This is a genomic window from Rathayibacter sp. SD072, assembly GCF_017355185.1.
Taxonomy (GTDB): Bacteria; Actinomycetota; Actinomycetes; order Actinomycetales; family Microbacteriaceae; genus Rathayibacter.
The window spans coordinates 1-55,656 of record NZ_JADILJ010000018.1 but is presented as its reverse complement, the minus strand read 5'-3'; the positions used below and the strand labels follow the sequence as shown (position 1 = coordinate 55,656).

Sequence of the window (55,656 nt, the reverse complement as noted above, 5' to 3'; positions counted from 1 at the left end):
GACACCTACGACGACTACATCCAGTCGCTCCGCGACGCGGGCCAGACCGGCCAGCTGGGCGCCGAGTACGACCGCAACAGCAACCTTCCCGGAACCGGTGCGCCGGTCCGCACCGAGAACGAGGAGTAGGGGAGCATGAGCACCGCCACCGCACCCGCCCCGTCGTCCCGCACCTTCGGAACACCCCCCGTCGAGCGCAAGGCGAACGTCCTCGTTCGCTGGATGACGTCCACCGACCACAAGGTCATCGGGTACATGTACCTGATCACCTCGTTCATCTACTTCTGCATCGCGGGAGTGATGGCCCTCGTCATCCGCGCCCAGCTGTTCGAGCCGGGTCTGGCCGTCGTCGAGACGCGCGAGCAGTACAACCAGCTCTTCACGATGCACGGCACGATCATGCTGCTGATGTTCGCGACGCCGCTCTTCGCCGGCTTCGCCAACGTCCTCATGCCGCTGCAGATCGGCGCACCCGACGTCGCGTTCCCGCGGCTCAACGCGTTCGCCTACTGGCTCTACAGCTTCGGCTCGCTGATCGCCGTCGCCGGCTTCGTCACCCCCCAGGGCGCCGCGTCGTTCGGATGGTTCGCCTACGCGCCACTCTCGAGCACGACGTTCTCGCCAGGGCTCGGCGGCAATCTGTGGGTCTTCGGACTCGGCCTCTCCGGCTTCGGCACGATCCTCGGCGCGGTGAACTTCATCACGACGATCATCACGATGCGCGCACCGGGCATGACCATGTTCCGCATGCCTATCTTCACGTGGAACATCCTCGTGACGTCGATCCTCGTGCTGCTGGCCTTCCCTGTCCTCGCCGCGGCCATGTTCGCGCTCGGCGCCGACCGCGTGTTCGACGCGCACATCTACGACGCGGCCAACGGCGGCGTCCTGCTCTGGCAGCACCTCTTCTGGTTCTTCGGCCACCCCGAGGTGTACATCATCGCCCTGCCGTTCTTCGGCATCGTCTCCGAGGTCTTCCCGGTGTTCAGCCGCAAGCCGATCTTCGGCTACAAGACGCTGATCTACGCGACCATCGCGATCGCGGCGCTGTCCGTGACCGTATGGGCGCACCACATGTACGTCACCGGCTCCGTCCTGCTGCCGTTCTTCTCGCTGATGACGATGCTCATCGCGGTTCCGACCGGCGTGAAGATCTTCAACTGGATCGGCACCATGTGGCGCGGGTCGGTCACCTTCGAGACCCCGATGATCTGGGCGATCGGCTTCCTGATCACCTTCACCTTCGGCGGGCTCACGGGCGTCATCCTGGCCTCGCCTCCGCTCGACTTCCACGTCTCGGACTCGTACTTCGTCGTGGCGCACTTCCACTACGTGGTGTTCGGCACCGTCGTCTTCGCGATGTTCTCGGGCTTCTACTTCTGGTGGCCCAAGTGGACCGGCAAGATGCTCAACGAGACGCTGGGCAAGTGGCACTTCTGGCTGCTGTTCATCGGCTTCCACACCACCTTCCTCATCCAGCACTGGCTCGGAGTCGTGGGCATGCCCCGCCGCTACGCGAGCTACCTCCCGGAGGACGGCTTCACCTGGATGAACCAGTTGTCGACGGTCGGAGCGATGATCCTCGCGGTCTCGCTGATCCCGTTCTTCCTCAACGTGTACATCACGGCTCGCAAGGCGCCGAAGGTCACCGTGAACGACCCGTGGGGCTTCTCGCGGTCGCTCGAGTGGGCGACCTCCTGCCCGCCGCCCCGTCACAACTTCACGTCCATCCCGCGCATCCGCAGCGAGGCTCCGGCCTTCGACCTGAACCACCCCGAGGCCGGCATCCCCGTCGGAATCGGTCCGGCGAAGGACGCTCCGGACGCCCCCACATACGACAAGTCCGAAGGCACGGTGAAGTAGGGCCATGCGCGCCAACGTCAATCTGTTCTGGCTCCTGGCCGGCTTCTTCCTCCTCGCGGGCGTCGCATACACGACGTGGTCCCTCATCGACACCGAGCAGGTGGAGTGGGTCGGCACCGTCGGCATCTTCCTCTCGGCCGTGCTGGGCGCGTTCATCGCGTTCTACGTCGGCCGGGTGCACAAGGCGCAGGGCGCCGAGCTGCCCGAGGACCGCCTCGACGCCGACATCGACGACGGGGACCCCGAGCTGGGCTTCTTCAGCCCCTGGAGCTGGTGGCCGTTGATCCTGGCCGGCGCTGCGGCGCTCGCCTTCCTCGGCCTCGCCGTCGGCATCTGGATCACCTACATCGCGGCCGGGATCTTCCTGATCTCGATCACGGGCTGGGTGTACGAGTACTACCGCGGATACTTCGCGCGCTAGGCGGAGGACTCCGGCAGAGGGCCGGGTGCGGTGGGCGACAGCCCACGGCACCCGGCCTTTCTGCTGCGCTGAGCGGCGTCTGCGCGCGTTCCAGGGCGGCCTGCGGCGTGCGATCACCACTGCGCACGAGCGCGGGCTGTCGGTCGCAGCACGACGGGGAGGGGCGGCCCCGGACGCAGGGGCCACAGCCCGCGGAACGGCTCCTGTGGCGCCTCGACGGCTGCCGCGCGCGGGTGCGGTCGAGCGGGGCGAAGGGACGTCCGACGGGTTTCAGTTGCCTCAGAGGGCCCGATACGGAGCGGGGCGATCCGTTGCACTTGACGGCGGCGTCCTCGAAGCCCCTGACCCGATCGGAGATGCAGGACCCGGAGTCGGGAGAGCTCGACTCATCGCCTGCCTTCCTGAGCAGACTCGTCGTCCCGGCCCTGACTTCGCTCGATGGCCGCGAGCAAGGCTCCGACGTCGATCTCTCGCGCGTTTCCCCGTTCGCGCTGCGAACGGCTCGTGCGAGCACGACCTTGCTGTCGGCCGGCGGCGGGACGGCTCGGAACCCGCTCCGGTGCGAGGGCGACGTCGCTGATCTGATGGGTCTTCACGTGAGCAGGACTCTCCGCTCGTGCCTGTCGGAGGTGTCGTGGCAGGACCAGCCGGTTCGTGACCGCGAGGATCCGGAGAGTAGCTGCAGCGAAGCTGCACTCGTTCCAGTGCATGACCGTCTTCGGCGACGGATCGCACGGGAAGGCGCCGGGGGAGAGGCGAGGGGGCGAGTGGCCCGAACTACGCAGCCCGTTCCTCCTCCCGTCGCGCACTCCGACCTCGAGCTGCGCGTCGACTGCGCCGACGTCGACATCGTCGACTGCGCCGACGTCGACATCGTCGACGCGCGGGGCGCTCGGCCGCCACTGCCGCCTCGGCGCGGCCCGACGACGTGAGAACGGGGGCCGCGGTCCTCCTCACGAACCCGTCGCGTCCTCGCAGGACGGAACCGGCGCCGTGACGAGGAGGATGCGCCGCTCGTTCTGGGGTCGATCGTGACCAGGCAGCGGTGGGCGCGGAGGACCAGCCCGGGGACGACGAAGGGCCCGGACGACGGATCGTCCGGGCCCTTCGGGGAAGGAGGTCAGTGCTCGCTGTGCGAGCTCTCGAGCTCCTTCTGGGTGACGGGGGTGATGCGGTCCTCGAAGAACCAGCGGGAGAGGCCGGCACGGACGCGCTGCGGGGCGGTGATGCGACCACGCGAGTCCGGGCGGATCATCAGCGGCTCGTACTCGTCCTGGCTGACCAGCTTCCAGCGCTCGTACTCGTCGAGCTGCTGGTGCACCTCGATGAACTCACCGCCGGGGAGGCGGACGATGCGGCCGGACTCGAAGCCGTGCAGAGCGATCTCGCGGTCCTTCTTCTGCAGGGCGAGGCAGATGCGCTTCGTGATGAAGTACGCGATGAAGGGGCCGGCGATCAGGCTGAACTGCAGGGCGTGGATGACGCCTTCCATCGTGAGGTGGAAGTGCGTGGCGATGATGTCGGAGGACGCCGCGGCCCAGAGGACGGCGTAGAACGTCACTCCGGCGGCGCCGATCGCGGTGCGGGTGGCGGCGTTGCGCGGGCGGTCGAGCAGGTGGTGCTCGCGCTTGTCACCGGTGATCCAGGCCTCGAGGAACGGGTACAGCATGACCGCGACGATGAACAGACCCAGGCCGACGAGCGGGATGAGGATGTTGAACGACAGCGTGCCGATGCCCGGGATGGCCCACTCGAGTCCCGGCGGAACGAGGCGCAGCGCGCCGTCCGCGAAGCCGATGTACCAGTCGGGCTGGGTGCCGGCGGACACGGGCGAGGGGTCGTAGGGGCCGTAGTTCCAGATCGGGTTGATCGTGAACAGCGACGCGATGAGGACGACGACACCGAAGACGATGAAGAAGAACCCACCGGCCTTGGCGGCGTACACCGGGAGGACCGGGTAGCCGACGACGTTCTGCTCGGTCTTGCCCGCACCGGGGAACTGGGTGTGCTTGTGGACGACCACGAACACGAGGTGCAGCGCGATGAACGCGAGCACCAGCGCCGGCAGGAGCAGGATGTGCAGGGTGTACAGGCGGCCGACGATGTCGGTGCCCGGGAACTCGCCGCCGAAGAGCAGGAACGAGATCCAGGTGCCCACGATCGGGATGCCCTTGACCATGCCGTCGATGATGCGGAGGCCGTTGCCCGAGAGCAGGTCGTCGGGGAGCGAGTAGCCGGTGAAGCCCTCGGCCATCGCGAGGATGAAGAGGACGAAGCCGATGACCCAGTTGAGCTCGCGCGGCTTGCGGAACGCACCGGTGAAGAAGATGCGGAGCATGTGCAGGCCGATCGAGGCCACGAACAGCAGTGCCGCCCAGTGGTGGATCTGGCGCATCAGCAGGCCGCCGCGGATGTCGAACGAGATGTCGAGCGACGAGGCCATCGCCGCGGACATCTCGATGCCCTTCATCGGCAGGTAGCTGCCCTCGTAGTGCGTCTCGACCATGGAGGCCTGGAAGAAGAACGTGAGGAAGGTGCCCGACAGCAGGATGATGACGAAGCTGTAGAGCGCGACCTCGCCGAGGAGGAAGGACCAGTGGTCGGGGAAGATCTTGCGGCCGAACTCCTTGACGACGGCCGAGATGCTCGTGCGCTCGTCGATGTAGTTCGATGCGGCTCCGACGTAGCCCTTCTGAAGCTTGCCGCTGCCGAGGATGACGCCGTCGCCGTCGCCCTGGGGCGACGACGCGGGTCGTGACGGTGTGGTGGTGGACATGTGAGTCATCGCTCCCAGAAGGACGGTCCGACGGGCTCCGTGAAGTCGCTCTGCGCGACCAGGTAGCCCTCGTCGTCGATGGTGATGGGCAGCTGCGGAAGCGGGCGCTTCGCCGGGCCGAAGATGACGGCAGCCTCGTGCTTGATGTCGAACTGCGACTGGTGGCACGGGCACAGCAGGTGGTGGGTCTGCTGCTCGTACAGCGCCACAGGGCAGCCGACGTGCGTGCAGATCTTCGAATAGGCGACGATTCCGTCGTAGTTCCAGGTCTCGCGACCCTCACTGACGACGAGGTCCTCGGGCTTCAGGCGCATCAGGAGGACGGAGGCCTTGGCCTTCTCCTCGAGCTTGCCCTCGACCTGGTCGAGGCCTTCGGGGATCACGTGGAAGGCGGAGCCCAGGGTGACGTCCGACGCGAGGATCGGGGCACCGGAGGGGTCCAGCGTGAGCCGGGTGCCCTCCTTCCACATGGTGGTCTTGAGGAGTGCGACGGGGTTCTGGTCCTGCGGGCCGAGGCCGCGGAACAGGATGACCGCGGGCAGCGGGAACACGACGAGCGACGCGATCAGGCTGTTGCGGATGACCGAGCGCCGACCGAAGCCGGACTCCTTGTCGGACTGGTCGAAGATCTCGAGCGCACGCGCGCGGGTGTCCTCGGAGGAGCGGACCGGGTGGCGGATGTCGATGCCCTCGTGGTCCGACATCAGCTGCTTGCCCCAGTGGACAGCCGCGATGCCGATCGCGAGGAGGGCGAGGGACATGCCCAGTCCGATGAACAGCGTGTTCAGGCGGACGGACTCGATCTCCTCCGTGATGGGGAAGGCCATGTACGCGGCGACCGCGAACAGGGATCCCGCGAAGGAGAGGTAGAAGAGCGTGTACACCGTGCGCTCGGCACGCTTCTCGACCTTGGGGTCGAGATCGGTCATCCGGGGGCGGTGCGGCGGGAGGCCCGGGTCCTGGACCCGGCCCCGCGTGACGACCGCGGTGCCGGCCGGAGCCGAACCGTGCCCGGTGGCCGACGAGGTGGCGAGGTCCGTGCCACCCTCATCGTGCTCTGCCATGGTTCTCCTTTTCACGCCTATCGGCTCCGTACGGGGCCGTGGGGGTTGTCACGCCCGTCAGGGCGCTGATGTCTACTAGTTCGAGCGGGCGGTGATCCACACCGTGAGCGCGACGATCGCGCCGAGGCCGAAGATCCAGAGGAAGAGGCCCTCCGCGACCGGCCCGAGGGAGCCGAGCGCGAATCCGCCCGGGGACGGGTTCGCCTCGAGGTACTTGAGGTACGAGATGATGTCGCGCTTGTCCTCGGGCGAGATGTTCAGGTCGTTGAAGACCGGCATGTTCTGCGGGCCGGTGACCATCGCCTCGTAGATGTGCGCCTCGGTGACGCCGCCGAGCGGGGGAGCGAACTTGCCCTCGGTCAGCGCGCCGCCCGCTCCGGCGACGTTGTGGCACATGGCGCAGTTGATGCGGAAGAGCTCGGCGCCGTTGGCGGTGTCGCCCTGGCCGTCGAGGACCTCGCCGGTCGGGATGGCGGGTCCGGGAGCGAGGGACGCGACGTACGCGGCCAGCTCGGCGACTTGCTCGTCGGTGAACTGGACAGGCTTCTCGAGCGCCTGCGGGCCGTGCATCTGCATCGGCATGCGGCCGGTGCCGACCTGGAAGTCGACGGAGGCGGCTCCGACGCCGATGAGCGACGGAGCGTTGTCGGTGCCGGCGGCGTCGAGGCCGTGGCAGGTGGCGCAGTTCGCGGCGAAGAGCTTCGAGCCCTCGTCGATCGTCTGCTGGCTGTTCGCCGAGGTCTCGGCGGAGGCCGAGGTGGCGACTCCGACGGCCGCGTAGGTGCCGCCGGTGAGACCGAGGCCGATGGCGATCAGGGCCAGCGTGGCGAGAGGGTGACGGCGACCCTTCTTGGCACGGCTCTTCGTCTTCGGGGAGGCCATCGAGGCAACCTTCCTGCGGGGGTCGGGGGTGGAGGAGTTCATCGGAGCGGCACGCATCACTTCAGGAAGTAGATGACCACGAAGAGGCCGACCCAGACGACGTCGACGAAGTGCCAGTAGTACGAGACGACGATGGCGCTCGTCGCCTCCTTGTGACCGAAGTTCTTGACCGCGAACGCGCGGCCGATGACGAGGAGGAAGGCGATGAGCCCGCCGGTGACGTGCAGGGCGTGGAAGCCGGTGGTCAGGTAGAACGCGGAGCCGTAGGCGTTGCTCGAGAGGCTGACGCCCTCGGAGACGAGGGTCGCGTACTCGAAGACCTGGCCGCAGACGAAGATCGCGCCGAGGGCGTAGGTGAGGAAGAACCACTCGACCATGCCCCACTTGAACGGGCTGAGCCCGGTGGAGCGTGACTGCAGTCGCTCGGCCGCGAACACGCCGAACTGGCACGTGAACGAGGAGGCGACCAGGATCACCGTGTTGACGCTCGCGAACGGCACGTTGAGGATGCTCGTCTCGGCCTCCCACAGCTCCGGGGAGGTGCTGCGCAGGGTGAAGTAGATCGCGAACAGGCCCGCGAAGAACATGACCTCGCTGCCCAGCCAGACGATCGTTCCGACCGCGACCGGGTTGGGTCGGTTCACTACGGGCGCGGTGGCCGTGGGGGTAAGAGTGCTGCTCGTCACACAGACCATTATGGACGATGGCCGGAGGGGTGATTCGCACTTCCCGTACGGCGTTCCTACCCGGATAATCTGAGTGCCATGTCGGAAACCCTGTCCTGGCCGCGTCTTCTCAGCTCTCTGCTCGACTCCTCCGATCTGAGCGTCTCGGAGGCGACGTGGGCGATGGAGCGGGTGATGCAGGGCGAGGCGACCCCGGCGCAGCTCGCCGGGCTGCTGATCGCGCTGCGGGCGAAGGGCGAGACCGTCGACGAGATCGTGGGCTTCCGCGACGCGATCCTCGAGCACGCGGTGCCCCTGGACGTGGATCCGATGGCGCTGGACATCGTCGGGACGGGCGGCGACCGCTTCGGCACCGTGAACATCTCCTCCACCGCGTCGATCATCGCCGCGGCGGCGGGCACTCCCGTGATCAAGCACGGCAACAAGGCCGCGTCCTCCTCGTCCGGGTCCTCGGACGTCCTGGCCGCGCTGGGCGTGGATCTGACGCTGCCGCCCGAGCGCGTCGCCGAGGTGTTCCGGCGCACCGGCATCGCCTTCGTCTTCGCCGCGATGTTCCACCCCGGCTTCCGCCACGCGGGGGCGGTGCGGGCCGAGCTCGGAGTGCCGACCGTCTTCAACTTCCTCGGCCCGCTGTGCAACCCGGCGCGTCCCGAGGCCTCGGCGGTGGGGGTCGCGCACCTGGATCGCGTGCCGCTGTTCGTCGGCGTGTTCCGGACCCGCGGCGCGACGGCGCTCGTCTTCCGCGGCGACGACGGGCTCGACGAGCTGACGACCACGGGCCACAGCCACATCTGGGAGGTGTCGCGCGGCCTGGTCGTCGAGCACGACCTCGACCCCCGCGACCTCGGGCTGCGCCGGGCGAGCATCGACCAGCTCCGCGGCAAGGACGCCGCGTACAACGCGCGGGTGGTGCGCTCGGTCCTGGCGGGGGACGGCGGACCCGTCCGGGACATCGTGCTGCTCAACGCGGCCGCGGGGCTCATCGCCTACGACCTGGCCCGCGACCCGTCCCTCATCCAGACCGCGATCCTGGAGCGCTTCCGCTCCGCGATGGAGCGAGCGGCCGAGGCCGTCGACTCCGGAGCGGCCGCGGCGAAGCTCGACGCGTGGGTCGCCGAGACGCAGCGGGAGGACTGAGCGTCCCCGACCCGCGTCGAGGAGCCTGCGCCTCCGCGGTGCCAGGGCGTAACGTGGCAGTGCTGTCCGCGACGGAGCGGGCCGTGATCCACCCCGAGCCGGATCGCCCCGGACGTCGAGCGGTGGTCGGACCCTGGAGGAGACCTCGATGAAGAAGCTCATCAACGACCCCAAGAACGTCGTCGCGGAGTCCGTGGCCGGTTTCGGCCTCGCGCACGCCGATCTCGTCCGGGTCGAGACGGACCCGCTGTTCGTCGTGCGCGTCGACGCACCGCGCTCGGGCAAGGTCGGGATCGTCAGCGGTGGAGGGAGCGGCCACGAGCCGCTGCACGCCGGTTTCGTCGGTCACGGGATGCTGGACGCGGCGGTGCCGGGGCCGGTGTTCACCTCGCCCACCCCGGATCCGATCGTCGCGGCCACGCAGGCCGTCGACGGCGGAGCGGGTGTGCTCCACCTCGTGAAGAACTACACGGGGGACGTGCTCAACTTCGAGACCGCCGCCGATCTCGCCGAGGCCGAGGGCATCGAGGTCCGCTCCGTCGTCATCGACGACGACGTCGCGGTCAAGGACTCGCTCTACACGGCAGGGCGCCGCGGGGTGGCGGGGACGGTGCTCGTCGAGAAGATCGCGGGAGCGGCCGCCGAGCGCGGCGACTCCCTCGACGCGGTCGCCGCGATCGCCGAGGCGGTGAACGCGAACGTCCGCTCGATGGGCGTCGCGCTCTCGCCGTCGATCGTCCCTCACGCGGGGGAGCCCAGCTTCGAGCTCGGCGACGACGAGATCGAGATCGGCATCGGGATCCACGGCGAGCCCGGCCGCGAGAAGATCGCCCTCGAGCCGGCGGACCGGATCGTCGACCGCATCCTCGGCCCGATCCTCGAGGACCTGCCGTTCTCCTCCGGCGACAGCGTGCTGCTCTTCGTCAACGGCATGGGCGGAACGCCCCTGGTCGAGCTCTACATCGCCTACCGCCGCGCCGCGGAGGTGCTCGCCGAGAAGGGCATCGAGGTCACCCGCAGCCTGGTCGGGAACTACGTCACCTCGCTCGAGATGCAGGGCTTCTCGCTGAGCGTGCTGAAGCTGGATGCTGCGATGACCGAGCTCTGGGACGCGCCGGTCGAGACCGCCGCGCTGCGCTGGGGACGCTGATCGACGCGCACGGCGCCCGGGACGCAGACGACACGACGGCCGCGGGAGCGGTCGCAGGAGAGGGAACGATGCAGGACGGACGGACGGCGCTCGACGCCGAGTGGGCGACCCGGTGGGTGCGGGCGGCGGCGCAGTCGATCGCGGAGCACCGGGTGGAGCTCATCACCCTGGACCGGGCGATCGGCGACGGCGACCACGGCGAGAACATGGACCGCGGCTTCCAGGCCGTCGTCGCGAAGCTCGAGGCGACGGGCGGCGGGTCGACTCCGGCCGAGGTGCTGAAGCTCGTGGCGACGACGCTGATCTCGACGGTGGGAGGCGCGTCCGGCCCGCTCTTCGGCACGGCGTTCCTCAAGGCGTCGGCGGCGGTCGCCGGGAAGGAGTCGCTCGACGGCGAGGCCCTCGTCGCACTGCTGACCGCGGCCCGCGACGGCATCGTGCTGCGGGGCAAGGCGGAGGCCGGCGACAAGACGATGGTTGACGCGTGGATCCCGGCGGTCGAGGCGGCAGGGACCGCGGTCGCAGGGGGAGCGGCGCCGGCGGAGGTCCTCGCCGCTGCAGCCGAGGCCGCGCAGACCGGAGCCGAGGCCACCGATCCGCTCGTCGCGCGCAAGGGCCGGGCGAGCTACCTGGGGGAGCGGGCCGTCGGTCACCGCGACCCGGGAAGCGTCTCGACCGTGCTGCTGCTGCGCGCGGCGGCCGAGGCGGCAGCGTGAGCGTCGGGCTGGTCCTCGTCTCGCACAGCGCGCGGCTCGCCGAGGGGCTCGTGGAGCTGGCGGCGCAGATGGCGCCGTCCGTGGCGCTGGTCGCCGCCGGCGGCACGGACGAGGGAGGGATCGGCACCAGCTTCGATCGCATCTCGACCGCCCTCGGCGAGGCGGACTCGGGCGAGGGCGCGGTGGTGCTCTGCGATCTCGGCTCGGCGATCATGACGGCCGAGACGGCTCTGGAGTTCCTCGACGACGACGCGCGGGCGCGGGTGCGCCTCGTCGACGCTCCGCTCGTCGAGGGCGCGGTCGCCGCGGCGGTGGCGGCGGAGACGGGAGCCTCGCTCGAGGAGGTCGTCCGCGCCGCGGAATCGGCCCGCGGTGCCGGCGCGCCGGCGTCCGAGGAGCCGCCCGTCGCGGCTGGCGTGCGCCGCAGCGTGGTGCTCGTCAATCCCAACGGGCTGCACGCCCGCCCGGCGGCCGACTTCGTGAAGCTCGCGACCACCTTCGACGCGCGGATCGACGCGAACGGCAAGGACGCGACGAGCCTGCTGGGCGTGATGTCGCTGGGCCTGGACCGGGGGGACGAGGTCGTGATCTCTGCCACCGGACCGCAGGCGGAGGAGGCGGTGGGCCGGCTCGGCGACCTCGTCGAATCGGGCTTCGGCGAGGTCTGAGCGGTCGGCGCTCCGTCAGGCCCGGACTCCTAGGCTGAGGCCATGGCCCTGCGCGGAACACGACCCCCACTCGTCCTGCTCCGGCGTCTGACGGGCGTGCCGCGGGCGGTGCGCCGCGCGGACGCCCGAGCGGCGCGGCGCCTGAATGCGAGACGCTCTCCGGCCGTCGTGGACGGCGCCCTCGTCGCCGCGTCGCGGGCGGCGGATCACGGGGTGCTCTGGTTCGCGCTCGGAGCGGTGCTGCTGGCGGCGGGCCGTCCCCGGGAGGCCGTGCGCGGCGTGCTGTCGCTGAGCGTCGCGAGCGCGGCGGCCAACCTGATCGGCAAGCGCGTCTTCGGCGGCGCGCGGCCGCTGATCGTCGACGTGCCCGTGGGGCGCAGGCTCGCCCGCGTGCCCGCGTCGCCCTCGTTCCCCTCCGGTCACGCGGCGAGCGCCGCCGCCTTCGCCGTCGGCGCCGCCCTGGAGAATCCGAAGGTGGGCACCGCCGTCGTGCCGCTGGCCGCGGCGGTGGCGTTCTCGCGTCTGCACGTCGGGGTCCACTGGCTGTCGGACGTGCTCGGCGGTGCGGCGCTCGGCGCGGCCGTCGCGACGCTGGGGCGCGTGCTGGTGCCGGCGACCCCCCGGCACGTGCCCGTCTCGGAGCGCGCGCTGCTGCCCCCGGTCGACACGCGGCCGCTGGGCGACGGGGCGTCGCTGCTCGTGGTGCTGAACCCGGGGGCGGGCCGCGACTCGCACCGCCCCGATCCCGAGCCGATGATCCTCGACCGCTTCCCGCGGGCCCGTGTGCACCGCCTCGCGGACGGGGAGGAGCTCGCGGACGTCGTGCGCGAGGCCCGATCGGGCGGGACGCCTCCGGAGGTGCTCGGCGTCTACGGCGGCGACGGCACGATGTCGGTCGGCGCGGCGCTCGCCCGCGCGGAGGGCATGACCCTGCTCGTGCTGCCCGGCGGCACGATGAACCACTTCGCGAAGGCGCTGGGGCTGCTCACGATCGAGGACGCCCTCGACGCCGCCGCCCACGGCCAGCGCCGCGACGTCGACGTGGCGGAGGTCGTGGCGGGCGACTCCGATCCGATCACGGTGCTCAACACGGTGTCGGTCGGCGTCTACCCCGAATTCGTGGCCGCGCGGGAGAAGCACGAGAAGGTGCTCGGCAAGCCCGTGTCCGCCGTGCTCGCGGCCCTGCGGGTCGTGCGCAGCACGGATCCGTTCGAGCTGCGGCGCGACGGGCGGAGCGAGCTCGTCTGGTCGTACTTCGTGGGCGTCAATCAGGAGCACCCCCGCACGGCCGCGCCGCTCGCGCGCCGCCGGCTCGACGACGGGAAGCTGGACGTGCGCATCCTGCACGCGGGACGCCGGCCGCGCACCCGCGGGGCGGTCTCGCTCGTGCTGGGCCGCACGGCGACTCCGATCGTCGGGCGGATCCCCGGCTGGCGCGCGCCGGTCGTGGAGTCGTACTCGACCGACTCCCTGACCATCTCGGTGCGCCGCGACGCCGGGGAGGACCCGGGCTGGGCCCACGACGGCGAGACCGAGGTCTTCGACGGGCGGCGCGACGGCTACGAGGAGGCGTCGGTGCGGATCGTGCGCCTCGCGCTGCGCGTCTACTCCACCGCCGACTGACGTGTTCGTCGCCGCCCGAGCAGTCCGCCTCCGGTGAGCGAGCGCAGCGCCGGAGCGATGCTCTCTCGCCGCAGCGCCGCCGTGGCCAGCAGCAGCGCGAGCAGCACGACTCCGCGCAGGAGCCCCTGCCAGTAGAAGGACAGCCCGATCAGCACCATGCCGTTGTTGAGCAGGCCGAAGATCAGCACTCCCACCGCGGTGCCGAGGACCGTGGGGCGGCCGAGCCGGCTGAGCGTGGCGCCGATGAAGACGGCTCCGATGGCGTCGAGCACGTAGGGCTGCCCGCCCGCGGGCGAGAAGCCGTAGCTGCGCGAGGCGAGGACGATCCCGCCGACCGCGGCGATGAGGGCCGCCACGACGTACGCCGAGGCGAGCACCAGCGAGGTGCGGCGGCCGGCGATGCGCGCCGCCGTGGGCTGCTCGCCGGTCGCGGTCAGGACGCGTCCCCAGCGGGTGCGGTCCAGCAGCAGCCAGACCACGACTCCCAGCAGAGCGGCGGTGATGACGGGCACCGGCACTCCGGCGAGTGTCGCGTTGCCGATCGCCGCGAAGTCGTCGGGCGTCCCCGTCCGCCGGAGGTAGACCGGGGCGCCGCCGCCCGTCAGAAGCTGCTCGACGCTCGTGCCGATGAACCAGACGCTGAGGGTCGCGAGGAAGGCGCGGATGCGCAGCACGACGATCAGGACCGCGTTGACGAGTCCGGCGAGCGCGCCGAAGGCCAGGCCGATCGAGACGGCGAACCAGCCCACGTAGCCGTCGGCGATGAGTCCGGCGGCGCCGAGCGCGGCGAGGTCGATCGCCACTCCGATCGAGAGGTCGATGCCGCCCGTGCGGACGACGACGGTCATGGCCGTGGCGGCGATCAGGAGGATCGCGCCGGCACTGAGGACGCTCAGCAGGTTGCCCGCCGCGAAGTACCCGGGGGCGAGCGTGCCGAACACCAGCAGGATCAGGGCGACGGTCCCGGGGGCGAGGAGGCGTACCGCGAGGGCGCGCCGCCGCTCGGACCGGACCGCCGGAGCGACGTCGGAGGGTGCGACCGGAGGGGCCTCGGTGATCGTGCTCATCGGCGGGTGCCTCGCTCTCGGACGGCCGCGAGGCCGAGGACCAGCAGGATCAGGATCCCCTTGATGGCGCCGACCCACTGGCTGCCGACCCCGAGGAGGGTGAAGCCGTTGCCCAGCGCGGCGACGAAGACCGCCGCGAGCAGCGTGCCTCCGATCGTCACGACGAGCCGACGGGAGAAGACGACGGAGAGGAACGCGGTGAGGATGATGTCGAGCAGGATCTGCGCGCCGATGCCGGGCACCGCCGCGGCGAGGCGCGCGGCGAGCAGGACGCCGGCGACCCCCGCCAGGAGGCCGGCGATCACGTAGCTGCCGCCGACGTACCGCCACACGGGGACGCCCGCGACGCTCGCCGCCGTGCGGTTCTGCCCGACGGCGTAGCTGCGGATCCCCCACGGCGTGCGTCCGACCAGGAGGCCGGTGAGCAGCGCCGTGACGCCGAGCACCAGCACCGGAGCGGGCACTCCGAGGACCGATCCGGAGCGCAGCCACACGAAGAGCGGATCCTCGAGCGGCACCTTGACGTTGTCGGTGGCGAGGAAGACGGTGCTGGTGACGATGCCGGAGGTCGCGAGCGTGGCGAGCAGGGGGCGGAGCCCCAGAACCACGGCCGTGCCGTTGACGGCGCCGAAGCCGATGCTCACGAGGAGCGCCAGCCCGATCGCGCCCGGCGCCGGCCAGCCGGACTGCACGGCGACGGCGGCGACGACTCCGGAGAGCCCGACCACGGGGCCCGAGGAGAGGTCGATGCCGCCGGTGACGACGTCGTCGCCGCCGGTGATGACCACGATCGCGAGACCGAAGCCGGCGATCGCGGGCACGGCCGCCTGCAGGAGGATCGTCGCGGCGTTCCCGGGTGTCGCGAAGGACGGCGAAGCGAGGGAGAAGAGGAGGATCTCGGCGGCGACGACGAGGTAGCCGATCACGGCGAGAGCGCCGAGGCCGCGCCGACGGGGCGCGGCGCCCACGGGAACGCGGGACGGGGCGAGGGCGGTCATCGTGACTCCTGGGGGACGGGCGCGTCGGCGCCGGAGGCGAGGGCGAGGATGCGGTCGCCGGTCGCGTCCCGGCGCGGGAGCTCGGCGCGGACGGCTCCGCGGTGCAGCACCACGACGCGGTCCGAGAGCCCCACGAGCTCCTCGAGGTCGAGGCTGACCAGCAGGACGGCGGCGCCGGAGTCGACCAGCGCCTCGATCCGCCGGTAGAGGGCGGTGCGCGCGCCGATGTCGACGCCGGCGGTGGGGGAGTCGAGCACGAAGACGCGGGAGCCCGCGGCGAGCCACTTGCCGAATGCGATCTTCTGCTGGTTGCCGCCCGACAGGGTGCCGACGACGGCGTCCGGATCGGCGGGGCGGATGTCGAGGGTCCGGATCCACTGCGCGGCGAGCGCCCGCTCCCGCCGGCGGTCGGACACGAAGCCCAGGCGCGAGACGGCGCCCAGCGCCGCGAGGGAGAGGTTCTCGGCCACCGTGTGCCGGACGAGCACCCCGTCGCGGCGGCGGTCGCTCGGCACGTACGCGCCGCCGGCCGCCACGAAGGCGCGGGCGGAGGAGACGCGGCGTCCCGCGACCCGCACGCGGCCCCCGTGCGGCACGACTGCGGCGACCGCGTCGGCGAGGATCTCGACGCCGGAGCCGACGAGTCCCGTCACTCCGACCACCTCGCCGGGGCGGACGGCGAGCGAGAGCGGGTCGAGTCCGGGCGCCGAGAGCCCCTCGAGCTCGAGCAGGGCGACGGCGTCCTGATCGACGACGCGCCCGGGTCCCTCGGCGAACTCCTCGACGTCGCGGCCGATCATGAGCCGCACGACGTCGTCCAGCTCGCCGGGTGCTCCGTGCAGGAGGACCTCGCCGGCGTTGGCGCCGTTGCGGAGGACCACGACCCGGGACGCGATGCGGCGCACCTCCTGCAGGTAGTGCGAGATGTAGACGACCGCCGTGCCGCGGGCGGCCAGACGGCGCAGCGCCGAGAAGAGCATCTCGACCTCCTCCGAGGCCAGCGGAGCGGTCGGCTCGTCGAGGACCAGCACCCGCGGGTCGCTGGAGAGGGCCCGCGCCACCTGCACGAGCTGCTGCTCGGCCACGGTGAGGTCGTCGACGAGGGTGTCGCCGCGGAGGGCGAGTCCGACGCGCTCGAGCAGCTCGCGCTCGGCCCGCAGACGCAGGGCGCGCGGCGAGACGAGGCCTCGGCGCCCCTCCGACCGGCCGAGGAAGAGCTGCTCGGCGACGGTCAGCCGGCCTGCGACGTGGCGGTCCTGGTGCACCACCTGCACGCCGGCCCGCTCGGCGTCGCGCGGGCTCGCGATCGCGACGGGCTCGCCGTCGATCGCGACGGATCCCGCGTCCGAGGAGTAGAGGCCCGTCAGGATCTTGATCAGGGTGCTCTTGCCCGCGCCGTTCTCGCCGACGAGCGCCACGATCTCTCCCGCCACCAGCTCCAGCCCGACGTCGCGCAGGACCGGCACTCCCGCGAACGCCTTGCCGATGCCGCGCATCGACAGGGCGGGCGCGGACGGGAGCGGCTCAGCCACCGAGACCGAGCTCCTGGATCGTGGCCGCCGCGTTCTCCTTCGTGATCAGGACGGGGGCGAAGTAGCTGGTCGTGGGGACGCTGTCCTCCTCGCCGCCGAGGAACCGTGCGACGTTCTCGGCCGAGCCGCTGCCGATGGCCTCGGTCTGCTGGGCGACGGTGGCGGTGTAGGAGGAGGCGGGGTCCAGGATCAGGTCCAGCGCGCCCTGGTCGGCGTCCACCCCGTAGATCCTGATCTCGTCGCGGCCCGCGGCGTCCACGGCCTGGGCGGCGCCGATCTGCGGGGTGTCCCAGCACGACCAGATCGCCGAGATCTCGCCCTCGGGGTAGCGGGAGAGGGCATCCGTGATCTGCTGCTTCGCGTCCTCGATGGTGCCCTCGTACTTGTCCTGCAGCTCGGGCTGGATCAGCGTGATGCCGGGGTAGTCCTCGAGTACGAGAGCCAGCTCGTTGTAGCGGATGCGGCAGGGCGCCACTCCGGGGAAGCCGTTGAAGACGAGGATCTGCCCCTGGCCGCCGATGTCCTCGGCGATGGTGCGGGCGAGCGTCGATCCGATCTGCCAGTTGTCGCTCGTCGCGTTGTTGATCGACAGCGGCGACACGTTGTCGATCGTGAACAGCGGGATGCCCGCGTCGTCGACCTCCTGCAGCGCCGGGGCGAGGGTGGTCGCGTCCCCGAGGATCACGATGATGGCGTCGGGCTTCTGCGCGACGAGGTTCTCGATGTCGCTGACGTGCTTGTCGTCCTTGGCCTCGGCCTGCGTGGCGACGACCTCGCCGCCGAGGGCCTCGATCCGGTCCTGGACGCTCTCGTACACGATGCGGCTGAAGTCGTGGACGATGTCCTTCGCCGCGACGCCGATCGTCTTCCCCTCGAGGCTCGGCACGTCGACGGCGGCGCTCGCCGCGGCCGGGCCGGCGTCGGCGGCCGAGTCGTCGGCGGCGGCCCCGGTCTTGAGGCTGCAGCCGGAGAGCACGAGCGCGGCGGCTCCGAGGAGCGCCACGGAGGCGGTGAGGGTGCGGGTGGATCGCATGGTCTGTCCTGATCGTCGGGCCGGGGCCGGGTCGTCGTGGGGAGTCGGCACCGATCGTGGTGGACGCGGACGTCCCGCGTCGCCCCGCCGCTTCACGGTTCGTCACACAGGCCTCGTGTGACGAAAGGTTGCGCCGCGCGGCGGAGCGCGTCGCCGGTCGGGGCTACCGTCGAGCCCGCCGAGGCGCTGCCGCGCCGCCCGCGACGAAGAGGATCCCCCCATGCCCCAGGACGTCCCGCTGCCCCAGGACACACCGCGCGACGACGCACCGCTCGAGCAGGAGCCGTCGAGCGGACGCCCGCGTCGCATCGTGCTCAACGCCTTCGACATGACGTGCGTCGGGCACCAGGCGCCGGGGCTCTGGCGCCACCCCGACAGCCAGGCCCACCGGTACACCGACCTCGAGTACTGGACGACCCTCGCCCGGACGCTCGAGCGCGGCACCTTCGACGCCCTGTTCCTCGCCGACGTGCTGGGCGTCTACGACGTGTACCGCGACTCCGCCGGACCCGCGCTGATCGACTCGGCGCAGATCCCCGTCGGCGACCCGATTCTGCAGATCCCGGCGATGGCGGCGGTCACCGAGCACCTCGGTTTCGGGGTGACCATCGCCCCCACCTACGAGCAGCCCTACGCGCTCGCCCGCCGGCTCTCGAGCCTGGACCACCTGACGAAGGGGCGGATCGGCTGGAACGTCGTCACCTCCTACCTCGAGAGCGCCGCGAAGAACCTCGGCCTCGAGACGCAGATGCCGCACGACGACCGCTACGAGCTGGCGGAGGAGTTCCTCGACGTCTCGTACAAGCTCTGGGAGGGCTCGTGGGAGGAGGGCGCGGTGCTGCGCGACCGCGAGCGCGGAGTCTTCACGGATCCGCGCAAGGTGCACCCGGTGGCGCACGACGGCCGCTTCTACCGCGTCCCCGGCATCCACCTGGCCGAGCCCTCGCCCCAGCGCACCCCGGTCGTGTTCCAGGCCGGAGCATCGCCCCGCGGCCGCGACTTCGCCGCGCGCCACGGCGAGGCCGTCTTCATCAACGGGGTCACCCCCGAGCTGACGAGGCGGACGACGGACGACATCCGCGACCGCACCGAGGCGGCCGGCCGCGACCGCGACGCGATCAAGATCCTCGTGCTCGCCACCGTCATCGTGGCCGAGACCGACGAGGCCGCCCGCGCCAAGCACCAGGAGTACCTCGGCTACGCCAGCCGCGAGGGCGCGCTGACCTTCTACGGCGGCTGGTCGGGCCTGGACCTCTCGCTCTACGACCCGGAGGAGGCGCTGCGCTACGTCGACACCGAGGCGGTCCGCAGCGCGCTCTCGATCTTCACGAAGGCGGATCCCACCCGCGAGTGGACACCGGACGACGTGGCGGACTTCCTCGCGATCGGAGGCATCGGCCCTGTGATCGTCGGCAGTCCGAGCACCGTCGCGGACGAGCTCGAGCGCTGGGTCGACGTCGGCGGCATCGACGGCTTCAACCTCGCCTACGTCATCACCCCCGGCACCTTCGAGGACTTCGTCGACCTGGCGGTCCCCGAGCTGCGCCGCCGCGGCCGCGTCTGGGACGAGTACGAGGGCTCGACCCTCCGCGAGTACCTCCAGGGACCCGGGAACGCGCGCGTCGCCGACAGCCACCCCGCCGCGGCCTACCGCGGCGCCTACGCCGGGGGCCCGTCCGCCGCCGACGGCCTGCCTCCCGAGGTCCTGGCGGTCCTGCCGCCGGAGCCCGCCGCCACCCCCGTCCCCGATCAGGAGTCCGCACGATGACGCTCGACAGCACCCTCGCCCGCCCGCGCACGCACTGGGTCGGCACCGCCTCCGCCCGAGAGACGGCGCACTGGACCGCGGTCGCCGAGGAGGTGGGGCGCGTGCTCGCCGCCGACGTGCTCGAGCGCGACCGCGCAGGGCAGGACCCGACCGTCGAGCTCGCGCCGCTGCGGGACTCGGGCCTCGTGAACCTGCTCGACCCCTCGGAGCTCGGGGGAGGCGGTGCCCACTGGAGCACGGCGTTCCGCGTCGTGCGGATCCTCGCCCGCGCCGACGCGTCACTCGCGCAGCTGCTGCTCTACCACTTCGTCAACTCGGCGAACATCGCCTTCACCGCGCCGGCGGAGGAGCGCGAGCGCTTCTACCGCGCGACGATCGAGGGCCGGCACCTGTGGGGCGACTCCGTGAACCCCGTCGACCCCGACCTGCGGCTGACCCCGGAGGGCGACGGCTACCGGCTCGACGGGCTGAAGCGCTTCTCGACCGGTGTGTCGGCGGGGGACGTCGCCCTCGTGAACGCGGTGATCGCGGAGGGGCCCGACGCGGGCACCGCCGTGGCCTTCGTGATCGAGCGGGACCGCGACGGGGTGGAGCCCCTCGGCGACTGGGACTACCTCGGTCAGCGGCAGAGCGCGTCGGGGTCCGTCCGCTTCACCTCGGTGCGGGTCGAGCCGGAGGACCTGCTCGGGCCGCTCACGGACGAGCCCTTCGCGACGCTGATCACCCCGAGCATCCAGCTCGGCTTCGGCAACCTCTACCTCGGCATCGCCGAGGGGGTGCTCGCCCGCGCCCGCGAGATCACGGTCGCCCGACCGAACGCCTGGTTCCTCAGCGGGGTCGACCGCTACTCCGAGGACCCCTTCGTGCGACGCCTCTACGGCGAGCTGGTCGCGCACACCGCGGCCGCCGAGGCGCTCGCCGACCGGGTCGCCGTGCTGCACGACGCCGAGATCGCGAAGGGCGACGGAGTGACCGCCGCCTCCCGCGCGGCCCTCGCGATCGAGATCGCCAAGGTGAAGGTCGTGACGAACGACCTCGCCCTGGACGCCGCCTCCCGCGTCTACGAGGCGACAGGCTCGAGCTCGGCCAAGAGCTCCGTGGGCCTGGACCTGTACTGGCGCAACGTCCGCACCCACTCGCTGCACGATCCGGTGGACTACAAGAAGCTCGAGGTCGGAGCGGCGTTCCTCACGGGCGAGGTGCAGCCCCTGTCGCTCTACACCTGACTCCCGCGCCTGCACGTCGTGCCGTCCCGTGGGAAGCCCCCTCCGGACATCCGCCGTGCAGGCGGCGCCCGCCGGAGCGCGTGCGACCCTGGAAGAGCGGGCAGGGACACGGTTCCCCGCCGCAGAGGGAGACACCCGTGAGACGCATCCACTACGCGGAGGACAGCATCGTCACGGGGGACGAGATCGCCGACGCCGTCCTCGAGTACGCGCGCATGCTCGCGGTCACCTCCACCGCCGACACCGTCGAACTGCCGACCCTGCACCACGACTCCGTGCGGCCCGTGCGCCTGCTGCTCGGACCGGCCAGCCAGATGCTCGTGACCGAGGAGGACACGCGGGCGGACGAGATCGTCGACGAGGCTCTCGTGTCCGATCTCCGCGGCCGGGCCGGGCACCTCCAGGGGCCGTCGCCGGTCTACTCCGACGACGACGTCTCGGTGCCGCTCGTGACGGCCGACGGCGAGCTCTTCTAGGAGCCGGAGGCCGATCCGCCGGCGATCGCCGCCTCGAGCGCGTCGAGCGCCGGCACCTGCCCGGCGACGAGCTCGGAGCGGGCCTGCCCGATCGGCATCCAGCGCGCGGTCTCGATCTCGGGGTACTCGCGCATCCGGCCGGACCCTCGCGGCCACTCGAGCGCGAACGTGTTGCTCGCCACGAAGCGCGCGGAGTCGTCGCCAGGGGCGTCGAAGACCGTGACGATCTTGCCGGAGCCCTGCCGGTACGACCCGAGGAGCCGGTACTCGGCGTCGGGCGGGGGCGCCCCGATCTCCTCCTCGAACTCGCGCTTGGCGGCGTCCAGCGGCGCCTCCTCGACGGTGTGCTGCCCCTTGGGGATCGACCAGGCGCGGGGCCGCCGCCTCCAGAACGGTCCGCCCATGCGCCCGAGGAACACCTCGATTCCTTCCGCAGTGCCGCGGTGCAGCAGGAGGCCCGCGCTCGTCGGGGCGGTCATCGCGGGCTCCGGTTCATCCCTCCATCCTGCCGTGCTCGCGTGGAAGGATCGAGGGACCGACCACGAGCGCACGGAGTGGACCATGAGCAGCACCGCCGTCCTGCGGGCACTGGGCGAGGCCGTCCCCGAGGCGCTCGTCGTCTCCGGCCCGGAGTTCGAGGCCGTGCACACCGACAAGTCGGGCTTCGTGACGGGGGAGCGGGCGCTCGCCCTGGTGCAGGCGCGCTCGATCGCCGAGGTCCAGGCCGTGCTGCGGATCGCCACCGAGCACCGCGTGCCGGTCGTCCCCCGTGGTGCGGGGACGGGTCTCGCCGCCGGAGCGGTCGCGAGTGCCGGAGCGATCGTCCTCTCGACCGCCCGGATGGACCGGATCCTCGAGATCTCGCTCGAGGACGAGCTCGCGGTGGTCGAGCCCGGCGTGATCAACCAGGCGCTCTCGGACGCCGTCGCTGCGGACGGGCTGATCTTCTCGCCCGATCCGGCCAGCAAGGCGATCTCGAGCATCGGCGGCAACATCGCCACGAACGCCGGCGGCCTGCTCTGCGCGAAGTACGGGGTGACGCGGGAGGCCGTGCTCGGTCTCGCGGTGGTGCTCCCCGACGGCCGCCTCGTCCGGACCGGTCGGCGCAGCGTCAAGGGCGTCACCGGCTACGACCTGACCGCGCTGCTCACGGGGTCGGAGGGCACGCTCGGCGTGATCGTCGAGGCCACCGTGCGGCTGCGGCCGATCCCGCAGGGGCCGGTCGTCACCGTCGGCGCCTACTTCCCCAGCGTGGTGGCCGCGGCCGCCGCCTCCGCCGCCGTGACCGCCGCGCGGCTCCGGCCGGCCGTGATGGAGCTGATGGACGAGGCGGCGCTCGCCGCCATCGGCCGGTACACGGGCGTGCCGATGGACCGGGGCGCCGCGTACCTGCTCGTGCAGACCGACGGCGGGGGAGCGCGGGACGAGGCGGAGCGCGTCCTCGCGATCATCGCGGGAGCCGGAGGAGACGCCGGGTCCACCGAGGACCCGGTGGCGGGCGAGGCGCTGCTCGCGGTGCGGCGCGCCTTCCACCCGGCGCTCGAGGCCGAGGGGGAGGTGCTGATCGAGGACGTCTGCGTCCCGCGCTCGGCGCTGCCGGCGATGTTCGCCGCGATCCGGGGCATCGAGGAGCGGACCGGTCTGCGGATCCCGACGGTCGCGCACGCGGGCGACGGCAACCTGCATCCGAACTTCGTCCTGCCGCGCGGGTCGCAGGTCGTCGGTGAGGAGGTCTGGGCGGCGGCCGCCGAGCTCTTCCGCACGGCGGTGGCGCTCGGCGGGACCCTCACGGGGGAGCACGGCGTCGGACTGCTCAAGCGGCGCTGGCTCGAGGAGGAGCTGGGCGAGGACTCCACCGCCCTCCAGCGGGGCATCAAGGCGGTCTTCGATCCGCTCGGGATCATGAACCCCGGCAAGGTCTTCTGAGACGTCAGGCGGGCAGCAGCCCGCCCACCAGGAGTGCGGCCGTGAGGACGAGGGTCGCGGTCGACATCAGCCAGTAGAGGATCGTCTCGCGCCACGAGCCGGCCGAGCCGAGGACCGGCAGGGCCGCGTACCCGCCGGAGGTCCAGAGCCGGCGGATCACCGGGGTGCGGCGGACGAGGCGGGGCGCGCGGATCCGCATCGGCCAGAGCCAGTTGATGCCCCCGGTGGTGAGGGCGTCGCCCGCGATGTGCACCAGGTAGCCGAGGGTCGCCGCGACCCGCAGCCACGCCCAGCTGCCGTCGGCGAGACCGACGAGCAGCCCGGTGACCACCGCGGCCACCGCCCACGCGAGCGGCCAGGAGCGGGCGGTCGCGGTCGCCTTCGCCGCGAAGGCGAGGGCGGGGAGCGTCAGCACCGCGGCGAGGGAGACCGTGCCCAGCGGCGGCAGCGGGAAGCGGATCGCAGTGAGCACCGGGACGAGGTACCAGACGACCGCGATCGCCAGGAGGGAGTGCATGCCGTGGCGGTGGCCGCCGCTGATGCGGCCGGCGGTCGCGGTGAGGAGGGAGGCGCCCGGAGCCGAGCGGGAGATGGTCGCCCGAGCGTGGTCGGCGTCGGGCGCGAGCGCCCAGCCCGCGGTGACGCCGAGACCCACGAGGCGGATGTCGAGCGGCAGGTCCGAGACTCCGAGCGGCCCCGCGAGGGCCGGGACGCTCGTCGCGACCGACCAGGCGAGTGCGCCGGAGACGGCGTGGGAACGGCCCATCACGGCGGGAGGCACCTCGTCAGCGGATCGGGTGCACGGCGGTGCACGAGAAAACCCCCGGTGCCGCGCTGCTGCACGGGCCGGGGGTGAGGGTGGGCGATACCGGACTCGAACCGATGACCTCTTCCGTGTGAAGGAAGCGCGCTACCAACTGCGCCAATCGCCCAGAGGGACGTCGCGTGGACGACCCGAGAGACGATGTTAGCGGATCCTCGGGCGTCCGACGCACGCGCACGTCGCGCCACGCCCGGGTGAACGGGATGTGACGGGCCGGTTTCCGGCGGAAAGACGGGCGAGCGGCCGATCCGCTCCGGATTCGCGTCCGCTCGATTTGGTTTCTCGAGCAGCCGTCCTATAAAGTCTTCTAGGTCGAGCCGGGCAGCGAAAGCGCCGGGGAGGCGAAGACGGGGACGCATCAGGCAAGGTGTGCGACTGGCAAGGAACAGCACGGCAAGACAACTGAATACGACCTACATGCGGATGTGGCGCAGCGGTAGCGCATCACCTTGCCAAGGTGAGGGTCGCGAGTTCGAATCTCGTCATCCGCTCGAATATCGGCCTCCGGGCCGATGTTTCTGAGAGGGCCTCCGGGCTCTCTCCACCCCGGTCGGCTCGCCTCGCGGGTCGCCGACACCGAACCCAATACACGGTGGATTGGCCGAGAGGCGAGGCAGCGGCCTGCAAAGCCGTATACACGGGTTCGAATCCCGTATCCACCTCGATCGTTCCGACGAACGAGGCGCTCCTCGCGGAGCAACGGGCGATTGGCGCAGCGGTAGCGCGCTTCCCTGACACGGAAGAGGTCACTGGTTCGATCCCAGTATCGCCCACCACCTGGAACCCCGGCCCTCGGCCGGGGTTCCGTCGTTAACCGGTACTCGACACCGGAGGAGCGCCACTGCTCGGCGGGACTCGTTCGACGAGGTTCTGCGCACCCGGCACCCGGGCTACCCTCGGGGACGTGCCTGCTGCGATCCGTCTCGACGAGAGCACGATCCTCCGTCTCGTCGCCCGCGAGGACGGCCCCGCGCTGTCGGCCGCGTACCGCCGCAATCGCCGGCATCTCGCGCCCTGGGAGCCGCTGCGGTCGTCCCGGTTCTTCGAGTCGGGCGGCCAGACCGACGCGATCGCCGACTCCCTCTTCGCGCACCGCTCCGGCAGCGTGCTCCCTCTCGTCCTCGCGCAGGGCGACGCGATCGTCGGCCGGATCACGCTGTCGAACATCCTCCGGGGCGCCTTCGAGAGCGCCGAGATGGGCTACTGGCTCGACGCCGATCTGCAGGGACGCGGGCTGATGACCCGCGCCGTCGGCGAGGCGGTCCGCCTCGCCCGCGACGAGTTGAATCTGCACCGGGTGCAGGCGGGGACGCTGCTTCACAACGTCGCCTCGCAGACCGTGCTCGAGCGCAACGGCTTCGAGCGCATCGGTGTCGCCCGGCGGTACCTGCGCATCGCGGGGGAGTGGCAGGACCACCTCCTCTTCCAGCGCCTGCTCGAGCTCTCGGCCGAGGCGCCTCTGGTGCCGCCCGGGCCGCAGGCCCCTCCGAGCCGCAACGTCTAGGGTGGGCGGCGGCCGCGCGGGCGATCGACCGGCGCACGGACCGAGAGGGACGGCTGGAGCATGACCCGCACCATCGGCGGACGCGAGTTCGACTTCGAGCGGCAGGTCGCCGTGATGGCGGTCGTGAACCGCACCCCCGATTCCTTCTACGACAAGGGCTCGACCTTCGCGCTCGACAGGGCGGTCGCCGCCTCGGTGCGCGCGGCCGAGCAGGGCGCCGACTGGGTCGACATCGGCGGGGTGCCCTTCGGGCGCGGGCCCGCGGTGTCGCTGCAGGAGGAGATCGACCGGGTGGTCCCGGTCGTGGCCGGGATCCACGAGCGGAGCGACGTGGTCGTGTCGGTCGACACGACCCGCGCCGAGGTGGCACGGCTGAGCATCGCCGAGGGCGCCTCCGTCGTCAACGACACGAGCGGCCTGCACGATCCGGCGATGCTCGGGACCGTGGCGTCCTCGAGCGCCCAGCTCGTCATCACCCACAGCCTGGGCGAGCCGCGGAGCGAGCCCGTGCGACCCGAGTACGACGACGTCGTCGCCTCGGTGATCGAGCACCTGCGCGAGCGGATGGAGCGGGCACTCGCGGGCGGGATCCCGCGCGAGCGGATCATCGTCGACCCGGGCCACGACCTCAACAAGAACACCCTGCACACGCTCGAGCTCACGCGTCGGCTCGGCGAGGTGGCGGCTCTGGGCCTCCCCGTGCTCGCGGCCGTGTCGAACAAGGACTTCATCGGCGAGACGCTCGACCGGCGGCAGGGGGAGCGGCTGGAGGGCTCTCTCGCCGCCGCCGTGATCTGCATCCTGAACGGAGCGAGGATCGTGCGGATGCACGACGTGCGGCAGGCGGTGGACGCCGTGCGGCTCACCGAGGCGGTGCTCGGCTGGCGGGCGCCCGCCTTCCTCCGTCACAACATCGAGCCCGTCGCATGAGCGCGGCGATCGATCTACTGCTCCCCTCGCCGCTGCGCGCGCTCGACGACGACGCGCTCCTCGCGCTCTACACCGAGGACTCGGCCGACGAGTGGCTGCGGGTCAACTTCGTCTCGAGCATCGACGGAGCAGTCACCCGCGACGGGGTGTCCGGCGCGCTCGGCGGCGAGGCGGACGAGCGGGTCTTCGATCTGCTGCGCCGACTCGCCGACGTGGTGCTCGTCGCGGCCGGCACGGTGCGCACCGAGGGCTACGGGCCGATGGTGCTGGGGGAGGAGTCGGCGCGCGCGCGATCCGCCCAGGGCCGGGAGCCGCATCCGGTGTTCGCGATCGTCTCGGGCTCGCTCGAGCTCGATCCTGCGTCGCGGATCTTCACCGAGGCGCCCGTGCGCCCGATCGTCGTCACCACCGCGGCGTCCCCGTCGCGCAGGCGCTCGGAGCTCAGCGAGGTGGCCGATGTGCTCGTCTGCGGGGAGCAGGCGCTGGACGCCGTGCGGATGAGGGACGCCCTCGCCGACCGCGGCCTCGCCCGCATCCACTGCGAGGGCGGGCCGGGACTGCTCGGGACCCTCCTCGCCCACGACGTGGTCGACGAGCTCGACCTGACGATCAGCCCGACGCTGGAGTCGGGCGGCGCCGGGCGCATCGCCCGCGCGGACGCGCCGGAGGCGAGGACGCAGCGCCTCGCGCACGTCCTCGCCTCCGGGGACACCCTCCTGCTGCGCTACCTGCGCGCCCGCTGACGGGGCGCGCAGGTAGTGCAGGCCGCTAGTCCGCCAGGACGAACTGCGGCGACACGCTGCGCGGCGCCAGGCGCTGGAGCTGCGTGACGTGCGACGGGTTCAGCTCCTCGAGGGAGTTGACGCCCAGCAACCGCATGGTGCGGGTGATCTGCTCGGAGAGGATCTCGATCATGCGGTTCACGCCCGCCTCTCCGCCGGCCATGAGCCCGTAGAGGTACGCGCGGCCGACGAGCGTGAAGCGGGCGCCGAGCGCCACCGACGCGACGATGTCCGCACCGGACATGATGCCGGTGTCGAGGTGGACCTCCATGCCGGAGGTGCTGCCGGTCCCGACCTCGCGCACCACCTCGGGGAGGAGGTGGAAGGGGATCGGCGCGCGGTCGAGCTGACGGCCTCCGTGGTTCGAGAGCACGATCCCGTCCACGCCCAGTTCTGCGACGCGGCGGGCGTCGTCGACCGTCTGGATGCCCTTGACGACGATCTTCCCGGGCCACTGGTCGCGGATCCACGCCAGGTCCTCGAAGCCGACCGTCGGGTCGAACATGGTGTCCAGCAGCTCGCCGACGGTGCCCGACCAGCGGTCCAGCGACGCGAACGACAGCGGCTCGGTGGTGAGGAAGTCGACCCACCACCACGGGCGCGGCATCGCGTTCACGACGGTGCCCAGGGTGAGCTGCGGCGGGATCGAGAAGCCGTTGCGCTTGTCGCGCAGTCGGGCGCCGGCCACCGGGACGTCGACCGTCACGAGGAGGGTGTCGAAGCCGGACGCGGCGGCCCGGTCGACCAGCGCCATCGACCGGTCGCGGTCCTTCCACATGTACAGCTGGAACCAGTTGCGCCCGTCGGGGTTGGCGGCCTTCACGTCCTCGATGGCGGTGGTGCCCATCGTGGAGAGGGAGAAGGGGATGCCCCACTTGGCAGCGTTGCGCGCGCCGGCGATCTCGCCCTCGGTCTGCATCATCCGGGTGAAGCCGGTCGGCGCGATGCCGAAGGGGAGCGAGACCGGGGCGCCGAGGACGTCCCAGCCGGTGCTGACCTCCGACACGTCGCGGAGGATCGCCGGGTGGAACTCGATGTCCTCGAACGCCTGGCGCGCGCGGCCGAGCGAGATCTCGGCTTCGGCGGCGCCCTCCGTGTAGTCGAACGCGGCCTTGGGCGTGCGCCGCTTCGCGATGCGCTGCAGATCGTGGATCGTCAGCGCCTTGTCGAGCCGGGCCTTCTTGAGGTCGAGCTCGGGCTTCTTGAACTGCATCAGGGGCGCGAGATCGCGCACCTTCGGGATTCGTCGGTCGACCATGGTCAGTCCTTCTCCGCTTCGCTGGGTGTCAGGTGGGTCTCGGCGTAGTAGCCGGAGATGTGGGCCTCGACGAGCGCGCGGGCGCGGTCGGGGTCGGCGGCCGCGATCGCAGCGACCAGGGCTCGGTGCTCGCTGCGCAGGCGGTCGCGGGTGCGCGGCCAGTCGGGCAGGGTCTGCGCGGCTGCGAGCACGTAGCTCTCGACGGCGTCGCGCAACCCTGCCGTCATCGCGGCGATGACGGCGTTCCCGGACGCCTCGGCGAGGGAGAGGTGGAACTGCTGATCGAGCGCCAGGAAGGCGTCGTGATCGATCGCGTCCGCGTCCATGGCGTCCAGGAGCTCGCGGCTCTCGCCCAGTGGGATCGACGCCGTGCGCGCCAGGTCGTCGACCACGGCCGTCTCCAGGACCAGGCGCGTGCGGACGACGTCCTCGACGGCGAATCCGCTCGCGGCGACCTGGAGTCGCAGGAGGGCGCTCATCCCTCCCGTCGGCCGGGCGACGATGACGGCGCCGGCCGCGGGGCCGGAACCGGCTCGGGTGCGCACGAGCCCCATCACCTCGAGGACGCGGACGGCCTCGCGGACGGACGAGCGGCCGACACCCAGCTCCTGGGCCAGCGCGCGCTCCGCGGGAAGGCGGTCGCCGGGACCCAGAGCGCCGGTGAGGAGGAGGCCCTCGACGTGGGCGAGGACGGCCTCCCAAGCGCGCTCGGACTCGCTCATGGTCGCCTCCTCCTGTGGTCAGACCACACCGTAGCATGTGGTCTGACCACATGTGCGAGGGGCGGTGCCTAGGCTGGCCGGATGACCGGACCCGACCTCTCGCGGCAGTACTCGCTCGACGGGGTCGTCCTCCCGGCCGTCGTGCGCCGTCTCGGCGGTCCGTCACCGGAGCTCGCGTGGCGGAACCAGGCCGACGGTCTGACGTTCCGCGTGGCATCGGGCTACCTCAAGTGGAACCCGGCGGGCAGCGGTATCGACCTGGAGCGCGAGACGGTGCGGTTGCGCTGGCTGCAGGGCCGGCATCCGGTGCCCCAGGTGCTCGACGCGGGGGAGGAGGACGGCGGTCAGTGGCTGCTGACCGAGGCGATCGACGGACGCAGCGCCGTCGATCCGCAGTGGATCGCCCGTCCGGAGACCGCGGTGAGAGCCATCGCGCGGGGCCTGCGAGCTCTGCACGACCTCCCCGTGCAGGAGCTGCCGGACGAGCTGCGCCACGACTCCTGGTTCCACCGCTCCCTGCCCGGCGCCACCGTCCCGGCCCTCGAGGACCAGGTCCTGGTGCACGGCGACGCCTGCGCTCCGAACACGCTCCTCGACGACCGCGGAGAGTGGTGCGGAACGGTCGACGTCGGCGATCTCGGTCTCGGCGACCGCTGGGCCGACCTCGCCGTGGCTGCGATGAGCCTGGGCTGGAACTACGGCGAGGGTTTCGAGGAGCTGCTCCTCGAGGAGTACGGCGCCACCCCGGACGAGGCCCGGAGCGCCTACTTCCGCGCGCTCTGGAGCGCCGAGTCCTGAGCCCGGCGGTTCACCGGGTCGAGCCGTCCTCGGCGGCCTTCTCCTGCTCCGAGCCCTTCTTGTTCTCGGACGCCAGGCGCAGCCAGCGGCCGTCGCGCAGGTCCTGCTCGTGCACCGCGGCCTTCTTGTCGCTCGCAGCGGTGTCGCGCGGCGGGAGCTGGATGGTCTCCTCCGCCTCGATGCCGGCCTGCAGCTCGCGACCCCGCTCGAGCTCGGCGTCGAACTCGGCGCCGAAGAGCAGAGCGATGTTGGTGATCCAGATCCAGAGGAGGAACACGATGACCGCACCGAGCGAGCCGTAGGTCCGGTCGTAGTTCGAGAAGTTCGCCACGTAGAAGCCGAAGCCGACCGAGGCGACGAGCCAGATCAGCAGGGCGATGATCGAGCCGGCGCCGATCCAGCGGAACTTCGGCTGGCGGATGTTCGGCGCCCAGTAGTAGAGGATCGCCACGATCACGATCGCGATGACGAGGAGCACGGGCCACTTCGCGATGTTCCACACCGTGAGGGCGGCGGGGCCGAGCCCGACCACGTCGCCGACGGCTTCGGCGACCGGTCCGCTGAGCACCAGGATGAGGGCGGCGACGACGATCAGGACGACCGTGGCCACGGTGACGCCGAGCATGGTCGGGCGGAGCTTCCAGAAGGGACGCCCCTCGTCGATCTCGTAGACGCGGTTCATCGCGCGGCCGAAGGCGCCGACGTAGCCCGAGGCGGACCAGAGGGCGCCGAGGATACCGGTGACGAAGGCGACACCGGCGGCGGGGGAGCTGGTGAGCGACTCGATCGGGTCGCGGAGCACGTCCACGACCTGCGGGGACGCGAGGTTCCCGATCAGCTCGAGCACGGTGTCGGTGGTCGCCTGGGCCTGGCCGAAGAGCCCCAGCACCGAGACGATCGCCAGCAGCGCCGGGAACAGGGCCAGGACCGCGTAGTACGTGAGCGCCGCGGCGAGATCGGTGCATTGGTCGGCGCCGAACTCGCGCATCGTCTTCTTGAGCACGTAGCCCCACGAGCGCTTCGTCAGATCACTCAGCTCGTCCGGCTTGCGCGCGTCGTCGGGCTCGGGCGCGGTCTTCTCTCGGGTCGTGCTCTTCTCGGCCATGCCGCCACGCTACGGCGCGGGGCGGGTGCGCGGTGGCCCTTGACGCCGGTGCCCTGCGCTGTCAGGCAGCGCTCAGGCGGGCGGTAAGGGACGCGGTCCGCGTCCCTGCCTCGCCGCTGCCAGCACTCCGAAGAGGAGGAAGGAGCAGGTCGCGGCGAGGACGAGGAGCAGCGGGGCGTCCCAGCCGCCGCTCGCGTCGTGCGCGAACCCGAGGACCGTGGGGGCGGTGGCGGCGACGGCGTAGCCGATCCCCTGGACCGTCGCCGAGAGCCGCGAGGCGTGGGCGTCCGACTGCGACAGCCGCACCACGAGGACGAAGACGACCGTGAATCCTCCGCCCTGCGCGACGCCGCCGAGAGCGCACCACAGTGCCCACAGATCGGGGGCCAGCAGGAGTCCCGCCGGCACCGTGCACCAGAGGGAGCCGACGAGGGCGATGCTGCCCAGCGGCCGCAGCCGGCGCACCAGGAGCGCGACGCCCAGTGCGCCGACCACCGCGGCGAGCTGGAAGACGGAGGAGCTCGCTCCGGCGGTCTCGACCGAGAAGCCGTTGCGGTCGACGAGGAGGCTCGGCAGCCACGCGGTCACGCCGTAGTACGAGAACGCCTGGCTGGAGAAGCAGACCGCGAGTGCGAGCACCGTGGCGCTCCGCCAGATGCGCGGAGGAGCCCCCGTCCGCCGATCGGGCGCCGGGGTGCGCGGCACCGGACGGACGGCGCGCCGCGGTCCGACGGCGGCGAGCCAGCCGAGCAGCGCGAGCAGAGTGAGGACGAGCCAGACCAGGAGGGCGCCCCGCCAGCCCAGGAGGAGGGCGAGGGGTGCGGTGCCCAGCGACGTGATCGTCGAGCCGATGTTGAGAGCGGCCGTGTAGACGCCCGTGGTCAGATCGACCCGCGCGGCGGAGACGTCCCGGCGGATCACGACGGGCACGACCACGTTGCCGATGGTGATGAAGACGCCGATGAGCACGGTGCCCGCCACGACGGCGACCGTGTCGCCCGACGAGCGGACGATCGTGCCGAGTGCGACACCGAGCACGGTGACCGTCACCGCGGCATCGGGCCCGGCGCGGCGGATGACGAGCAGGGCGAGCGGCGTCGCCAGGGCGAAGCAGAGCACGGGGATGCTCGTCAGGACGCCCGCCTGACCGGAGGAGAGCGAGAGGTCGTCGCGGATCGCGTCGATCACGGGCGCGACGGCGACGATCGGCCCGCGCAGGACCAGTGCGACGAGGGCGACGGCGACGACGAAGAGCCAGGGGGCGCTCCGACGCGGCGTCATCGACGCATCGGGGCGGGTGCGGGGCGGCGGCCGCGCACCGCGGTCAGGACCCGAGCTGGGAGAGGAAGCCCCCGAGGTTGACGAGGAAGCCGATGCCGCCGAAGACGATGCCGGCGATGCCCGTCACCAGGCCGGCGGTCGCCATGCCGCGGCCGATGCCCGTGACGGCGGCGGCGGCGCGGCCGCGCACCGAGAACACGATGGCGAGGATGGAGGGGACGAAGAGCGGGTTCACGAGGAGGCTGAGGATCCCCAGCACGAGGCTCGCGATCGCCATCGGGTTCCGGCCGGACGCTGCCGGAGAGGCGTACGGGTTCGTCGCGTACGGGTTCGACGAGTACGTGCTCGAGGCGTACGGGTTCGCCGCCGTCGAGTCGGACGAGTACGGGTCGGTCGTGCCGGCGCCGGAGGGGGCCGACCCGTACCCGGGGTCCGCCGAGGGCGCCGGGCGGCCGGAGGCGGCGTCGGGCGCGTCCGGCGTGCCGTAGATCGGAGCCGCGGGCGACTGCGGGCCGGTCGGACGGGACCGGTCGGTCCAGGCGGATCCGTCCCAGTAGAGCTCCGAGCCGAGATCGGCGGGATGCGGGTACCACCCGGGCGCGGGAGTGCGAGGGGATTCGTCGGACATGGGGGAATTCTAGGGCTCGGCACCCGGGCTCCGGGGCCGAGCCCGCCGGGTCAGTCCTTGGGCTGCTCGATGCCGAGGGCGTTGCCGTCCGGGTCGAGGATCCACGCCGACCAGACGCTGCCGCGATCGGCGACGCCGTTCTCGGTGCGCAGCTCGTCGGTGTCGTAGTCCTCGGGGGTCACGCCGCGCTCGGCGAGGGCGTCGAGCTCGGCGCGCAGGTCCGAGACGCGCCAGGACGCCTTGGTCTGCTCGTCCTTCGAGCCGGTGGTGCTGGCGGTCACGGTGAGGCGGGTCCCGCCGGTGAGATAGGCGACGGCGGAGTCGCTCTCCTCGATCACCTGGAGGCCGAGCGCTTCGGCGTAGAAGGCGCGCGAGGCGGCGAGGTCGGTCGAGAGCAGGACGGGGCCGATCGGGGAGTCGGAGAGCACGGGTGCACCTTTCGTCGGGGGAGTCGCTCGGGGCGACGGGTGCTCTCAGCCCACGCCCTCGACGCAGAGCCGACAAGGGGTTGCGTGCTCGGCTGTCCGGAAGGCGCAGCGGGGCTGCGAAGTGCTCCGTCGGTCGCGCAGGATCGTCCCCGACGCGAGGAGGCGTGATGAACGGACTGGACCGGCACGAGGCGTCCGCGCTCGCGGCCCTCACCCGGCTGGTGGCGGAGCTCGTCGAGGACGGAGCGCTCGAGGCGGAGGAGCTGCGTCTCCTCGCCCGCGCTCTGGCGGCCGAGGAGACGGCGTCGCTCGGACAGGAGCTGGACCGGCTGGCTCGGCGCGTGAGCGCCCTCTGCTGATCCCGCCCTCTGCTGATCCCGCCCTCCGCTGAACCTCAGTCCCGGATGACGGCCCTCTCGAGAGCGGCCTCGAGGAGACCGAGCGCCTCGCCGGGGCCGACGCGGCTGCCCGGCGTGAGCATCCGCATCCGCAGGCCGTCGACGAGAGCGAGTATCAGCTCGACGTGCTGCTCGAGAGGCCCCCGCCGCAGCACTCCCTCCTCCGACAGCACAGCGATCCATCGCGCGGTGCTCTCGCGGCTGCTCGCGGCGACGGCTTCGAGCAGCACCCGGCCCTGATCGGTCGCTCCCACTCCCAGCCCGGCGGCGTGGAGCGCGAACCATCCGCTCAGGGCCGGAGGAGCGTCCGCCGCGGGCAGGAACTGCCCGGCGCACTCGACGAGGCGCTCCAGCGGGTCCAGGCGGCGATCGGCGATCCGGTGGTCCTCGAGGCCGGCGTGGAAGAGCTCGGCGACCACCGCGTCGTGCAGACCCCGCTGGGTGGGGAAGTGGTGGCGCAGCGTGCTGGCGCCGATCCCTGCTCTCGCGGCGACCGTCCGGACGCTCAGGGCGGCGACGCCGGACTCGGCGATCACCGACCGTGCCGCCTCCAGGATCTGCTCGCGTCGGTCCACCGGTTCGCCCTCTTGATCAGCGCCTCCTCGGGCGTGCACCAACCCGGCACACCGTACCGGCACGGCGTGCCAGTAGGAGACGGCACAGCGTACCAGGCGCTGTTCCGACGGATCGGACGAGTCCGCCGGGGGAGGAGCGCCCCTCCGGGACCGGTGTACGGGAAACGAAGTCCCGCCGCGGCGCCGCCACTCCCGGCCGTCGTCTTCGCCAGGCTGGACGGGAACCTCGACGGGTGCCGGTGCTCCGGCGCCCGGGATTGGACGCATGGACACGGACAGCAGCGAGCACCCGCTGGCGGTCGACGACGCACTGGCACTGGTCTCGGTCCTCGCCGTGCTGGAGGGCGCGCTCGCCTCGGGCGGACTGCCGTCCGACGTGGAGTCGGTGCTCATCCGCCACCTCGTGCAGAACGACCTGCTGCTCCCCGGTGCCGACCGGGGCGAGCTGCTCGACGCCTTGCGCGGTCTCGACGAGCGCGTGCGCGCCGTCCTCGGCTAGGGCGCCGGACGCTCGCCGCGGGCCGTCGCCCGCGGACGACCCCCGCCCGGCGGGCGGCTAAAGTCGAGGGGTTGGCGAAGCCCTGAGGAGTGTCCGCGCGTGTCGAACGAACCGTCGAATCCGTCCGAGAACGAGTCCCCCGCGGTGGTGACCGAGGCCGGGACGGGCTTCACGCACTTCTCCGACCGGGCCGTCGTCGCGATCCGCGTCAACGGCGAGTTGAAGGACCTGGCGGCGGACGTCGTCCCCGGCGACCGCATCGAGCCGGTGCTGATCTCCTCGCCCGACGGGCTGAGCATCCTCCGCCACTCCGCCGCGCACGTCCTCGCGCAGGCCGTGCAGCAGAGCAACCCGGAGGCGAAGCTGGGCATCGGCCCGCCCGTCACCGACGGCTTCTACTACGACTTCGACGTCGAGGAGCCCTTCACCCCCGAGGCGATGAAGGCGCTCGAGAAGGCGATGGACCGCATCATCCGCCAGGGCCAGCGCTTCGTGCGGCGCGTGGTGACCGAGGAGGAGGCCCGGAGCGAGCTGTCCGCCGAGCCCTACAAGCTCGAGCTCATCGGCCTCAAGGGCGGGGGAGCGGACGAGGAGTCGGTCGAGGTCGGCGGCGCCGAGCTCACCATCTACGACAACGTCGACCCGCGCACCGGCGAGACGGTGTGGAAGGACCTCTGCCGCGGTCCCCACCTGCCCAACACCCGCATGATCGGCAGCGGCTACGCACTCACCCGCAACGCCGCGGCCTACTGGCGGGGCTCCGAGAAGAACCCGCAGCTGCAGCGCGTCTACGGCACGGCCTGGCCGACGAAGGACGAGCTCCGTGCGCACCAGGCGCGCCTCGAGGAGGCCGCCCGCCGCGACCACCGCAAGCTCGGCCACGAGCTCGACCTCTTCTCGTTCCCCGACGAGATCGGCTCCGGGCTCGCCGTCTTCCACCCCAAGGGCGGCATCATCCGCTACGAGATCGAGCAGTACATGCGCGAGCAGCTGCTCGCCCACGACTACGAGCTCGTCTACACGCCCCACATCACCAAGGGCGACCTCTTCACCACCAGCGGGCACCTGCAGTGGTACTCCGAGGGCATGTTCCCCCCGATGCACCTCGACGAGCTGCAGGACGAGGACGGGAACGTCACCCGCCAGGGCCAGGACTACTACCTCAAGCCCATGAACTGCCCGTTCCACAACCTCATCTTCCGCTCGCGCGGACGCAGCTACCGCGAGCTGCCGCTGCGCCTGGCCGAGTTCGGCACCGTCTACCGCTACGAGAAGAGCGGGACCCTGCAGGGCCTCACCCGCGTGCGCGGGCTCACCCAGGACGACGCGCACATCTACGTGACGCAGGAGGACGTGGCGGCCGAGCTCACCCGCAACCTCGAGTTCGTCCTGCAGGTGCTGCGCGACTACGGCCTGAACGACTTCTACCTCGAGCTCTCCACCAACGAGGAGGGGAACCCGAAGTTCGTCGGCGCCCCCGAGCAGTGGGAGGCGGCCATCGAGTCCCTCCGCGCTGTCGCGGTGGAGTCGGGCCTCGAGCTGGTCCCCGATCCCGGCGGAGCGGCGTTCTACGGCCCGAAGATCTCGGTGCAGGCGCGCGACGCGATCGGCCGCACCTGGCAGATGTCGACGATCCAGCTCGACTTCAACCAGCCCGAGCGCTTCGAGCTGGAGTACACCGCGTCCGACGGCTCGAAGAAGCGGCCCGTGATGATCCACCGTGCGCTGTTCGGCTCGATCGAGCGCTTCTTCGCGATCCTCACCGAGCACTACGCCGGCGCGTTCCCGGTCTGGCTGTCGCCCGTGCAGGTCGTCGGCATCCCCATCGCCGACGAGTACCTCCCCTACCTCGAGGAGGTCGTCGGCGAGCTCAAGCGATCCGGCGTCCGCGCCGAGATCGACTACTCCAGCGACCGCATGCAGAAGAAGATCCGCAACGCGACCCTGCAGAGGGTCCCGTTCCAGATCATCGTCGGCGAGAAGGACCGCGACGCCGGAGCGGTCAGCTTCCGCTTCCGCGACGGCACGCAGGAGAACGGGATCCCCGTCGCCGACGCCGTGGCGCGCATCCGCGAGGCGATCGCCTCGAAGGCGCAGGTGTGAGCGTGGACGACCTCGTCCCCGAGGGAGCGGAGGGGTCCGCGCACCTCGCGGGCGTCCCCGACGAGTTCCAGCGCCTGTGGACCCCGCACCGCATGGTCTACATCCAGAAGGGGCAGCCCGGAGCCGACGACTGCCCGTTCTGCGTCGCCCCGACTCTGAGCGACGAGGAGGCGCTGATCGTCGCCCGCGGCGAGCACGCCTACGTCCTCCTCAACCTCTTCCCGTACAACTCCGGCCACCTGCTCGTCTGCCCGTACCGCCACATCCCGCTCTACGACGAGGCCACCCCGGAAGAAGTGGCCGAGATCGGCGCTCTCACGCAGACGGCGATGCGGGTGATCCGCGAGGTGTCGAACAACGACGGTTTCAACCTCGGGATGAACCAGGGCGCGGTCGCCGGAGCCGGGATCGCCGCGCATCTGCACCAGCACGTGGTGCCGCGCTGGGCGACGGACGCGAACTTCTTCCCGATCATCGCGCGCACGAAAGCGCTGCCGCAGCTGCTCGGCGACGTCCGCGCCAGCATCGCCGCGGCCTGGCCGACGGCGTGAGCAGGGTCCGCGCAGGCGGACCTCGGTAGACTCGACGGCGCTGTCGGCTGGAGACAGAGCCCAGCCGTCGGCTGGAGACAGAGCAGAGAAACAGGACCCGCGATCATGACCGACACCCCCACTCCCTCCTCCTCCGCTGCCTCGGAGCAGTTCGGCTCGAGCCGCGTCAAGCGCGGTCTCGCCGAGATGCTCAAGGGCGGCGTGATCATGGACGTCGTCACCGCCGAGCAGGCCCGCATCGCCGAGGACGCAGGCGCCGTGGCCGTCATGGCGCTCGAGCGCGTGCCCGCCGACATCCGCTCCCAGGGCGGCGTCGCGAGGATGAGCGACCCCGACCTGATCGACGCGATCGTCTCCTCCGTGTCGATCCCCGTCATGGCGAAGGCCCGCATCGGCCACTTCGTCGAGGCGCAGGTGCTGTCGGAGCTCGGCGTCGACTACATCGACGAGTCCGAGGTCCTCTCGCCGGCCGACTACGTGAACCACATCGACAAGTGGAGGTTCACCGTCCCCTTCGTCTGCGGTGCGACGAACCTGGGCGAGGCGCTGCGCCGCATCACCGAGGGCGCCGCGATGATCCGCTCGAAGGGCGAGGCCGGCACCGGCGACGTCTCCGAGGCCACCAAGCACATCCGCACCATCTCGGCCGAGGTGAACCGCCTGAAGGCGATGACCAAGGACGAGCTGTACGTCGCGGCCAAGGAGCTCCAGGCCCCCTACGACCTCGTCGCCGAGATCGCGCAGACCGGCAAGCTGCCGGTCGTGCTGTTCACGGCGGGCGGCGTGGCGACTCCGGCCGACGCGGCGCTCATGATGCAGCTCGGCGCCGACGGCGTCTTCGTCGGCTCCGGCATCTTCAAGTCGGGCGACCCGGCCAAGCGCGCCGCGGCGATCGTCAAGGCGACCACCTTCTACGACGACGCGAAGGTCATCGCGGAGGCGTCCCGCGGACTCGGCGAGGCGATGGTCGGCATCAACGTGTCCGACGTCCCCGCGCCGCACCGCCTCTCCGAGCGTGGCTGGTAGCACCGGGCCCCGCGTCGCGGGGGAGGGGGAGACCCGCGAGTCCCTCGAGGGGCTCCGGGTCGGCGTCCTCGCTCTCCAGGGCGACTTCCGTGAGCACGCGAACGTGCTGCGCGAGCTCGGCGCGGAGGTGGTGCTCGTGCGCCGTCCCGCCGAGCTGGCCTCCGTCGCCGGGCTCGTCATCCCCGGCGGCGAGTCGACGGTCATGGACAAGCTCTCGCGCCTCTTCGGACTCGCGGAGCCGATCGGCGAGGCGATCGAGACGGGCCTGCCCGTCTACGGCACCTGCGCCGGGCTGATCATGCTCGCCGACCGGGTGCTGGACCGCATCGACGGGCAGCACAGTTTCGGCGGGCTCGATGTGACCGTGCGCCGCAACGCGTTCGGCAACCAGCGCGACTCCTTCGAGACCGACCTCGACGTGCCCGCGATCGGCGACCCTCCGATGCACGCGGTGTTCATCCGGGCGCCCATCGTGGAGGAGCTGGGAGAGCGGGCGACCGCTCTCGCCGCGGTCGCCGACGGCCGGGTCGTCGCGGTCGAGCAGGGGAACCTGCTCGGCACGTCGTTCCACCCCGAGATCACGGGCGACTACCGCTTCCACGAGCTGTTCCTGCGGAAGGTCGCGGCCACGCGCTTCGGAGCCTGACCCGGCGACTCCGCCAGGGGTGGCCCCTGTCGGTGGTGACCGGCACAGTGGACGCATGCCCGAACTCCCCGAAGTGCAGGCCCTCGCCCGCGATCTCGACGAGCGCCTCGGAGGACACGTCCTCGAGCGGCTCGACGTCTTCGCGATCTCGGCGCTCAAGACGGTGGCGATCCCGCCGTCCTCCCTCTCCGGGCAGCCGATCCACGGCGTCCAGCGGCACGGCAAGTTCCTCGACCTCTCGATCGGCGACGTGCACGTGCTGCTCCACCTCGCCCGGGCGGGCTGGGTGCGCTGGCGTCCCGAGCGCCCCACGGCGCCGGTGAAGCCGGGCCGCTCGCCGCGCGCCTGATCCTCGAGGACGGCTCCGGGATCGACGTGACCGAGGCCGGCACGAAGAAGAGCCTCGCCCTGTCGATCGTCGCCGATCCGCGCGACGTCGACCGGGTCGCGCGACTGGGCCCCGATCCGCTCGACCCCGCCTTCACGCGCGAGATCCTCGGCGCGATCCTCGCGACCGCCGGCCGCGCGCAGCTCAAGGGCGTCCTCCGCGATCAGTCGCGCATCGCCGGCATCGGCAACGCCTACTCCGACGAGATCCTGCACGTCGCGCGCATGTCGCCGTTCAAGCCGGCGACCCTCTCGCCCGAGGAACTCGACCGCCTCTACTCCGCGCTGCGGTACACGCTCGAGGAGGCGCTCGGCCGAGCCGAGGGACTGCACGCCGCCGACCTCAAGAAGGAGAAGAAGCTCGGCATGCGCGTGCACGGCCGCACCGGTGAGCCCTGCCCGGTCTGCGGCGACACCGTCCGCCAGGTGATCTTCGCGGACTCCACCCTCCAGTACTGCCCCACCTGCCAGACGGGCGGGAAGCCCCTCGCGGACCGTGTCCTCTCGCGACTGATCAAATAGCGGGCCGGTCCCCGCCCGGCCCGCCGCGGTCGGCTTCTCGGCGTGGACGCGCAGGTGGAGCGTCCTGCGTCCGCCTACGGCGATCCGCTCGCACGCGGATCACCTGTTCGGCTCGGAGGTGGGCGGCGATCCGGTTACCGCGGATCCGAGAACGCGGGCGTGCTGGTCGAGTGCGCGTGTGCAGAGCGGCGGGTCCGCATCGCGTCTGGGCGGTGGGGGCTCCGGCTGGTCGCCGTCGGCCTGCTGACCGAGCGCGTGAGACGACTTCTCGGGGAGAAGCTGTCTGGACGACCACGGGTTCCGCGAGGACGGCGGTGCGGTCTGCGATGATGCCTGATCGTCCGTGAGAACCTCGGCCAGGACGGCTCGTCGGCCACGATGGCGTCTGCGCCCGTTCCTGACTGCCGGCGTGTGTCATCCCACAGAACGTCCGGCTCGGGCGGCGTCGGGATCCCCGGGTGCACGTCAGAAGTGAGGCTCCGTGACGCGATCGGGCGATTCGCGCTCGGATCCGCGCGCTCAGCCTTCGTTCCGCTTGCTGAGTGGTCCGCAACCGAGGTCGGGAACCGTCCGGACGCCTCGAGCGGATTCCGCGAGCCCTCCCGACCTCGGTTGCAGACAGGACGGCGGCCCAGAAAGCCAGAAACCGGCCTCGGTCGAGGCGGATCGTCTTTCCGCGTGTCAGCGGATCGGCGTAGCCGGACGCACGACGCTCCACCTGCGCGACCGTTTCGGGGAGCCGACCGCGGAGAGCCGGGCGGGGACCGGCTCTCAATTAGACTGGCTCAGCTATCAGCGGCGCCCGCGGGGGTCGCACACGACGATTTTCCGAGGGAGCACCGTGTCCGGGCATTCCAAGTGGGCCACGACCAAGCACCAGAAGGCGATCAAGGACTCGCGTCGCGCGAAGTCGTTCGCCAAGCTGATCAAGAACATCGAGGTCGCCGCCAAGATCGGCGGAGCCGACCTCTCGGGCAATCCGACGCTCGTCGACGCCGTGCAGAAGGCGAAGAAGACGTCGGTCCCGAACGACAACATCGACCGCGCGATCAAGCGCGGCGCCGGCCTCACCGGCGAGGTCATCGACTACACGACGATCATGTACGAGGCCTACGGTCCGAACGGCATCGCCCTGCTCGTCGAGTGCCTCACCGACAACAAGAACCGCGCCGCCGCCGATGTGCGCACGGCCATGACCCGCAACGGCGGCACCATGGCCGACCCGGGCAGCGTCGCGTACAACTTCGCGCGCAAGGGCGTCATCAGCGTGCCGCACGGCGAGAGCGTCACCGAGGACGACGTCCTGGGCGCGGTCCTCGACTTCGGCGTCGACGACGTCCTCGACCACGGCGAGAGCTTCGAGGTGCGCGTCGAGCCGAGCGAGCTCGTCCCGGCGCGCTCGGCGCTGCAGGAGGCGGGCATCGACTACGACTCCGCCGACATCGAGTTCGTGGCCTCGCTGCAGGTCGAGGCCGACGCCGAGACCGCCCGCAAGGTGTTCCGTCTCATCGACGCGCTCGAGGACTCCGACGACGTGCAGAACGTCTACACGAACCTCGACATCACTCCCGAGGTCCGCGCCGAGCTCGAGAACGAGGAGTGACCCGGTGACCCCGGATCGCCCGATCGGGTCGCGCTGATGCGCGTCCTCGGGATCGATCCGGGGCTCACCCGCTGCGGTGTCGGCATCGTCGACGTCGCTCGCGATCGGCGCGCGACGCTGGTGCACGTGAGCGTCCTGCGGACTCCCGTCGACGACCCGCTCGAGCGGCGGCTCCTCGCCCTCGGCGACGGCATCGAGGCCCTCCTGGACGAGCACCGGCCGGACGCGGTGGCCATCGAACGCGTCTTCGCCCAGAACAACGTGCGCACGGTCATGGGCATCGCGCAGATCAGTGGAGTCGCGCTCGTCGCCGCCGCACGCCGCTCCCTCCCGGTCGGCATGCACACCCCGAGCGAGGTGAAGGCCGCGGTGACGGGCTACGGAGCCGCCGACAAGCGGCAGGTCACCGCGATGATCCAGCGCGTGCTCCACCTGGACGCGCCTCCGACTCCGGCCGACGCGGCCGATGCGCTCGCCCTCGCGGTCTGCCACGCGTGGCGCGCGCCGCTCGCCTCCGGGCCGTCGTCCGCGGCCGAGGGGGAGACGCCGGCGCAACGCGCATGGCGCGCCGCGGAGGCCTCCTCTCGAACGCCTGTTCGAGCACCTAGACTGACGCGGTGATCTCCTCTCTCCGCGGCACCGTCCTCTCCGCCCGCGGGAGTCTCGCCGTGATCGACGTCCACGGCGTCGGCTACGCGGTCAACGTGACTCCGCAGCACGCGCTCGAGATGCGCGTCGGCGACGAGACCACGGTCACGACCACGCTCATCGTCCGCGAGGACTCGCTCACCCTGTACGGGTTCCCGGACGCGGAGCAGCTCGAGATCTTCGAGCTCCTCATCGCGGTGACCGGGGTCGGCCCCAAGTCGGCTCTGGGGGTCCTCGGCGCCGTCGAGCCCGAGCGCATCGCGCAGGCCGTCGCCGATGAGGACGACGCCGTGTTCCGCAAGGTGTCCGGCATCGGCCCGAAGACCGCGAAGCTCATCATCCTGTCCCTGGCGGGCAAGCTCGCCGTCCGCCCGCGCGCCGCCCGCGGCACCGGTCCCGGGGCGACCGCCGCCCAGAGCGTGCTCTCCGCCCTCGTCGGACTCGGCTGGCCCGAGCGCATCGCCGCCGAGGTGGTCGACGAGATCCTCCTCGACGCCCAGGCGTCCGACGCCGCGAACGTGCAGGCGCTCCTGCGCCTCGCCCTCGCCCGACTCGGTCCGGCGGCCCGCTCGTGAGCGGCGACGGACTGCTCGGACCGGAGGTCGTCTCCGAGGCCGAGATCGCGTTCGAGGGCGCCCTGCGTCCGAAGAGCCTCAGCGAGTTCGTCGGCCAGCGGAAGGTCCGCGGCCAGCTGGAGCTGCTGCTGAAGGCGGCGGCGATGCAGGGCCGCACCCCCGACCACATCCTGCTCGCGGGTCCTCCCGGTCTCGGCAAGACGACGCTGGCGATGATCGTCGCGGAGGAGAGCTCGTCGCCGCTGAGGCTGTCCAGCGGTCCCGCGATCCAGCACGCCGGCGACCTGGCCGCGGTGCTGTCGTCCCTCCTGCCCGGCGAGATCCTCTTCATCGACGAGATCCACCGCATGGCGCGCTCCGCGGAGGAGATGCTCTACCTGGCCATGGAGGACTTCCGGATCGACATCATGGTCGGCAAGGGCGCCGGAGCGACGTCCGTCCCGCTGGATCTCGCCCCCTTCACCCTCGTGGGCGCCACGACCCGGTCCGGTCTGCTGCCCAATCCTCTGCGCGACCGCTTCGGCTTCACGGCGCACCTCGAGTTCTACGCCGAGGACGAGCTGCGCCAGGTCCTCGCCCGTGCGGCGCGCCTGCTCGAGCTCGACATCGACACCGAGGCGATCGCCGAGATCGCCGGGCGCTGCCGCGGCACTCCTCGCATCGCGAACCGGCTGCTGCGTCGCGTGCGCGACTTCGCCCTGGTGCACGGCGGACGTGCCGACATCGCCGCCGTCCGCGCCGCTCTCGACCTGTACGACGTCGATCCGCTGGGCCTGGACCGCCTCGACCGCGCCGTCATGGAGATCGTCCTCACCCGGTTCGACGGGGGACCGGTGGGCCTCAACACGCTCGCCGTCTCGGTGGGCGAGGAGGCCGAGACCGTGGAGGCCGTGGTCGAGCCCTTCCTCGTCAGGATCGGCCTGCTGACGCGCACACCGCGGGGGCGCGTCGCCACTCCCGCGGCCTGGCGCCACTTCGGGCTCGACCCGCGCGGTGCCGCCGCCTCCCAGCAGTCGCTCTTCGGGGATGACCTATAATCTTCAAGGCCCGACGGGCCGCTCGATCCCGCGCATCCGGCTGAGACGCCGCGCGGGCTCGCCACCCACTCCGGAAGGCTCACCCATGGATCCGACGATCATCCTGCTCGTCCTGCTGCTCGCCGTGATGATCATCTTCATGTTCCGCAACAACAAGAAGCGCCAGCGCGACGCGGAGAACATGAAGAACAACCTGGTCCCCGGCGTCGAGCTGATGACGGGGTCCGGACTCTTCGGCACCGTCGTGTCGATCGACGAGGACGCCAACAAGATCGTCATCGAGTCGACCCCCGGCACCCTGCTGACGATCCACCGCCAGGCCATCGCGCGCCTCATCGACCCGAGCGAGAACGTCGTCGCGACCGACGAGGACGACACCGTCGACGGCGCCGCTCCCGCGTTCGGCGAGCGCGACGCCGCTCACCAGGGCGACCCGCTGGTCGACCCGATCGAGCGCGACCGCAAGCCGGACGCCCAGTAGTCTCCAGGGCGGGCCGGAGCGCGAGAGCGTCCGGCCCGCCCTTCCTGTCCGCGCCCGGATCCGGGCCGTCATCGTCGACCGAAGAGAAAGCTGAGCCCTGGGTGGCCGCATCAACCCCCGTCCGGAAGGCCCGGCGCTCCCTGAGCTGGCTCGGTGTCCTGATCCTGGCTCTCGTCGGACTGAACACCGCCGCCGTCCTCTGGGGCGGCGGGTCCTGGACGCCGAAGCTCGCCCTCGACCTCGAGGGCGGGACGCAGATCGTCCTCCAGCCGCAGCTGAACGACGGCGACACCGTCTCGTCCGAGCAGCTGACCCAGGCCGTCTCGATCATCCGCCAGCGCATCGACGCCTCGGGCGTCTCCGAGGCCGAGATCACGACCCAGGGCTCGAGCAACATCGTCGTCTCGATCCCCGGGACCCCCGACGACGAGACGCTCCAGCGCATCGAGGCGTCCGCGAAGCTCGACTTCCGCCCGGTCCTCGTCGGCAGCCAGGCCACGAACACCGCGGTCGGCGGCGACGCGACGTCCTCGCCGACGCCCGTCGATCCGTCGCTCGCCACGGAGCCCACGGCCGAGCCGACGAACGCGAGCGACCTCGCGTACATCACTCCGGCGCTCGAGGCGCAGTACACCGCCTTCGACTGCGCGTTCCTGAACAGCCAGGACCCCAACCTCGCGCCGGCCGACCAGCCGCTGATCACGTGCGACGACACCGGCACGGTGAAGTACATCCTCGGCCCCGTCGAGGTGACGGGCGAGGACATCGCCGACGCCTCCAACGGCCTGGTGACGACCCAGTCCGGTGCGAGCACCGGCACGTGGGCGGTCAACCTCTCCTTCGACGACGCCGGGACCACGGCGTTCTCGGACGTGACCACGCGCCTCGTCGCGCTGCAGGGCGCCCAGAACCAGTTCGCGATCGTCCTCGACGGCCGCGTCATCTCGGCCCCGTCCACCAATGCCGCCATCACCGACGGCAACGCCCAGATCACCGGGTCCTTCACCCAGGAGTCGTCCAAGACCCTCGCGGACCAGCTCAAGTACGGCGCACTGCCGATCGGCTTCCAGGTGCAGAGCTCGGACAGCATCTCGGCGACCCTGGGCACCGCCCAGCTCGCGAGCGGCCTGCTGGCGGGTGTGATCGGACTGATCCTCGTCGTCGTCTACTCCCTCGCCCAGTACCGGGTGCTCGGAGCGGTCACGATCGCCTCGCTGATCGTGGCGGCCGTCGTCACCTACCTCGTCGTGACGCTCCTGTCGTGGCGGGAGGGCCTGCGGCTGTCGCTCGCGGGCGTCGCGGGCCTCATCGTCGCGATCGGCATCACCGCGGACTCGTTCATCGTCTACTTCGAGCGGATCCGCGACGAGCTGCGCGACGGCCGGGGGCTGGAGTCCGCTGTCGAGGCCGGCTGGCGACGGGCCCTGCGCACGATCTTCGCCTCCGACATGGTGAACCTGCTCGCCGCCGTGGTGCTCTTCATCCTCGCCGTCGGCAGCGTCCGCGGCTTCGCCTTCACGCTGGGCATCACGACTCTCATCGACCTCGTGGTCGTGATCCTCTTCACGCATCCGATGCTGCAGCTGCTCGCGACGACGAAGTTCTTCTCGGACGGGCACCGGCTGTCCGGCCTCGATCCACGGGCTCTCGGCGCGGTCTACCGCGGCCGAGCGGCGTTCCGCCCGCAGGACGCCGTGGTCGCGGGCAAGGGCTCCACCGCCGCCCGCGAAGCGGCGAAGCGCCAGACCATCGCCGAGCGCAAGGCCGCCGAGGCGGCCCGCACCGCCGGTTCCTCCGACTCGACCAAGGACGCGTGATGGCCAGCTTCTCGCAGTTCGGCAACGACCTCTACACCGGCAAGCGCTCGATCGACTTCGTCGGCCGGCGGCGCACCTGGTACCTGATCTCGCTCGTCCTGATCCTGATCACCGTCCTCGGGACCGTCGCCCGCGGCGGGTTCAACTTCAGCATCGAGTTCACCGGCGGCTCCGAGTTCACGGTGTCCTCTCCGTCGAGCCTCGACCAGGCGACCGCCACCGACGCGGTCACCGCGGTCTCGCCCGAGACCGTGCCGCGCGTCTCGGTCGTGGGCGACGACTCCATCCGCGTCCAGACCGACCAGCTGTCGACCGACGAGTCGACCGCCGTGCGCAACTCGCTCGCCGAGGCGTACGACGTCGGCAACGACCAGGTCACGTCCTCCTTCATCGGAGCGTCGTGGGGCAACGACATCACGCAGCAGGCCCTCCGAGGCCTCATCATCTTCGTGGTGCTGGCGTCCCTGGCGATGTGGGCGTACTTCCGCACCTGGAAGATGTCGCTGGCGGCCATCGTCGCGCTCGTGCACGACCTCGTCATCGTCGCCGGCGTCTACGGCATCACCGGCACGGAGGTGTCGCCGGCCGCGGTCATCGGCCTCCTGACGATCCTCGGCTACTCCCTCTACGACACCGTCGTGGTCTTCGACAAGATCCGCGAGAACACGGTGGAGGCGCTCGGCAGCACCACGAGGACCTTCTCCGAGACGGTCAACCTGGCCGAGAACCAGACGCTCGTGCGCTCGATCAACACCTCGATCGTCGCGGCGCTGCCCGTCGGTGCGATCCTCGTGATCGGTGCGTTCGTGCTCGGGGCCGGCACGCTCCGCGACATCTCCCTCGCGCTGCTGATCGGCATCATCGTCGGCACCTACTCGACGATCTTCGTGGCGGCGCCGCTCTACGCTCAGCTGCGCAGTCGCGAGGTCGACGTGTCCCGGCACGACAAGCGCGTCGAGGCCGCCCGCCTGAAGGCCGGCACGCCGGTCGTCGAGGGCGCCTGATGGCCGAGTACTCGCAGGTCTCCGCGGCGGACGCGATCGGTCTCGTCTCCCGCGACGAGGTGTGGCTCCTGGACGTGCGGGAGCCGCACGAGTGGGCGCTCGGGCACGCCTCCGCCGCCCACCACATCCCGATGAACTCGATCGGTGCACGGCAGGACGAGCTGCCCGCAGAGGCGCCCATCCTGGTCGTCTGCCACTCCGGGGTCCGGTCGGCGATGGTCGTGCAGGCGCTCGAGGGTGCGGGGTACGAGGCGGCCAACGTCGAGGCCGGGATGACCGCCTGGGCGGCCGCCGGCGGCGATGTGGTCGACGACGAGGGCCGTCCCGGTCGGATCGACTGAGGACCGCCGGGTCCGCCCTGGGCGGATGGGTCATCGGAGCGCTCCGCAGGCGCGATAATGGGGCGATGGAGATGCCCGCGTGACGGAAACCACGACCACGTCGTCCACCGCTGCCCTGCGCAGACTGGTCCCTCGGATCTTCTCGCGCGCGCAGCCCAGCGGCGCGGTCGACACCCTCGTGCGCACGGTGCGGATGCACCACCCCAAGAGCGACATCGCGTTGATCGAGCGCGCCTACTCCGTCGCTGAGCGGGCCCACTCGGGGCAGAAGCGCCGCAGCGGGGAGCCCTACATCACGCACCCGCTCGCGGTCGCGCAGATCCTCGCCGACCTCGGCATCGGCTCGAAGACCATCGCCGCGGCCCTCCTGCACGACACGGTCGAGGACACCGACTACAAGCTCGACGAGCTCCGCGCCGACTTCGGCGACGAGGTCGCGATGCTGGTCGACGGCGTCACCAAGCTCGACAAGGTGAAGTACGGCGACAGCGCCCAGGCCGAGACCGTCCGCAAGATGATCGTGGCGATGTCGAAGGACATCCGCGTCCTCATCATCAAGCTCGCCGACCGGCTGCACAACGCCCGCACCTGGGGGTTCGTGCCGGCCGAGTCCGCCGCGCGCAAGGCCACCGAGACCCTCGAGATCTACGCGCCCCTCGCGCACCGCCTGGGAATCCAGGCCATCAAGTGGGAGCTCGAGGACCTGTCGTTCGCGGTGCTGTACCCCAAGATCTACAACGAGATCGAGAGCCTCGTGAAGCGGCGGACGCCTCAGCGCGAGGAGTTCGTCCAGAGCGTGATCGACCTCATCGGCGAGGACCTGCGCGCCGGCAAGATCCGGGGCCGGGTCGTCGGCCGTCCGAAGCAGTACTACTCGATCTACCAGAAGATGGTGGTGCGAGGTCGCGAGTTCGACGAGATCTACGACCTCGTGGGCATCCGCGTGCTCGTGAACTCGGTGCGCGACTGCTACGCGGTGCTGGGCTCGATCCACGCGCGGTGGACCCCGATGCCGGGCCGCTTCAAGGACTACATCGCGACCCCGAAGTTCAACCTGTACCAGTCGCTGCACACGACGGTGGTCGGCCCCAAGGGCCGCGCGGTCGAGATCCAGATCCGCACCAACGAGATGCACCAGCACGCCGAGTTCGGCATCGCGGCGCACTGGAAGTACAAGGAGCAGATGGCGACGGGCAAGGTGCCCACGTCCGGCTCGAACGACACCGACCTCGCCTGGCTCGCGCACCTCTCGGACTGGCAGTCCGAGACGACGGACCCGAACGAGTTCCTCGATTCCCTCCGCTTCGAGATCGGCGCCAAGGAGGTCTACGTCTTCACTCCGAAGGGCCGGGTCATCGGCCTGCCCACCGGAGCGACCCCCGTCGACTTCGCCTATGCGGTGCACACCGAGGTCGGCCACCGCACCATGGGCGCGAAGGTCAACGGCCGCCTCGTGCCGCTCGAGTCCTCGCTGACGACCGGCGACGTCGTCGAGGTCTTCACCTCGAAGAACCCCGACAGCGGGCCCAGCCAGGACTGGCTGAACTTCGTGCAGAGCCCTCGGGCCCGCAACAAGATCCGCCAGTGGTTCACCAAGGAGCGGCGCGACGAGGCAATCGAGCAGGGCAAGGACTCGATCGCCCGGGCGATGCGCAAGCAGAACCTGCCGTTGCAGAAGCTGATGAGCCAGGACACCTTCACCGAGGTGGCGAGCCAGCTGCGCTACAACGACGTCGAGGCGCTCTACGCGGCCGTCGGCGAGGGGCACGTCTCGACCCAGTCGGTGCTCGAGAAGGTCGTCGCCTCGATCCAGGGCGATCCGGAGTCGGACGAGAACGAGGTCACCCTCCCTCGCTCCCCGCGTCCGCGCAGCCGCAGCAGCGAGTCCGGCGTGCTCGTCAAGGGCGCCCCCGACATCCTGGTGAAGCTCGCCAAGTGCTGCACCCCGGTGCCGGGCGATCAGATCGTGGGATTCGTCACGCGCGGGGCGGGCGTCTCGGTGCACCAGGCCAACTGCCACAACGTGCAGGAGCTCCTCAAGGAGCCCGAGCGCATCGTGGACGTCGAGTGGGCGCCGTCGTCCAAGAGCATCTTCCTGGTGCAGATCCAGGTCGAGGCCCTCGATCGCTCCGGACTGCTCAGCGATGTGACCCGCGTGCTCTCCGAGCACCACGTGAACATCCTGTCGGCGACCGTCTCGACCTCGAGCGACCGGCTGGCGATCAGCCGCTTCGTCTTCGAGATGGGCGACACGACGCACCTCGACCGGGTGCTGAACGCCGTGCGCCGCATCGACGCCGTCTACGACGTCTACCGGGTCAGCGCGGGCTGACCCCGGATCCGGCGGCCGCGCGTCGAGCGCGGCCGCCAGCCGGCTCTCGGCGATGCGGCGGCCCGCCACGGCCGTGCCCGCCGCGGTGAGGTGCGCCAGCACCGCGTCGAGGGACGTCCCGGTGACGGCCGCGAGCGAGCGGAGCAGGTCGTCGTCGCACGCCGTCGCGATCCTCGCCAGATCGACGAGGGTGCGCACGGGAGTGGTGACCGCGCACCCGCCGAGGGTGACGACCTCGGAGTCGGAGAGGCGCACCTCGTGGTAGCGCAGCCGGGCCATCCGCGGCGGGTGCAGCCGGTGGCGGCGGTCGATCGATGCGCTGTGCACGGACGGTGCGTCCGTCGTCGCTCCGTGGACCCAGGCGGCGCTGAGCCGATCGGCGACGGTGCCGCGGGGGAGCACCGCCAGCAGCGCGGCTCCGCGCTCGGCGGCGCCCGTCGGCAGGTCGGAGACGACGAAGCCCTCGTCGAGGGCTCGCAGCTCCCCGTCGAGTCGGGCCGCGCAGAGCTCGGCGAGGGGGAGGTGTCCGGGAAGCAGAACGGAGGGGAGTCGCGTCATCCCACGAGAGTGGACGACGCGACTCCCCTCCGGAGGCGCTTCTGCGGATCTGTGGACGGATCCGGACGGTGGAGGAGGACCTCCACCCGGATCAGCCCCTCGGGGATCAGCCCAGCGCGTCCAGCCACACCTTGCGGGCGTCGAGGGCCTCCTGCGCCTGGGCGATGGCGGCGCGGTCGCCGCGGGCCTTCGCCTCGTCGAGCTCGTCCTGCAGCTTCTGGATCGCCGAGGTCAGCTGGGAGGCGAGCCCCTCCGAGCGGGCCTTGCGCTCCGGGTTGCTGCGGTTCCAATGCTCCTCGTCGAGCTTGCGCACGTGCGCCTCGACCTTGCGGAGCCGGTCCTCGATCGTGCGGACCTGCTCGCGCGGCACGCGTCCGACCTCGTCCCAGCGCTCCTGGACGGAGAGCAGGGCGCGCTTCGCCTTCTCGCGATCCTGCTCCTGCAGGAGCGGCTCCGCCTCCTCGAGCAGCGCGAGCTTGCGGTCGAGGTTCTCGGTGTACTCGACGCTCTCCTGGGCGACGATCTCGGCCTTCGCGCCGTAGATCGCATCGCCGGCGGCCTTGAACCGCGCCCAGAGCGCGTCGTCGAACCGCTTGCCCGCTCGACCGGCGACCCGCCAGCTCTCGAGGAGGGTGCGGTACTCGGGGATCGCCTCGGCGCCGCGCGGCACGAGGGCCTCCGCCTGGTCGATCAGCGCCTGCTTCGCGGCCTTGGCCTCGCGGTGCGCGGAGTCGAGGTCGGCGAAGAACGCCTTGCGGTTCTGCTCGATGGTCGTGCGGGCACCGCGGAAGCGGCGCCAGAGCTCGTTGGCCTCGTTCTTGGGCAGGCGGGGCCCCTGCTGCTGGTGGCTCTGCCAACGGGCGAACAGCTCGTCGATCGCCGCGCTCGCCTGCTTCCACTGCGTCTTGGCGGGATCGACGGCGGCCAGGGCCTCCGCCTCCGCGACGATCGCCTCGCGGTACGCGAGAGCCTCGGCCAGCACGGCCTTGGACTCGGCGGCCTGCTGCTCGGAGAGGTCCTCGACCGAGCCGCTCAGCGCGCTGACGCGCGTCTGCAGCGCCTCGAGATCACCGACGGCGTGCGCCTCGGCGATCGCCGCGGTCAGCGACTGGACCGTCCGGGCGACGTCGGCGGCGGGAGCACCCCGCTTCGCCCGCTGCTCGAGCAGGGAGACCTGCCCGGCCAGCTCGGTGTACTTGCGCTCGTAGTAGGCGAGCGCCTCCTCTGGGGTGGCATCGGGGTACTGGCCGACCTCGCGCTCCCCGTCTCCGACTCGGACGTAGACCGTCCCGTCGTCGTCGACTCGTCCCCACGGCTGCTGGTCACTCATCGCTCGGAGCCTCACCTTGCTGTTCGATGTCGTGCTGTTCGATGTCCGTCGCGTCGGTGGCCGATCGGGCTCGACGGCCGGTAGGCCGGGTACCGCGCTCGGCCGCGAACGGGCAGTGACGTTCAGCCTATTGCACAGGGGCGCCCCCGGCTCCTGCACCCCGGTCGGGCGAGGGGGCGCGCCGCGCCTACTGCACCGAGACGGAGGTGATCGCCACGGGCTCCGCGGGCGCGCCGTCAGCGGAGCCGTCGGCGGTGCCCTTCGAGACGACGTCGGCGACCAGGGCGTCCAGGCCCGAGGTGACCTGCCCGATGACGGTGTAGCCGCCGGCGGCGTCGGCGGGGAGCGTCGTGTCCTCGTAGACGACGAAGAACTGGCTGCCCTGGCTGTAGCCGTTGCCCGACTGGCGGGCCATCGCGATGGTGCCGGCCGGGTAGAGGCCGTCCTCGGGGGCGTTCTCGACGGGGCCGTAGCTGTAGCCAGGTCCTCCGGTGCCGTCGCCGTCGGGGTCGCCGCACTGCAGGACGAACAGGCCCTCGGTGGTGAGCCGGTGGCAGGAGACGCCGTCGTAGAACCCCGACTGAGCGAGCGAGAGGAAGGAGGAGACGGCCTGGGGAGCCGCGGCGCCCGCCAGGGTGATGCCGAGCGCGTCGGTGTTGATCGTCATCTCGCCGGTCCAGTCGCGGCCCTCGGCGATGTCGCTCGAGGGGACGTCGCCGGTGTTCTGCCCGGTCGCGGTGGGAGCGGGAGTCGCGCTCGCGCTGGACGACGGCTCGGCGACCGGGGTGCCCGGTCCACCCGAGAAGTAGAGGATCTGGGCGATGACGGCGAGGGCGAGCACGACGACGCCGGCGACGGCCGCGATCACGTTGTCGCGCCGGCGGCGGGCGGATCGGGTGCGGTGCAGGGCCTGCCGGGCCTGGTAGGCCCTGAGCCGGGTGCGCGCCTCGCGGTCGTTCGACTTGCCCTGAACCACGTGTTCCTCCGACGTCTCCCATCGCGCCCCGGTCGGCGCGGCGGTCCGCGCGGGGCGCAGACCGCGATGAGCCTACGAGAATCGGCGCGGCGACTCCACACGCCGCTCCGCCGCCCGACGCGGGTGTCGGGGGCCCTCGTTACGCTTGCGGGCATGACCATGCAGCAGGCCGGACTCCGCTCCGGCGCGACTCCGCTCGCCGTGCGGATGCGCCCGCGCAGCCTCGACGAGGTCGCCGGCCAGCGCCACCTGCTCACGCGGGGCTCGCCGCTGGTCGCCCTCGCGGCCGACACCACGGGCGAGCGCGGTGCCGTGTCGGTGATCCTGTGGGGTCCGCCCGGCACCGGCAAGACGACGCTCGCGCAGGCGGTCGCCCACTCCAGCGGCCGCCGGTTCGTCGAGCTCTCGGCGGTCACCGCCGGAGTGAAGGACGTGCGCCAGGTGATGGAGGAGGCGCTCTCGACCCGCGATCTCTACGGCACCTCGACGGTCCTCTTCCTCGACGAGATCCACCGCTTCACGAAGGCGCAGCAGGACGCCCTGCTGCCCGGTGTCGAGAACGGCTGGGTCATCCTCATCGCCGCGACCACCGAGAACCCGTCCTTCTCGGTGATCGCGCCCCTGCTGTCGCGCTCGCTGCTGCTCACCCTCGAGCCGCTGAGCGACGACGACCTCGGCGTGCTCGTCGACCGCGCCCTCGTCGACGAGCGGGGCCTGCGAGCGACGGTCGCGCTCGATCCCGAGGCGCGGGCGAGCATCATCCGCCTCGCCTCCGGAGACGCCCGACGGGCGCTCACGGCGCTCGAGGCGGCGGCCACCTCGGCCAGGTCGGACGCGCGCGAGGCCGACCGCGCCGCCCGGACGGCCGAGCCGGAGGACGAGGACGACGAGGACGACGACGCGCCCGTCGGGGGCGACTCGCCGCCCGAGGAGCCCGAGCTCCCGCTCATCACCACCGAGATCGTCGCCCGGGCCGTCGATCGCGCTCTGCTGCGCTACGACCGCAACGGCGACGAGCACTACGACGTCATCAGCGCCTTCATCAAGTCGATCCGCGGCTCCGACGTCGATGCGGCGCTGCACTACCTGGCCCGGATGATCGAGGCGGGGGAGGACCCGCGCTTCATCGCCAGGCGGATCATCGTCTCGGCGTCGGAGGACATCGGCATGGCCGATCCGCAGGCGCTCGTCATCGCGGTCGCCGCCGCCGATGCGGTGCAGCTCATCGGGATGCCCGAGGGTCGCATCCCGCTCGCGCAGGCCGTCGTGCACCTCGCGACCGCGCCGAAGTCCAACGCCTCCTACACGGCGCTCGACGCGGCCATCGCCGATGTCCGCGCGGGGAAGGCCGGGCGGGTGCCTCCGCATCTGCGCGACGCGCACTATCCGGGCGCGAAGCGGCTCGGGCACGGCAAGGGGTACCGCTATCCGCACGACGCCGACCTCGGCGTGCTGCAGCAGCAGTACCTCCCCGACGCGCTCGAGGGCGCCCGGTACTACGACCCGACGGAGCACGGCAACGAGCGCGACGTGTCGGCCCGACTCGCCAAGCTCATGCGGATCATCCGCGGCGGATGAGACCAGTGCACGGCGGTCGTCCGTGATAGTCTTCTGCGGTTGCCCACCGCTCTGTAGCCGAGCGGAGCAGCGCATCCCTCTGAATCGCGCAGCTCGTCACCGCGGTCACCCTTCCGGACGCACCCGCGACCGGACACGACCACGGCGCCCGCTCTCCTCCCGGAGAGCGCAGGCGAGAGCTGCGATCGAACCTCTCAGACCTTGGAAGGACCACAGTGTCGACGACCTCCCGTTCCCGTTCGAAGACGCGCCTCTCGCGCGCCCTCGGCATCCCGCTGACCCCGAAGGCGGCCCGCTACCTCGAGAAGCGTCCCTACGCTCCCGGTGAGCACGGCCGCTCGAAGCGCAAGGCCGACTCCGACTACGCGGTCCGCCTGCGTGAGAAGCAGCGTCTGCGCGCCCAGTACGGCATCCGCGAGAAGCAGCTCCGCATCGCGTTCGCCGAGGCGCGCCGCACCCAGGGCCTGACCGGTGAGAACCTGGTCGAGCTCCTCGAGATGCGCCTCGACGCCCTCGTCCTGCGCTCGGGCTTCGCCCGCACCACCGCGCAGGCCCGCCAGTTCGTCACGCACCGCCACATCATGGTGGACGGCAAGACGGTCGACCGCCCCTCCTTCCGCGTGAAGCCGGGCCAGGTCATCCACGTCAAGACCCGCTCCGAGGGCACCGAGCCCTTCCAGGTCGCCGCCGCCGGTGGGCACGTCGACGTCCTCCCCAAGACCCCGGGCTACCTCGAGGTCGAGATCGACAAGCTCCAGGCGACGCTGCTGCGCCGCCCGAAGCGCGCCGAGGTCCCCGTGACCTGCGAGGTCCAGCTGGTCGTCGAGTACTACGCCGCCCGCTGATCCACTCCTGACCCGGTCGTCCGACCGTCGTCCCGGAAGGCCCCTGCTCACCGCAGGGGCCTTCCGTCGTCCCGGGGCACGGCACGCGCACCGCCCCTGCCGCAGCGCTCCGCGGAGCGTCGCTAGGCTGGAGTGCCGCATCGGGCGGCGCCGAACGGAGGTCACCGTGACCGGTGGAGACATCGCAGGACTCATCGCCGCAGGAGTGTTCGCGATCCTGGTCGCGATCGCGGCGATCCCGCTGTGGAAGCTGGGTCGCGTGTTCGACAGCACCAGCGAGGCGATCAAGCAGGCCAGCGACGGTCTCACCCCGATCCTGGACGAGTCCGCCTCCACCCTCCGCGAGGCCAACCAGCAGCTCGCGCGGGTCGACACGATCACGAAGGACGTGGCCGAGGTCACCGGCAACGTGAACGCGCTCGTCGCCCTCACCGCCGCCACGATCGGCGGTCCGCTGATCAAGCTCGCGGGCTTCACCGCGGGCGTCCGCGCCGTCCTGGTGGCCGGTCGCACGGCGGACGCGGTCGGCGAGGCGGCGGGGAAGACGGCGGCG

54 protein-coding genes, 4 tRNA genes and 1 pseudogene (1 of these 59 only partly in view) are annotated in these 55,656 nt (G+C 71.5%); 39 read left to right on the top strand and 20 right to left on the bottom strand.

Features of this window, described 5'->3' with window-relative positions; genetic code table 11:
* From coxB to IOC53_RS09325, 4 genes are all read left to right on the top strand, one after another.
* On the top strand, positions 1-129 hold the end of the coding sequence (coxB, locus tag IOC53_RS09340; RefSeq protein WP_207405035.1) for a cytochrome c oxidase subunit II. Its footprint begins 759 nt before the window's first position; only the last 129 of its 888 coding nucleotides appear in the window; the start codon falls outside the window, past its left edge; the stop codon is at positions 127-129.
* A 6-nt stretch (positions 130-135) separates the two neighbouring features.
* Positions 136-1,863 carry a cytochrome c oxidase subunit I gene (ctaD, locus tag IOC53_RS09335; protein ID WP_207405033.1) on the top strand — a complete coding sequence of 576 codons (1,728 nt, stop codon included), beginning with the start codon at positions 136-138 and terminating at the stop codon, positions 1,861-1,863.
* Positions 1,864-1,867: 4 nt separating this feature from the next.
* Positions 1,868-2,284, top strand: a complete 417-nt coding sequence (locus tag IOC53_RS09330) for a cytochrome c oxidase subunit 4 (RefSeq protein WP_207405031.1) — start codon at positions 1,868-1,870, stop codon at positions 2,282-2,284.
* Positions 2,285-3,051: 767 nt separating this feature from the next.
* The gene (locus tag IOC53_RS09325) at positions 3,052-3,216 is read left to right on the top strand and encodes a hypothetical protein (RefSeq protein ID WP_207405029.1); all 165 of its coding nucleotides are present in this window, start codon (positions 3,052-3,054) and stop codon (positions 3,214-3,216) included.
* Positions 3,217-3,404: 188 nt separating this feature from the next.
* Here the strand turns inward: IOC53_RS09325 and IOC53_RS09320 are convergent, their stop codons facing one another.
* From IOC53_RS09320 to IOC53_RS09305, 4 genes are all read right to left on the bottom strand, one after another.
* Positions 3,405-5,060, bottom strand: a complete 1,656-nt coding sequence (locus tag IOC53_RS09320) for a ubiquinol-cytochrome c reductase cytochrome b subunit (protein ID WP_207405027.1) — start codon at positions 5,058-5,060, stop codon at positions 3,405-3,407.
* Positions 5,061-5,065: 5 nt separating this feature from the next.
* Complete coding sequence (locus IOC53_RS09315; protein WP_207405026.1) at positions 5,066-6,124, bottom strand: ubiquinol-cytochrome c reductase iron-sulfur subunit; 1,059 nt, start codon at positions 6,122-6,124, stop codon at positions 5,066-5,068.
* 75 nt (positions 6,125-6,199) lie between these two features.
* Positions 6,200-7,006 carry a c-type cytochrome gene (locus IOC53_RS09310; protein ID WP_207405023.1) on the bottom strand — a complete coding sequence of 269 codons (807 nt, stop codon included), beginning with the start codon at positions 7,004-7,006 and terminating at the stop codon, positions 6,200-6,202.
* A 56-nt stretch (positions 7,007-7,062) separates the two neighbouring features.
* On the bottom strand, positions 7,063-7,701 hold the full coding sequence (locus IOC53_RS09305) for a heme-copper oxidase subunit III (RefSeq protein WP_207405021.1): 639 nt from the start codon (positions 7,699-7,701) through the stop codon (positions 7,063-7,065).
* A 69-nt stretch (positions 7,702-7,770) separates the two neighbouring features.
* On the opposite strand from IOC53_RS09305, the gene trpD reads away from it, so the two are divergent.
* The 5 genes from trpD (at position 7,771) to IOC53_RS09280 (ending at position 12,986) form a co-directional block, all read left to right on the top strand.
* The gene (gene trpD / locus IOC53_RS09300) at positions 7,771-8,829 is read left to right on the top strand and encodes an anthranilate phosphoribosyltransferase (protein ID WP_207405019.1); all 1,059 of its coding nucleotides are present in this window, start codon (positions 7,771-7,773) and stop codon (positions 8,827-8,829) included.
* 148 nt (positions 8,830-8,977) lie between these two features.
* Positions 8,978-9,979, top strand: coding sequence for a dihydroxyacetone kinase subunit DhaK (dhaK, locus tag IOC53_RS09295; RefSeq protein WP_207405017.1), 1,002 nt, complete (start codon positions 8,978-8,980; stop codon positions 9,977-9,979).
* Positions 9,980-10,047: 68 nt separating this feature from the next.
* Positions 10,048-10,695, top strand: coding sequence for a dihydroxyacetone kinase subunit DhaL (gene dhaL, locus IOC53_RS09290; protein WP_207405015.1), 648 nt, complete (start codon positions 10,048-10,050; stop codon positions 10,693-10,695).
* Positions 10,692-11,363 carry a dihydroxyacetone kinase phosphoryl donor subunit DhaM gene (gene dhaM, locus IOC53_RS09285; RefSeq protein WP_207405013.1) on the top strand — a complete coding sequence of 224 codons (672 nt, stop codon included), beginning with the start codon at positions 10,692-10,694 and terminating at the stop codon, positions 11,361-11,363. The genes dhaL and dhaM overlap by 4 nt, the downstream gene beginning before the upstream one ends.
* A 42-nt stretch (positions 11,364-11,405) precedes the next feature.
* Positions 11,406-12,986 (top strand): phosphatase PAP2 family protein, encoded by a 1,581-nt coding sequence (locus IOC53_RS09280; RefSeq protein ID WP_207405011.1) that lies wholly within the window; start codon positions 11,406-11,408, stop codon positions 12,984-12,986.
* Here the strand turns inward: IOC53_RS09280 and IOC53_RS09275 are convergent.
* Genes IOC53_RS09275 through IOC53_RS09260 form a run of 4 tightly spaced genes read right to left on the bottom strand, consistent with a single transcriptional unit; the run spans position 12,968 to position 17,616 of the window.
* Positions 12,968-14,053 carry an ABC transporter permease gene (locus tag IOC53_RS09275; protein WP_207405009.1) on the bottom strand — a complete coding sequence of 362 codons (1,086 nt, stop codon included), beginning with the start codon at positions 14,051-14,053 and terminating at the stop codon, positions 12,968-12,970. The genes IOC53_RS09280 and IOC53_RS09275 overlap by 19 nt on opposite strands.
* Entirely contained in the window at positions 14,050-15,051 is a 1,002-nt protein-coding gene (locus tag IOC53_RS09270; RefSeq protein ID WP_207405007.1) for an ABC transporter permease, read from the bottom strand. The genes IOC53_RS09275 and IOC53_RS09270 overlap by 4 nt, the downstream gene beginning before the upstream one ends.
* Positions 15,048-16,583: a sugar ABC transporter ATP-binding protein gene (locus tag IOC53_RS09265; RefSeq protein ID WP_207405005.1), complete on the bottom strand. Its 1,536-nt coding sequence runs from the start codon at positions 16,581-16,583 to the stop codon at positions 15,048-15,050. Before IOC53_RS09265 ends, IOC53_RS09270 begins: the two co-directional genes overlap by 4 nt.
* Positions 16,576-17,616, bottom strand: coding sequence for a sugar ABC transporter substrate-binding protein (locus IOC53_RS09260; RefSeq protein WP_207405003.1), 1,041 nt, complete (start codon positions 17,614-17,616; stop codon positions 16,576-16,578). Before IOC53_RS09260 ends, IOC53_RS09265 begins: the two co-directional genes overlap by 8 nt.
* A gap of 220 nt (positions 17,617-17,836) precedes the next feature.
* Here IOC53_RS09260 and IOC53_RS09255 point away from each other — a divergent pair, with 220 nt between their 5' ends.
* From IOC53_RS09255 to IOC53_RS09245, 3 genes are all read left to right on the top strand, one after another.
* The gene (locus tag IOC53_RS09255) at positions 17,837-19,384 is read left to right on the top strand and encodes an LLM class flavin-dependent oxidoreductase (RefSeq protein ID WP_207405001.1); all 1,548 of its coding nucleotides are present in this window, start codon (positions 17,837-17,839) and stop codon (positions 19,382-19,384) included.
* A complete protein-coding gene (locus IOC53_RS09250) occupies positions 19,381-20,610 on the top strand; it encodes an acyl-CoA dehydrogenase family protein (RefSeq protein WP_207404999.1) in 1,230 nt (409 codons plus the stop codon). Before IOC53_RS09255 ends, IOC53_RS09250 begins: the two co-directional genes overlap by 4 nt.
* 137 nt (positions 20,611-20,747) lie before the next feature.
* A complete protein-coding gene (locus tag IOC53_RS09245; RefSeq protein WP_207404997.1) occupies positions 20,748-21,086 on the top strand; it encodes a hypothetical protein in 339 nt (112 codons plus the stop codon).
* Here IOC53_RS09245 and IOC53_RS09240 read toward each other — a convergent pair.
* Positions 21,083-21,565, bottom strand: coding sequence for an NUDIX domain-containing protein (locus IOC53_RS09240; protein WP_207404995.1), 483 nt, complete (start codon positions 21,563-21,565; stop codon positions 21,083-21,085). The genes IOC53_RS09245 and IOC53_RS09240 overlap by 4 nt on opposite strands.
* Positions 21,566-21,647: 82 nt before the next feature.
* Between IOC53_RS09240 and IOC53_RS09235 the strand changes: the two genes are divergently transcribed.
* On the top strand, positions 21,648-23,012 hold the full coding sequence (locus IOC53_RS09235) for an FAD-binding oxidoreductase (RefSeq protein ID WP_207404993.1): 1,365 nt from the start codon (positions 21,648-21,650) through the stop codon (positions 23,010-23,012).
* A gap of 4 nt (positions 23,013-23,016) precedes the next feature.
* Here the strand turns inward: IOC53_RS09235 and IOC53_RS09230 are convergent, their stop codons facing one another.
* Both IOC53_RS09230 and IOC53_RS09225 read right to left on the bottom strand, forming a co-directional pair.
* Positions 23,017-23,793 (bottom strand): metal-dependent hydrolase, encoded by a 777-nt coding sequence (locus IOC53_RS09230; protein WP_207404991.1) that lies wholly within the window; start codon positions 23,791-23,793, stop codon positions 23,017-23,019.
* A 78-nt stretch (positions 23,794-23,871) separates the two neighbouring features.
* Positions 23,872-23,944: transfer RNA gene (locus IOC53_RS09225), tRNA-Val, on the bottom strand.
* 310 nt (positions 23,945-24,254) lie between these two features.
* On the opposite strand from IOC53_RS09225, the gene IOC53_RS09220 reads away from it, so the two are divergent.
* The 6 genes from IOC53_RS09220 (at position 24,255) to IOC53_RS09195 (ending at position 27,012) form a co-directional block, all read left to right on the top strand.
* Positions 24,255-24,326, top strand: a tRNA-Gly gene (locus tag IOC53_RS09220).
* A gap of 100 nt (positions 24,327-24,426) precedes the next feature.
* Positions 24,427-24,497 (top strand) — tRNA-Cys (locus tag IOC53_RS09215).
* 39 nt (positions 24,498-24,536) lie between these two features.
* Positions 24,537-24,611, top strand: a tRNA-Val gene (locus tag IOC53_RS09210).
* A gap of 128 nt (positions 24,612-24,739) precedes the next feature.
* Entirely contained in the window at positions 24,740-25,339 is a 600-nt protein-coding gene (locus IOC53_RS09205) for a GNAT family N-acetyltransferase (RefSeq protein WP_207404989.1), read from the top strand.
* Positions 25,340-25,399: 60 nt separating this feature from the next.
* Complete coding sequence (gene folP, locus IOC53_RS09200; RefSeq protein ID WP_207404987.1) at positions 25,400-26,269, top strand: dihydropteroate synthase; 870 nt, start codon at positions 25,400-25,402, stop codon at positions 26,267-26,269.
* Entirely contained in the window at positions 26,266-27,012 is a 747-nt protein-coding gene (locus IOC53_RS09195; protein WP_207404985.1) for a pyrimidine reductase family protein, read from the top strand. Before folP ends, IOC53_RS09195 begins: the two co-directional genes overlap by 4 nt.
* 25 nt (positions 27,013-27,037) lie before the next feature.
* On the opposite strand, the gene IOC53_RS09190 is transcribed toward IOC53_RS09195, so the two are convergent.
* On the bottom strand, positions 27,038-28,309 hold the full coding sequence (locus IOC53_RS09190; RefSeq protein ID WP_207404983.1) for an alpha-hydroxy acid oxidase: 1,272 nt from the start codon (positions 28,307-28,309) through the stop codon (positions 27,038-27,040).
* A gap of 2 nt (positions 28,310-28,311) precedes the next feature.
* Entirely contained in the window at positions 28,312-29,031 is a 720-nt protein-coding gene (locus IOC53_RS09185; RefSeq protein WP_207404981.1) for a FadR/GntR family transcriptional regulator, read from the bottom strand.
* An 81-nt stretch (positions 29,032-29,112) separates the two neighbouring features.
* Between IOC53_RS09185 and IOC53_RS09180 the strand changes: the two genes are divergently transcribed.
* Positions 29,113-29,829, top strand: coding sequence for a phosphotransferase (locus IOC53_RS09180; RefSeq protein ID WP_207404979.1), 717 nt, complete (start codon positions 29,113-29,115; stop codon positions 29,827-29,829).
* Between the two features lie 10 nt (positions 29,830-29,839).
* Here IOC53_RS09180 and IOC53_RS09175 read toward each other — a convergent pair whose 3' ends face one another.
* The 4 genes from IOC53_RS09175 to IOC53_RS09160 form a co-directional block, all read right to left on the bottom strand.
* Positions 29,840-30,934 (bottom strand): YihY/virulence factor BrkB family protein, encoded by a 1,095-nt coding sequence (locus IOC53_RS09175; RefSeq protein WP_207404977.1) that lies wholly within the window; start codon positions 30,932-30,934, stop codon positions 29,840-29,842.
* Positions 30,935-31,006: 72 nt separating this feature from the next.
* On the bottom strand, positions 31,007-32,215 hold the full coding sequence (locus tag IOC53_RS09170; protein WP_207404975.1) for a CynX/NimT family MFS transporter: 1,209 nt from the start codon (positions 32,213-32,215) through the stop codon (positions 31,007-31,009).
* Between the two features lie 43 nt (positions 32,216-32,258).
* The gene (locus IOC53_RS09165; RefSeq protein ID WP_207404973.1) at positions 32,259-32,843 is read right to left on the bottom strand and encodes a DUF4190 domain-containing protein; all 585 of its coding nucleotides are present in this window, start codon (positions 32,841-32,843) and stop codon (positions 32,259-32,261) included.
* Between the two features lie 50 nt (positions 32,844-32,893).
* A complete protein-coding gene (locus IOC53_RS09160; RefSeq protein WP_207404971.1) occupies positions 32,894-33,271 on the bottom strand; it encodes a VOC family protein in 378 nt (125 codons plus the stop codon).
* Positions 33,272-33,438: 167 nt separating this feature from the next.
* Between IOC53_RS09160 and IOC53_RS09155 the strand changes: the two genes are divergently transcribed.
* Positions 33,439-33,630 carry a hypothetical protein gene (locus tag IOC53_RS09155; protein ID WP_207404969.1) on the top strand — a complete coding sequence of 64 codons (192 nt, stop codon included), beginning with the start codon at positions 33,439-33,441 and terminating at the stop codon, positions 33,628-33,630.
* 35 nt (positions 33,631-33,665) lie between these two features.
* On the opposite strand, the gene IOC53_RS09150 is transcribed toward IOC53_RS09155, so the two are convergent.
* Positions 33,666-34,244, bottom strand: a complete 579-nt coding sequence (locus IOC53_RS09150; RefSeq protein WP_207404967.1) for a TetR/AcrR family transcriptional regulator — start codon at positions 34,242-34,244, stop codon at positions 33,666-33,668.
* A 265-nt stretch (positions 34,245-34,509) separates the two neighbouring features.
* Between IOC53_RS09150 and IOC53_RS09145 the strand changes: the two genes are divergently transcribed.
* From IOC53_RS09145 to IOC53_RS09075, 15 genes and pseudogenes are all read left to right on the top strand, one after another.
* Entirely contained in the window at positions 34,510-34,743 is a 234-nt protein-coding gene (locus IOC53_RS09145) for a hypothetical protein (protein ID WP_207404965.1), read from the top strand.
* A gap of 144 nt (positions 34,744-34,887) precedes the next feature.
* Positions 34,888-36,846, top strand: coding sequence for a threonine--tRNA ligase (gene thrS / locus IOC53_RS09140; protein ID WP_207405059.1), 1,959 nt, complete (start codon positions 34,888-34,890; stop codon positions 36,844-36,846).
* 2 nt (positions 36,847-36,848) lie between these two features.
* Positions 36,849-37,397, top strand: a complete 549-nt coding sequence (locus IOC53_RS09135) for an HIT domain-containing protein (protein ID WP_374070580.1) — start codon at positions 36,849-36,851, stop codon at positions 37,395-37,397.
* 105 nt (positions 37,398-37,502) lie between these two features.
* Entirely contained in the window at positions 37,503-38,423 is a 921-nt protein-coding gene (gene pdxS / locus IOC53_RS09130; RefSeq protein WP_207404963.1) for a pyridoxal 5'-phosphate synthase lyase subunit PdxS, read from the top strand.
* Positions 38,413-39,069: a pyridoxal 5'-phosphate synthase glutaminase subunit PdxT gene (pdxT, locus tag IOC53_RS09125; RefSeq protein WP_207404961.1), complete on the top strand. Its 657-nt coding sequence runs from the start codon at positions 38,413-38,415 to the stop codon at positions 39,067-39,069. Before pdxS ends, pdxT begins: the two co-directional genes overlap by 11 nt.
* Positions 39,070-39,124: 55 nt before the next feature.
* A pseudogene (locus IOC53_RS09120) lies at positions 39,125-39,978 on the top strand (Fpg/Nei family DNA glycosylase).
* An 841-nt stretch (positions 39,979-40,819) separates the two neighbouring features.
* Positions 40,820-41,581: a YebC/PmpR family DNA-binding transcriptional regulator gene (locus IOC53_RS09115; protein ID WP_207404959.1), complete on the top strand. Its 762-nt coding sequence runs from the start codon at positions 40,820-40,822 to the stop codon at positions 41,579-41,581.
* Between the two features lie 36 nt (positions 41,582-41,617).
* On the top strand, positions 41,618-42,202 hold the full coding sequence (gene ruvC / locus IOC53_RS09110; RefSeq protein WP_207404957.1) for a crossover junction endodeoxyribonuclease RuvC: 585 nt from the start codon (positions 41,618-41,620) through the stop codon (positions 42,200-42,202).
* On the top strand, positions 42,199-42,804 hold the full coding sequence (ruvA, locus tag IOC53_RS09105; RefSeq protein ID WP_207404955.1) for a Holliday junction branch migration protein RuvA: 606 nt from the start codon (positions 42,199-42,201) through the stop codon (positions 42,802-42,804). The genes ruvC and ruvA overlap by 4 nt, the downstream gene beginning before the upstream one ends.
* Positions 42,801-43,841 (top strand): Holliday junction branch migration DNA helicase RuvB, encoded by a 1,041-nt coding sequence (gene ruvB, locus IOC53_RS09100; RefSeq protein WP_307786133.1) that lies wholly within the window; start codon positions 42,801-42,803, stop codon positions 43,839-43,841. The genes ruvA and ruvB overlap by 4 nt, the downstream gene beginning before the upstream one ends.
* Before the next feature lie 85 nt (positions 43,842-43,926).
* Complete coding sequence (gene yajC, locus IOC53_RS09095) at positions 43,927-44,322, top strand: preprotein translocase subunit YajC (protein ID WP_207404953.1); 396 nt, start codon at positions 43,927-43,929, stop codon at positions 44,320-44,322.
* A 101-nt stretch (positions 44,323-44,423) separates the two neighbouring features.
* Entirely contained in the window at positions 44,424-46,139 is a 1,716-nt protein-coding gene (gene secD / locus IOC53_RS09090; protein ID WP_207404951.1) for a protein translocase subunit SecD, read from the top strand.
* Positions 46,139-47,143: a protein translocase subunit SecF gene (gene secF / locus IOC53_RS09085; RefSeq protein ID WP_207404948.1), complete on the top strand. Its 1,005-nt coding sequence runs from the start codon at positions 46,139-46,141 to the stop codon at positions 47,141-47,143. Before secD ends, secF begins: the two co-directional genes overlap by 1 nt.
* The gene (locus IOC53_RS09080) at positions 47,143-47,484 is read left to right on the top strand and encodes a rhodanese-like domain-containing protein (RefSeq protein ID WP_207404946.1); all 342 of its coding nucleotides are present in this window, start codon (positions 47,143-47,145) and stop codon (positions 47,482-47,484) included. The genes secF and IOC53_RS09080 overlap by 1 nt, the downstream gene beginning before the upstream one ends.
* Before the next feature lie 79 nt (positions 47,485-47,563).
* Positions 47,564-49,816 (top strand): bifunctional (p)ppGpp synthetase/guanosine-3',5'-bis(diphosphate) 3'-pyrophosphohydrolase, encoded by a 2,253-nt coding sequence (locus tag IOC53_RS09075; protein ID WP_207404944.1) that lies wholly within the window; start codon positions 47,564-47,566, stop codon positions 49,814-49,816.
* Positions 49,817-50,480: 664 nt separating this feature from the next.
* Here the strand turns inward: IOC53_RS09075 and IOC53_RS09070 are convergent.
* The gene (locus tag IOC53_RS09070; protein ID WP_207404942.1) at positions 50,481-51,704 is read right to left on the bottom strand and encodes a DUF349 domain-containing protein; all 1,224 of its coding nucleotides are present in this window, start codon (positions 51,702-51,704) and stop codon (positions 50,481-50,483) included.
* Between the two features lie 187 nt (positions 51,705-51,891).
* The gene (locus IOC53_RS09065; RefSeq protein WP_207404940.1) at positions 51,892-52,680 is read right to left on the bottom strand and encodes a peptidylprolyl isomerase; all 789 of its coding nucleotides are present in this window, start codon (positions 52,678-52,680) and stop codon (positions 51,892-51,894) included.
* A 153-nt stretch (positions 52,681-52,833) separates the two neighbouring features.
* On the opposite strand from IOC53_RS09065, the gene IOC53_RS09060 reads away from it, so the two are divergent.
* The 3 genes from IOC53_RS09060 to IOC53_RS09050 form a co-directional block, all read left to right on the top strand.
* Positions 52,834-54,258 carry a replication-associated recombination protein A gene (locus tag IOC53_RS09060; protein WP_207404938.1) on the top strand — a complete coding sequence of 475 codons (1,425 nt, stop codon included), beginning with the start codon at positions 52,834-52,836 and terminating at the stop codon, positions 54,256-54,258.
* 215 nt (positions 54,259-54,473) lie between these two features.
* Positions 54,474-55,103 (top strand): 30S ribosomal protein S4, encoded by a 630-nt coding sequence (rpsD, locus tag IOC53_RS09055; RefSeq protein ID WP_207404936.1) that lies wholly within the window; start codon positions 54,474-54,476, stop codon positions 55,101-55,103.
* A gap of 166 nt (positions 55,104-55,269) precedes the next feature.
* The coding region (locus tag IOC53_RS09050) for a DUF948 domain-containing protein (protein ID WP_207404928.1) at positions 55,270-55,656 on the top strand (387 nt) is incomplete at its 3' end.

What these genes read in the sequence shown, in the direction of transcription:
- ctaD (WP_207405033.1), top strand. Translation starts at nt 136, where the DNA reads ATGAGCACCGCCACCGCACCCGCCCCGTCGTCCCGCACCTTCGGAACA.
- IOC53_RS09330 (WP_207405031.1), top strand. Translation starts at nt 1,868, where the DNA reads ATGCGCGCCAACGTCAATCTGTTCTGGCTCCTGGCCGGCTTCTTCCTC.
- IOC53_RS09320 (WP_207405027.1), bottom strand. Translation starts at nt 5,060, where the DNA reads ATGTCCACCACCACACCGTCACGACCCGCGTCGTCGCCCCAGGGCGAC.
- IOC53_RS09315 (WP_207405026.1), bottom strand. Translation starts at nt 6,124, where the DNA reads ATGGCAGAGCACGATGAGGGTGGCACGGACCTCGCCACCTCGTCGGCC.
- IOC53_RS09310 (WP_207405023.1), bottom strand. Translation starts at nt 7,006, where the DNA reads ATGGCCTCCCCGAAGACGAAGAGCCGTGCCAAGAAGGGTCGCCGTCAC.
- IOC53_RS09305 (WP_207405021.1), bottom strand. Translation starts at nt 7,701, where the DNA reads ATGGTCTGTGTGACGAGCAGCACTCTTACCCCCACGGCCACCGCGCCC.
- trpD (WP_207405019.1), top strand. Translation starts at nt 7,771, where the DNA reads ATGTCGGAAACCCTGTCCTGGCCGCGTCTTCTCAGCTCTCTGCTCGAC.
- dhaK (WP_207405017.1), top strand. Translation starts at nt 8,978, where the DNA reads ATGAAGAAGCTCATCAACGACCCCAAGAACGTCGTCGCGGAGTCCGTG.
- dhaL (WP_207405015.1), top strand. Translation starts at nt 10,048, where the DNA reads ATGCAGGACGGACGGACGGCGCTCGACGCCGAGTGGGCGACCCGGTGG.
- IOC53_RS09280 (WP_207405011.1), top strand. Translation starts at nt 11,406, where the DNA reads ATGGCCCTGCGCGGAACACGACCCCCACTCGTCCTGCTCCGGCGTCTG.
- IOC53_RS09275 (WP_207405009.1), bottom strand. Translation starts at nt 14,053, where the DNA reads ATGAGCACGATCACCGAGGCCCCTCCGGTCGCACCCTCCGACGTCGCT.
- IOC53_RS09270 (WP_207405007.1), bottom strand. Translation starts at nt 15,051, where the DNA reads ATGACCGCCCTCGCCCCGTCCCGCGTTCCCGTGGGCGCCGCGCCCCGT.
- IOC53_RS09260 (WP_207405003.1), bottom strand. Translation starts at nt 17,616, where the DNA reads ATGCGATCCACCCGCACCCTCACCGCCTCCGTGGCGCTCCTCGGAGCC.
- IOC53_RS09255 (WP_207405001.1), top strand. Translation starts at nt 17,837, where the DNA reads ATGCCCCAGGACGTCCCGCTGCCCCAGGACACACCGCGCGACGACGCA.
- IOC53_RS09250 (WP_207404999.1), top strand. Translation starts at nt 19,381, where the DNA reads ATGACGCTCGACAGCACCCTCGCCCGCCCGCGCACGCACTGGGTCGGC.
- IOC53_RS09240 (WP_207404995.1), bottom strand. Translation starts at nt 21,565, where the DNA reads ATGACCGCCCCGACGAGCGCGGGCCTCCTGCTGCACCGCGGCACTGCG.
- IOC53_RS09235 (WP_207404993.1), top strand. Translation starts at nt 21,648, where the DNA reads ATGAGCAGCACCGCCGTCCTGCGGGCACTGGGCGAGGCCGTCCCCGAG.
- folP (WP_207404987.1), top strand. Translation starts at nt 25,400, where the DNA reads ATGACCCGCACCATCGGCGGACGCGAGTTCGACTTCGAGCGGCAGGTC.
- IOC53_RS09195 (WP_207404985.1), top strand. Translation starts at nt 26,266, where the DNA reads ATGAGCGCGGCGATCGATCTACTGCTCCCCTCGCCGCTGCGCGCGCTC.
- IOC53_RS09190 (WP_207404983.1), bottom strand. Translation starts at nt 28,309, where the DNA reads ATGGTCGACCGACGAATCCCGAAGGTGCGCGATCTCGCGCCCCTGATG.
- IOC53_RS09185 (WP_207404981.1), bottom strand. Translation starts at nt 29,031, where the DNA reads ATGAGCGAGTCCGAGCGCGCTTGGGAGGCCGTCCTCGCCCACGTCGAG.
- IOC53_RS09180 (WP_207404979.1), top strand. Translation starts at nt 29,113, where the DNA reads ATGACCGGACCCGACCTCTCGCGGCAGTACTCGCTCGACGGGGTCGTC.
- IOC53_RS09175 (WP_207404977.1), bottom strand. Translation starts at nt 30,934, where the DNA reads ATGGCCGAGAAGAGCACGACCCGAGAGAAGACCGCGCCCGAGCCCGAC.
- IOC53_RS09170 (WP_207404975.1), bottom strand. Translation starts at nt 32,215, where the DNA reads ATGACGCCGCGTCGGAGCGCCCCCTGGCTCTTCGTCGTCGCCGTCGCC.
- IOC53_RS09165 (WP_207404973.1), bottom strand. Translation starts at nt 32,843, where the DNA reads ATGTCCGACGAATCCCCTCGCACTCCCGCGCCCGGGTGGTACCCGCAT.
- IOC53_RS09155 (WP_207404969.1), top strand. Translation starts at nt 33,439, where the DNA reads ATGAACGGACTGGACCGGCACGAGGCGTCCGCGCTCGCGGCCCTCACC.
- IOC53_RS09145 (WP_207404965.1), top strand. Translation starts at nt 34,510, where the DNA reads ATGGACACGGACAGCAGCGAGCACCCGCTGGCGGTCGACGACGCACTG.
- pdxS (WP_207404963.1), top strand. Translation starts at nt 37,503, where the DNA reads ATGACCGACACCCCCACTCCCTCCTCCTCCGCTGCCTCGGAGCAGTTC.
- ruvC (WP_207404957.1), top strand. Translation starts at nt 41,618, where the DNA reads ATGCGCGTCCTCGGGATCGATCCGGGGCTCACCCGCTGCGGTGTCGGC.
- yajC (WP_207404953.1), top strand. Translation starts at nt 43,927, where the DNA reads ATGGATCCGACGATCATCCTGCTCGTCCTGCTGCTCGCCGTGATGATC.
- secF (WP_207404948.1), top strand. Translation starts at nt 46,139, where the DNA reads ATGGCCAGCTTCTCGCAGTTCGGCAACGACCTCTACACCGGCAAGCGC.
- IOC53_RS09080 (WP_207404946.1), top strand. Translation starts at nt 47,143, where the DNA reads ATGGCCGAGTACTCGCAGGTCTCCGCGGCGGACGCGATCGGTCTCGTC.
- IOC53_RS09070 (WP_207404942.1), bottom strand. Translation starts at nt 51,704, where the DNA reads ATGAGTGACCAGCAGCCGTGGGGACGAGTCGACGACGACGGGACGGTC.
- IOC53_RS09060 (WP_207404938.1), top strand. Translation starts at nt 52,834, where the DNA reads ATGACCATGCAGCAGGCCGGACTCCGCTCCGGCGCGACTCCGCTCGCC.